This is a genomic window from Streptomyces glaucosporus (assembly GCF_039533345.1).
Lineage (GTDB): Bacteria > Actinomycetota > Actinomycetes > Streptomycetales > Streptomycetaceae > Streptomyces > Streptomyces glaucosporus.
Window position 1 is genome coordinate 225,103 of record NZ_BAAATJ010000004.1, and the last position, 55,589, is coordinate 280,691.

At 72.9% G+C, this 55,589-nt stretch carries 50 protein-coding genes, 1 tRNA gene and 2 pseudogenes (2 of these 53 only partly in view); 27 read left to right on the top strand and 26 right to left on the bottom strand.

All coding sequences use genetic code 11. From position 1 onward, the window contains the following. Positions 1-451 carry the start of a helix-turn-helix domain-containing protein gene (locus ABD358_RS07105; RefSeq protein WP_344629995.1) on the bottom strand. Its footprint begins 461 nt before the window's first position, so only the first 451 of its 912 coding nucleotides appear in the window; the start codon lies at positions 449-451; its stop codon lies off the left edge, out of view. A gap of 263 nt (positions 452-714) precedes the next feature. Between ABD358_RS07105 and ABD358_RS07110 the strand changes: the two genes are divergently transcribed. Beyond that, complete coding sequence (locus ABD358_RS07110; RefSeq protein ID WP_344629996.1) at positions 715-1,131, top strand: GNAT family N-acetyltransferase; 417 nt, start codon at positions 715-717, stop codon at positions 1,129-1,131. Positions 1,132-1,471: 340 nt separating this feature from the next. Here the strand turns inward: ABD358_RS07110 and ABD358_RS07115 are convergent, their stop codons facing one another. Together ABD358_RS07115 and ABD358_RS07120 are read right to left on the bottom strand one after the other, a co-directional pair. Further along, positions 1,472-4,930: a S8 family peptidase gene (locus ABD358_RS07115; RefSeq protein WP_344629997.1), complete on the bottom strand. Its 3,459-nt coding sequence runs from the start codon at positions 4,928-4,930 to the stop codon at positions 1,472-1,474. 418 nt (positions 4,931-5,348) lie between these two features. Beyond that, a tRNA-Met gene (locus ABD358_RS07120) sits at positions 5,349-5,422 on the bottom strand. A 251-nt stretch (positions 5,423-5,673) separates the two neighbouring features. On the opposite strand from ABD358_RS07120, the gene ABD358_RS07125 reads away from it, so the two are divergent. Then, positions 5,674-6,492, top strand: coding sequence for an alpha/beta fold hydrolase (locus ABD358_RS07125; protein WP_344629998.1), 819 nt, complete (start codon positions 5,674-5,676; stop codon positions 6,490-6,492). 226 nt (positions 6,493-6,718) lie between these two features. Here ABD358_RS07125 and ABD358_RS07130 read toward each other — a convergent pair whose 3' ends face one another. After that, positions 6,719-7,378: a formylglycine-generating enzyme family protein gene (locus ABD358_RS07130; protein ID WP_344630112.1), complete on the bottom strand. Its 660-nt coding sequence runs from the start codon at positions 7,376-7,378 to the stop codon at positions 6,719-6,721. Between the two features lie 112 nt (positions 7,379-7,490). Here ABD358_RS07130 and ABD358_RS28400 point away from each other — a divergent pair. Together ABD358_RS28400 and ABD358_RS07135 are read left to right on the top strand one after the other, a co-directional pair. Beyond that, positions 7,491-7,604, top strand: a pseudogene (locus ABD358_RS28400) (FG-GAP repeat protein); the annotation flags it as partial. Between the two features lie 106 nt (positions 7,605-7,710). Continuing rightward, on the top strand, positions 7,711-8,424 hold the full coding sequence (locus tag ABD358_RS07135; protein WP_344629999.1) for a hypothetical protein: 714 nt from the start codon (positions 7,711-7,713) through the stop codon (positions 8,422-8,424). A 285-nt stretch (positions 8,425-8,709) separates the two neighbouring features. On the opposite strand, the gene ABD358_RS07140 is transcribed toward ABD358_RS07135, so the two are convergent. Together ABD358_RS07140 and ABD358_RS07145 are read right to left on the bottom strand one after the other, a co-directional pair. Then, positions 8,710-9,603, bottom strand: coding sequence for an NAD(P)-dependent oxidoreductase (locus ABD358_RS07140; protein WP_344630000.1), 894 nt, complete (start codon positions 9,601-9,603; stop codon positions 8,710-8,712). Between the two features lie 454 nt (positions 9,604-10,057). After that, positions 10,058-10,783, bottom strand: coding sequence for a TetR/AcrR family transcriptional regulator (locus tag ABD358_RS07145; RefSeq protein WP_344630001.1), 726 nt, complete (start codon positions 10,781-10,783; stop codon positions 10,058-10,060). A 138-nt stretch (positions 10,784-10,921) separates the two neighbouring features. Here ABD358_RS07145 and ABD358_RS07150 point away from each other — a divergent pair, with 138 nt between their 5' ends. The 4 genes from ABD358_RS07150 to nagB all read left to right on the top strand — a co-directional run bounded on the left by ABD358_RS07150 (position 10,922) and on the right by nagB (position 14,955). Further along, positions 10,922-12,376, top strand: a complete 1,455-nt coding sequence (locus tag ABD358_RS07150; protein ID WP_344630002.1) for a serine hydrolase domain-containing protein — start codon at positions 10,922-10,924, stop codon at positions 12,374-12,376. 172 nt (positions 12,377-12,548) lie between these two features. Then, the gene (locus ABD358_RS07155; protein ID WP_344630003.1) at positions 12,549-13,166 is read left to right on the top strand and encodes a dihydrofolate reductase family protein; all 618 of its coding nucleotides are present in this window, start codon (positions 12,549-12,551) and stop codon (positions 13,164-13,166) included. Between the two features lie 4 nt (positions 13,167-13,170). Continuing rightward, positions 13,171-14,013, top strand: a complete 843-nt coding sequence (locus ABD358_RS07160; protein ID WP_344630004.1) for an alpha/beta fold hydrolase — start codon at positions 13,171-13,173, stop codon at positions 14,011-14,013. A 156-nt stretch (positions 14,014-14,169) separates the two neighbouring features. After that, on the top strand, positions 14,170-14,955 hold the full coding sequence (nagB, locus tag ABD358_RS07165) for a glucosamine-6-phosphate deaminase (protein ID WP_344630005.1): 786 nt from the start codon (positions 14,170-14,172) through the stop codon (positions 14,953-14,955). Between the two features lie 200 nt (positions 14,956-15,155). Here the strand turns inward: nagB and ABD358_RS07170 are convergent, their stop codons facing one another. From ABD358_RS07170 to ABD358_RS07195, 6 genes are all read right to left on the bottom strand, one after another. Then, the gene (locus ABD358_RS07170; protein WP_344630006.1) at positions 15,156-15,830 is read right to left on the bottom strand and encodes an N-acetylmannosamine-6-phosphate 2-epimerase; all 675 of its coding nucleotides are present in this window, start codon (positions 15,828-15,830) and stop codon (positions 15,156-15,158) included. Then, a complete protein-coding gene (locus ABD358_RS07175; RefSeq protein WP_344630007.1) occupies positions 15,827-16,795 on the bottom strand; it encodes an ROK family protein in 969 nt (322 codons plus the stop codon). Before ABD358_RS07175 ends, ABD358_RS07170 begins: the two co-directional genes overlap by 4 nt. Positions 16,796-16,800: 5 nt before the next feature. Further along, positions 16,801-17,760, bottom strand: a complete 960-nt coding sequence (locus ABD358_RS07180; protein WP_344630008.1) for a dihydrodipicolinate synthase family protein — start codon at positions 17,758-17,760, stop codon at positions 16,801-16,803. 84 nt (positions 17,761-17,844) lie between these two features. After that, complete coding sequence (locus tag ABD358_RS07185; RefSeq protein ID WP_344630009.1) at positions 17,845-19,329, bottom strand: exo-alpha-sialidase; 1,485 nt, start codon at positions 19,327-19,329, stop codon at positions 17,845-17,847. 23 nt (positions 19,330-19,352) lie between these two features. Next, the gene (locus ABD358_RS07190) at positions 19,353-20,375 is read right to left on the bottom strand and encodes an acetylxylan esterase (RefSeq protein ID WP_344630010.1); all 1,023 of its coding nucleotides are present in this window, start codon (positions 20,373-20,375) and stop codon (positions 19,353-19,355) included. 233 nt (positions 20,376-20,608) lie between these two features. Next, a complete protein-coding gene (locus ABD358_RS07195; RefSeq protein WP_425576267.1) occupies positions 20,609-21,364 on the bottom strand; it encodes a FadR/GntR family transcriptional regulator in 756 nt (251 codons plus the stop codon). 183 nt (positions 21,365-21,547) lie between these two features. Here ABD358_RS07195 and ABD358_RS07200 point away from each other — a divergent pair, with 183 nt between their 5' ends. The 4 genes from ABD358_RS07200 (at position 21,548) to ABD358_RS07215 (ending at position 27,149) form a co-directional block, all read left to right on the top strand. Beyond that, positions 21,548-23,101: an ABC transporter substrate-binding protein gene (locus tag ABD358_RS07200; protein ID WP_344630114.1), complete on the top strand. Its 1,554-nt coding sequence runs from the start codon at positions 21,548-21,550 to the stop codon at positions 23,099-23,101. Positions 23,102-23,179: 78 nt separating this feature from the next. After that, complete coding sequence (locus ABD358_RS07205; RefSeq protein WP_344630011.1) at positions 23,180-24,130, top strand: ABC transporter permease; 951 nt, start codon at positions 23,180-23,182, stop codon at positions 24,128-24,130. After that, positions 24,130-26,115 carry a dipeptide/oligopeptide/nickel ABC transporter permease/ATP-binding protein gene (locus tag ABD358_RS07210; protein WP_344630012.1) on the top strand — a complete coding sequence of 662 codons (1,986 nt, stop codon included), beginning with the start codon at positions 24,130-24,132 and terminating at the stop codon, positions 26,113-26,115. The genes ABD358_RS07205 and ABD358_RS07210 overlap by 1 nt, the downstream gene beginning before the upstream one ends. After that, a complete protein-coding gene (locus tag ABD358_RS07215; protein WP_344630013.1) occupies positions 26,112-27,149 on the top strand; it encodes an oligopeptide/dipeptide ABC transporter ATP-binding protein in 1,038 nt (345 codons plus the stop codon). Before ABD358_RS07210 ends, ABD358_RS07215 begins: the two co-directional genes overlap by 4 nt. A 432-nt stretch (positions 27,150-27,581) precedes the next feature. Here the strand turns inward: ABD358_RS07215 and ABD358_RS07220 are convergent, their stop codons facing one another. After that, complete coding sequence (locus ABD358_RS07220; protein WP_344630014.1) at positions 27,582-27,791, bottom strand: VanZ family protein; 210 nt, start codon at positions 27,789-27,791, stop codon at positions 27,582-27,584. 668 nt (positions 27,792-28,459) lie between these two features. On the opposite strand from ABD358_RS07220, the gene ABD358_RS07225 reads away from it, so the two are divergent. The 3 genes from ABD358_RS07225 to ABD358_RS07240 all read left to right on the top strand — a co-directional run bounded on the left by ABD358_RS07225 (position 28,460) and on the right by ABD358_RS07240 (position 32,831). Beyond that, positions 28,460-30,436 carry a DNA translocase FtsK gene (locus ABD358_RS07225; protein WP_344630015.1) on the top strand — a complete coding sequence of 659 codons (1,977 nt, stop codon included), beginning with the start codon at positions 28,460-28,462 and terminating at the stop codon, positions 30,434-30,436. Positions 30,437-30,871: 435 nt separating this feature from the next. Beyond that, entirely contained in the window at positions 30,872-31,291 is a 420-nt protein-coding gene (locus ABD358_RS07235) for a hypothetical protein (protein WP_344630115.1), read from the top strand. 847 nt (positions 31,292-32,138) lie between these two features. Beyond that, positions 32,139-32,831, top strand: coding sequence for a DUF4232 domain-containing protein (locus tag ABD358_RS07240; RefSeq protein WP_344630016.1), 693 nt, complete (start codon positions 32,139-32,141; stop codon positions 32,829-32,831). 282 nt (positions 32,832-33,113) lie between these two features. Here the strand turns inward: ABD358_RS07240 and ABD358_RS07245 are convergent, their stop codons facing one another. The 5 genes from ABD358_RS07245 to ABD358_RS07265 form a co-directional block, all read right to left on the bottom strand. After that, positions 33,114-33,590 (bottom strand): DUF7919 family protein, encoded by a 477-nt coding sequence (locus tag ABD358_RS07245; protein ID WP_344630017.1) that lies wholly within the window; start codon positions 33,588-33,590, stop codon positions 33,114-33,116. Between the two features lie 104 nt (positions 33,591-33,694). Beyond that, on the bottom strand, positions 33,695-34,282 hold the full coding sequence (locus ABD358_RS07250; protein ID WP_344630018.1) for a hypothetical protein: 588 nt from the start codon (positions 34,280-34,282) through the stop codon (positions 33,695-33,697). A 147-nt stretch (positions 34,283-34,429) separates the two neighbouring features. Continuing rightward, positions 34,430-34,690: a hypothetical protein gene (locus tag ABD358_RS07255; RefSeq protein WP_344630019.1), complete on the bottom strand. Its 261-nt coding sequence runs from the start codon at positions 34,688-34,690 to the stop codon at positions 34,430-34,432. A 791-nt stretch (positions 34,691-35,481) separates the two neighbouring features. Next, positions 35,482-37,014, bottom strand: a complete 1,533-nt coding sequence (locus ABD358_RS07260; RefSeq protein WP_344630020.1) for an MFS transporter — start codon at positions 37,012-37,014, stop codon at positions 35,482-35,484. Then, the gene (locus ABD358_RS07265) at positions 37,011-37,565 is read right to left on the bottom strand and encodes a TetR/AcrR family transcriptional regulator (protein ID WP_344630021.1); all 555 of its coding nucleotides are present in this window, start codon (positions 37,563-37,565) and stop codon (positions 37,011-37,013) included. The genes ABD358_RS07260 and ABD358_RS07265 overlap by 4 nt, the downstream gene beginning before the upstream one ends. Positions 37,566-38,142: 577 nt before the next feature. Between ABD358_RS07265 and ABD358_RS07270 the strand changes: the two genes are divergently transcribed. The 3 genes from ABD358_RS07270 to ABD358_RS07280 all read left to right on the top strand — a co-directional run bounded on the left by ABD358_RS07270 (position 38,143) and on the right by ABD358_RS07280 (position 41,528). Continuing rightward, complete coding sequence (locus tag ABD358_RS07270) at positions 38,143-39,318, top strand: Cmx/CmrA family chloramphenicol efflux MFS transporter (RefSeq protein ID WP_344630022.1); 1,176 nt, start codon at positions 38,143-38,145, stop codon at positions 39,316-39,318. A gap of 482 nt (positions 39,319-39,800) precedes the next feature. Next, positions 39,801-40,823, top strand: a complete 1,023-nt coding sequence (locus tag ABD358_RS07275; RefSeq protein ID WP_344630023.1) for an ArsR/SmtB family transcription factor — start codon at positions 39,801-39,803, stop codon at positions 40,821-40,823. A gap of 216 nt (positions 40,824-41,039) precedes the next feature. Further along, entirely contained in the window at positions 41,040-41,528 is a 489-nt protein-coding gene (locus ABD358_RS07280; protein WP_344630024.1) for a YbaK/EbsC family protein, read from the top strand. Here ABD358_RS07280 and ABD358_RS07285 read toward each other — a convergent pair. Further along, positions 41,517-42,134, bottom strand: a complete 618-nt coding sequence (locus ABD358_RS07285; RefSeq protein ID WP_344630025.1) for a LysE family translocator — start codon at positions 42,132-42,134, stop codon at positions 41,517-41,519. The two genes, ABD358_RS07280 and ABD358_RS07285, sit on opposite strands and share 12 nt — an antisense overlap. A gap of 84 nt (positions 42,135-42,218) precedes the next feature. Then, positions 42,219-42,959, bottom strand: coding sequence for a 2OG-Fe dioxygenase family protein (locus ABD358_RS07290; RefSeq protein ID WP_344630026.1), 741 nt, complete (start codon positions 42,957-42,959; stop codon positions 42,219-42,221). A gap of 324 nt (positions 42,960-43,283) precedes the next feature. On the opposite strand from ABD358_RS07290, the pseudogene ABD358_RS07295 reads away from it, so the two are divergent. Then, positions 43,284-43,355, top strand: a pseudogene (locus ABD358_RS07295) (winged helix-turn-helix transcriptional regulator); the annotation flags it as partial. A gap of 191 nt (positions 43,356-43,546) precedes the next feature. Here ABD358_RS07295 and ABD358_RS07300 read toward each other — a convergent pair. Next, the gene (locus tag ABD358_RS07300; RefSeq protein WP_344630027.1) at positions 43,547-43,948 is read right to left on the bottom strand and encodes a RidA family protein; all 402 of its coding nucleotides are present in this window, start codon (positions 43,946-43,948) and stop codon (positions 43,547-43,549) included. Positions 43,949-44,050: 102 nt separating this feature from the next. On the opposite strand from ABD358_RS07300, the gene ABD358_RS07305 reads away from it, so the two are divergent. Further along, entirely contained in the window at positions 44,051-44,434 is a 384-nt protein-coding gene (locus ABD358_RS07305) for a winged helix-turn-helix transcriptional regulator (protein ID WP_344630028.1), read from the top strand. 472 nt (positions 44,435-44,906) lie between these two features. Here the strand turns inward: ABD358_RS07305 and ABD358_RS07310 are convergent, their stop codons facing one another. Beyond that, positions 44,907-45,317: a RidA family protein gene (locus tag ABD358_RS07310; protein WP_344630029.1), complete on the bottom strand. Its 411-nt coding sequence runs from the start codon at positions 45,315-45,317 to the stop codon at positions 44,907-44,909. 77 nt (positions 45,318-45,394) lie between these two features. Here ABD358_RS07310 and ABD358_RS07315 point away from each other — a divergent pair, with 77 nt between their 5' ends. Then, complete coding sequence (locus ABD358_RS07315; RefSeq protein ID WP_344630030.1) at positions 45,395-45,766, top strand: winged helix-turn-helix transcriptional regulator; 372 nt, start codon at positions 45,395-45,397, stop codon at positions 45,764-45,766. 335 nt (positions 45,767-46,101) lie between these two features. On the opposite strand, the gene ABD358_RS07325 is transcribed toward ABD358_RS07315, so the two are convergent. Beyond that, on the bottom strand, positions 46,102-47,097 hold the full coding sequence (locus tag ABD358_RS07325) for a helix-turn-helix transcriptional regulator (protein ID WP_344630031.1): 996 nt from the start codon (positions 47,095-47,097) through the stop codon (positions 46,102-46,104). A 136-nt stretch (positions 47,098-47,233) separates the two neighbouring features. On the opposite strand from ABD358_RS07325, the gene ABD358_RS07330 reads away from it, so the two are divergent. The 3 genes from ABD358_RS07330 (at position 47,234) to ABD358_RS07340 (ending at position 50,297) form a co-directional block, all read left to right on the top strand. Continuing rightward, the gene (locus ABD358_RS07330) at positions 47,234-47,656 is read left to right on the top strand and encodes a VOC family protein (protein ID WP_344630032.1); all 423 of its coding nucleotides are present in this window, start codon (positions 47,234-47,236) and stop codon (positions 47,654-47,656) included. 103 nt (positions 47,657-47,759) lie between these two features. Beyond that, positions 47,760-47,951 (top strand): hypothetical protein, encoded by a 192-nt coding sequence (locus ABD358_RS07335; protein ID WP_344630033.1) that lies wholly within the window; start codon positions 47,760-47,762, stop codon positions 47,949-47,951. A 243-nt stretch (positions 47,952-48,194) separates the two neighbouring features. After that, complete coding sequence (locus ABD358_RS07340) at positions 48,195-50,297, top strand: ATP-binding SpoIIE family protein phosphatase (RefSeq protein ID WP_344630034.1); 2,103 nt, start codon at positions 48,195-48,197, stop codon at positions 50,295-50,297. Positions 50,298-50,627: 330 nt separating this feature from the next. Here ABD358_RS07340 and ABD358_RS07345 read toward each other — a convergent pair whose 3' ends face one another. Beyond that, positions 50,628-51,071, bottom strand: a complete 444-nt coding sequence (locus ABD358_RS07345) for a winged helix-turn-helix transcriptional regulator (RefSeq protein WP_344630035.1) — start codon at positions 51,069-51,071, stop codon at positions 50,628-50,630. Positions 51,072-51,205: 134 nt separating this feature from the next. Between ABD358_RS07345 and ABD358_RS07350 the strand changes: the two genes are divergently transcribed. Beyond that, the gene (locus ABD358_RS07350) at positions 51,206-52,078 is read left to right on the top strand and encodes an aldo/keto reductase family oxidoreductase (RefSeq protein ID WP_344630036.1); all 873 of its coding nucleotides are present in this window, start codon (positions 51,206-51,208) and stop codon (positions 52,076-52,078) included. A 336-nt stretch (positions 52,079-52,414) separates the two neighbouring features. Here ABD358_RS07350 and ABD358_RS07355 read toward each other — a convergent pair whose 3' ends face one another. After that, a complete protein-coding gene (locus ABD358_RS07355) occupies positions 52,415-53,305 on the bottom strand; it encodes a hypothetical protein (RefSeq protein ID WP_344630037.1) in 891 nt (296 codons plus the stop codon). A 74-nt stretch (positions 53,306-53,379) separates the two neighbouring features. Between ABD358_RS07355 and ABD358_RS07360 the strand changes: the two genes are divergently transcribed. Continuing rightward, entirely contained in the window at positions 53,380-53,643 is a 264-nt protein-coding gene (locus ABD358_RS07360; RefSeq protein ID WP_344630038.1) for a hypothetical protein, read from the top strand. Between the two features lie 163 nt (positions 53,644-53,806). Here ABD358_RS07360 and ABD358_RS07365 read toward each other — a convergent pair whose 3' ends face one another. Next, on the bottom strand, positions 53,807-54,571 hold the full coding sequence (locus tag ABD358_RS07365) for an SDR family oxidoreductase (protein ID WP_344630039.1): 765 nt from the start codon (positions 54,569-54,571) through the stop codon (positions 53,807-53,809). A gap of 210 nt (positions 54,572-54,781) precedes the next feature. Between ABD358_RS07365 and ABD358_RS07370 the strand changes: the two genes are divergently transcribed. Further along, positions 54,782-55,589 carry the start of an AfsR/SARP family transcriptional regulator gene (locus tag ABD358_RS07370; RefSeq protein WP_344630040.1) on the top strand. Its footprint extends 2,534 nt past the window's final position, so 808 of the gene's 3,342 nt are visible here — the first part of the coding sequence; its start codon is at positions 54,782-54,784; the stop codon falls past the right edge of the window.

A 55,589-nucleotide genomic window follows, 5' to 3' on the forward strand; every position in this document is an offset into this window, starting at 1 on the left:
CGTACGCCTCCGACTGCAACAGCCCCGGCACCAGTCGGCACTCGTAGGTGGACAGGCTCACCGCGTTCCGCTCCAGCCGTGCCCACTGCCGGAACCACGCAGCGAGTCCCGCCTCCCCCCGCGTCAGATGCCGGGCGGCCTTACGCAGTGCGCCGGTGTTGCCGAGGGCCTCCTCCGCGCGCTCCACGAACGCGTCGTCCGGCATGCGGCGTCCCAACTCGATCGACTCCACCGTGTGCTTGGAGTACTGCACACAGGCGGCGAGGTCGGCGCGGCTGAGGCCGGCGTGTTCGCGCAGTGCCTGGACGAACGCGCCGAAGGTGCGCAGGCTGTCCGACGGATGCGGCTCCCGGTCCCACTCCCTCGCCGGAACCGGCTGCTCGCCGACACCTCCGGCCCCGGGCCCGGCCCCGGTCCCGCACCCGGCCGCTTCCCCCTCGACGATGTGCATCCGCCGCCCTCTCTGCGCGCTCCGTACCGGACCGCGACGGTTTCTCACGGTCCTCCCGTTCAACGCCCAGCGTGACGGAATGTCTCGCGTACGGTCCACCGTCCGTGCCCGTACGCTCACTCGGTGTACGTGGCGCGGGGCTCGCTCCCGCCCGCGGGCTCCCGGAACTCCGGGACCGGGCACGGAGCCCGGTTCCGGGGGCGGAGAGCCCGAACCCCGGAGAAAGCCAGTGCCGTCGTGCCGGAACCTGACAGGATCCCCGCATGGAGATCCGTCGCATCACCCGGGCCGGGGACGTTTGGGACGCCGGGCACCTCTTCGACGCGCCCCCTCTGCCGGAGGGGATCGAGAGGTTTCTCGCGGACGAGCGCCACCACCTCCTGATCGCCTATGCCGACGGCGTCCCGGCAGGGATGGTCACCGGCGTCGAGATGACCCACCCGGACAAGGGCACCGAGATGTTCCTGTACGAGCTGGGCGTGGACGAGCCGTTCCGCGGACGCGGCATCGGCCGGGCACTGACGTCGGCGCTTGCGGACCTGGCCCGCGAACGGAACTGCTACGGCATGTGGGTGATCACGGACGAGGACAACGCGGCGGCACGGGCGACCTACCGCCGTACCGGAGGCGTCCTGGAGGAGAAGCAAGTGGTGTTCGTCTGGACCTTCGATCAGGCGTAGATCCACACAGCGGAGCGGCCCGCCGCACAGGGCGGTTGTGATGCGCGCCCCCGGATCCCGCGCCGAGCCCGTGCCCGGCACGGCTCACCGAGCAGGCGGCGATCTCCCTGAGGCGCGGGTCCTTCTTGTCCGGCCCCGGCTCGGCGACGACGGTGCACTGCTCCGTCCCGGGGAAGGCGACAGCGACGGACGGCCGGCCGGGTGTGGAGGCCGTCCGGGGTCCGGTGGCCGGCCGTCGGCCCGGAGGATCCCCGGGTCGAACAGCGTCCCGGGAACGGGCCGGTGCCCGGCCGGGCCGCGGGAGCGGCCGGCCGGGCACCGGGTCGGCGGGGCACGGGCGTCACCTCACGGTGAGGTAGGCCCGTTCGATCGTCTGGACCAGGGTGTTGCCCCGCCGGTCGGTGAGGTGGACGCGCAGGGAGACCGAGCCCGGCGCCTTCGGGTGCTTCAGCAGCAGGCGCTTCCCGCCCACGGCCTTCGCCTTCCGCCAGGTCTTCCCCTCGTCGTAGGAGACCTCGAACGACAGCTTCCGCACGCCCGACTCCTCGGCCGCGCCCTCCACCGCGAACGGCACCGGGAAGGAGCGCCCCGCCCTCGCCGTCACCGACGGGCTCAGCTCCGGCGAGAACCGCACCACCGACAGCGGCAGCCGCTCCCAGGAGTCCGTGGACGTACGCGCCGAATCGAATGCCCACTCGACCCGCACCCGGTTGCTCACCGAGGCGTGGGTGAGGGGCCGGCGCTCCTCCGCCACCAGTGTGTACCGCCGCTTCCCCGCCGGGAGGTCGAACGGTTCGCGGTCCTCCGGGAACAGCTCCCAGAAGGGGCCCGCGTAGCCGTACTCCGTCAGGGGGTCGCCGTACTCCTCGGCGAAGAGCTCCTCGTCGCCCGTCCTCAGCGAGACCCGCCCCCCGGCGGCGGTCATGGCCCCGCCGTGCCCCGCCCCGTCGGAGTACAGCGGCAGCCGGAGGCTCAGCGTGTCGCCCCGCCGGACGGCACCGACGGGCAGCTCCTGCGGATCGATCCGGTCCCCGGGGAGGCCGGGCCCGTACACGCCCGTGCCGAGCCGCTCCCGGTAGGTCCGGCCCGCTTGGTACGCCTTCCGGTCGCCGAACAGCGTCCGGACGCTTCCCGGGTCCCCGTTCTCCCCGGTCAGGAGGGGGCGCCACTCGACGCCGCGGCCGAGGACGTAGGCGGTGTACGTGGCCGGCAGGGCACGTTCCCGGTGCACGGCGAACAAGTTGGCCATGGTGCTGGTACCGCCGTACGGGTCCACGGCGCCCATGAAGAGGTCCGCGGTCTCGCCGGGGACCGGCGAGGAGGCCGTTACCTCGACCTTCGCCAGATCCTCGGTCCCCACGTCGGCGGTGAAGCCGCCCAGGTCCGCGCCGCGCCGGTTCCAAGCCAGGTGGTACAGGTCCTCCGGCCCTCCGCCCGCCGCCTCGCGGGCCCATATGCCGTGGTACTGCACGAACGCCTCGTCGTCCGTGTCGGGACCGATGCGGCCGACCCGGGTGCCGTTCAGGTCCGGGTCCGGGTCCCCCGTGAAGTAGGAGGAGACGTCGAAGTAGCTGGGGAAGTTCCCGCTCGCGGGTGCCAGTCTCCTCGCGCAGTCGTACACGCAGTAGGTCACCTGCGCGTGCACGGGCCTGGTCTCGCCGTCCGCGCTGCCGGGGAGGGTGACGGAGACCGGGTCCGCCTTGCGGGCGTCCATGGTGACGGTGGTGTCCCGGTCCAGGTTCAGCGCGGGCCGCAGGAGCAGAGCCGTCTCGTCCTCCCCGGCGCGCAGCGGCACCAGGCTGTCCAGGGCGTAGCGCCCCTTGGGCAGCCGCACGGTGAACTCGTCGCCGAAGACGACGCGTTCGGAGTCCCCGGGGCCGAGGAGGAAGGCGAGGCCGTTCTCGGCCGGTCTGCCGTCGGCGTCGAGGTGCCGGACGGTGAGGTTGTACGACTCGGGTTCGCGGTGCACGCCGAGTGCGGTGCGCACGGTGGTGGCCCCGTCGGCGGAGACGGCGGTGACGGTCCCGCCGAACGCCCCGTCCCTCCCGGTGGTCCGGGTGTCGGCGGTCACCTCGGCCGTCGCCGTACCGCCGGGCGGGACGGTCAGTGTCCGGGGCGAGACGGCGAACATCCCCTCGGGGACGGTGTCGCCGTCCGGCTTCACGGACAACTCCAGCTCGACGGGCTCCCCGCCCTCGTTGCGGTAGGTGATCTCCTTCGTCTCCGGTTCCCGGGAGGCGGGCGACCGGGGCGCCGGGGCGAAGTTCACCGGACCGCCCTCGGCGAAGACCTCCCGCTCCAGGGCCGCGGCCACGTCGACGCGACCGGTGCCCTGCTCGAAGACGGTGTACGGGCCGGGCCGGGCACTGCCGGTCAGCACGGACTTGAGCCGCTCGCCGTCCCAGCCGGGGTTCCGCTGGAGCAGCAGCGCGGCGGCCCCGGCCACGTGCGGGGCCGCCATCGAGGTGCCGTCCATGGAGACCGCACCGGTGCCCTCCCCGTCGGCCGGTCCGGCGGCGGCTGCGGTGATGCCGACGCCCGGGGCCGTCAGGTCCGGCTTGACGTCGCCCTCGCCGATGCGCGGGCCCCGGGAGGAGAAGCCGGCGAGCCGGTCCTCCTTGTCGACGGCTCCGACGGTCAGCGCGGCCTCCGCGGTGCCCGGGGAGCGGAGCGCACCGGGCCCGCCCTCGCCCTCGTTGCCCGCGGAGACGACGAAGAGGGTGTCGGACTCGGCGGACAACCGGTTGACGGCCTCCTCCAGGATGTCCGTGTGCGGCTGGTCGGGCCAGCCCAGGCTCATGTTGACGATCCGGGCGCCCTGTTCGACGGCCCACTCCATCCCGGCGACGACGTCCGACTCCTGCCCCCCGCCCTCGTCGTCGAGGACCTTGCCGGCCAGGATGCGGGCGCCGGGGGCGACGCCGGTGCCCTTCAGCTCCTTGCCGGTACCGGCGACGGTGGAGGCGACATGGGTGCCGTGGCCGTGGTGGTCGGCGCCGTCCGGGGCGCCGGAGAAGTTCCTGTGCGCGACCACCTGGCCGGCCAGGTCCGGGTGGCTGCCGTCCACGCCGGTGTCCAGGACCGCGACCGTCACGCCCTCGCCGTCGTAACCCGCCTTCCACGCCGCCGGGGCGCCGATCCGCGGGACGCTCTCGTGCAGGGTCGCCTCGACCCTGCCGTCGAGACGGATCTGCCCGATGCCGGAGGAGGGCGCCAGCCGGGCCGGGGCGCCGGAGGAGCCGCCGCCGTCGGTGACCGCCTTCCAGAAGTCGTCGCCCCGGCTCTTGCGGGCCCGTACGGCGCTGCCGCCGACGGCCGGGAGTTTCCGGCCGACCTCCGCCCCGGCTCCGGTGAGCGGCTCGGCGGGCGGGGCCTTCTCACCCGCGTGCTTGACGATCAGCGGCAGCTCGGACCGCTCCCGGTCGTCGTAGCCCATCCCGACCAGCCCGGTCACGTCGAACAGCCGCGCGTCGAGTCTCCCCCGGGCCACCAGCGGGGCCGCGTCGGCCGGCAGGACGTGGGTGTGGCCCCCGACGCTGCGGACCGAGAAGGCGACCTCCTCCCGCCCCTCGGCCCGCTCGATCCGGACGACCCGGCCGGACGCGCCGACGTGCACCACATCGCCGGTGACCAGCGTCACCTTCTTCCGGGCCGCGGTGCTCCCTTCGGCGGTCGGCCCGGCGCCGGCCCCGTCGGCGGGTGCCGCGAGGGCTCCCCCGGCCAGCGTGGCGGTCATCACCACCGCGAGGCCGGCCGACGCGGCGAGCGCGCCCGGATGTCTCCGGCGTCTTTCGAACATGCACTGTGCTCCCGTCTCAGTCGGTGCGAGCGCGCCGCCGCGCGGGACAGAAGTGCCGCACGTGCGCGGAGCGTTCGTGTGTTCCGGGTGGTGCGTTCACTCCGTTACACGTGTGTTCGATGAGCGGGGTTGTCCGGGACGCACGGGTTGGCGCGTTTCCGACGCCGAGGCGGGAAAGGGACGGAGCCGGTACCCGAGCCGGACACCGGCACCGGACCGGCGGGACGAGGGCGTCACATCACGGTGAGACAGACCCGTTCGACCGTCCGGGCCGGGAACGCCGACCCGTCGGGCCGGCGGAACGGGCGCGCGGGGAGACCGCGCACCGGAGGGCGACGGCCGTCCCGTGTCGGGGCTGCCGCGGGCCGGAAAGCGTTCGGCCCCTCGGCGGCAGAGCGCCGAGGGGCCGAACATTCCGTAGCGGGGACAGGATTTGAACCTGCGACCTCTGGGTTATGAGCCCAGCGAGCTACCGAGCTGCTCCACCCCGCGTCGATGCACTCCACTGTACGGCATCGGCCGGGGCTCGCGGCACGGGCCCCCGCACGCCCTGCCGGATCCCGAGCCGCTTCGGCCGCCCGGAGCCGCACGCGTACGGCGGGCCCGGCGACCGCTGAGGCGCCCCGGGCGGCCTCCGCAGGGCCGGGGCCGGGCAGGAGCGAGAGCATCCGGGGGGTGCGCGCGGTGTGGTGGTGTCCCGCCACGGGCCGGCGGGGAGGACGATGGGACGGGAGGTGTGTTCCATGGGCGAGCACGTCGAAGTCAACGGAACCGAGATCTGGACCGAGAGCCGTGGCCGGGGACCCGACGTCCTGCTGATCGCGGGGCTGGGCGATCCCGCCGAGGCATGGCAGGCGCAGCTCGACGGCCTGTCGGACCGGTACCGGGTCATCGCCTTCGACAACCGGGGAGCGGGGCGGACGCCGCTGCCCGACGGGCCCATGTCCGTGGCCATGCTGGCCGACGACGCCGCGGAACTGCTCCGGGCGCTCCAGGTCGACAGGGCGCACGTCGCCGGTTTCTCCGGCGGCAGCGCGATCGCGCAGGAGCTGGCGCTCCGCCATCCGGAGGTCGTCCGCAGCCTCGTCCTCGTGAGCACATGGGCGCGGGCGGACGCCTACTTCACCGCCATGGCCCGTTTCTGGCACTGGCTGGCGACGGAGGCGCCCGACGAACGCGCCATGCTGGAGGCGTTCTTCCTGTGGATCTACACACCACGCGCCCACGCCGACGGCACGGTGCGGCGGATCGTCGACGAAACGCTCGCCTTCCCGCACCCGCAGCCGGCCGAGGCCTTCCAGCGCCAACTGGAGCCGTTCATGCGGCACGACACGCTCGACCGGCTGCCCGGCATCACCGCGCCGACCCTCGTCCTGGCCGGCGAACAGGACATCGCCGCGCCGCCGCGGCTCGGGAAGGCCGTGGCCGACGCCATCCCGGGGGCCCGCTTCGAGGTCCTGGCGGGGGAGGCCCACCAGCCGTTCCAGGAGTCCCCGGAGGCGTTCAACGCACGGGTCGACGCCTTCTGGCGCGAGGTCGACGGCGGAACCCCACCGTCCTGACGCCCGGCCGGGCGGACCGGCGCCTGCTCCCGAAAAGCCCCCGAACCGCCCCCCACCGGGCGGAGCCTCCCGACGGGCGAGGCCTCACCGTTCGTTCCGCCACCTCGTACCGGGCGCCGGGCGCGAGACGGCGGCCCGCGACGTGCCGGACGCCGGGGACGGGTCCGAGCGTGACCGTGTGCCGCGGGGAGGGCACGGAGACGAGCCCGCCGCGGGAACCGGCCCGCTACGGCCGAGGCGGCGGTGCGGAGCGGGCGACGCGGAACCCCACGTCGTCGATCCGGAAGGTCGGGTGGCTGCGCCGCCGCACCGACGCCCGGCAGCTCCAGTGCTCGTCGGCCCAGCCACCACCGCGGAGCACCCGGTAGGCGCCGTACACCTCGGCGTCGTAGACGTCCCAGCACCAGTCCCACACGTTGCCCAGCATGTCGTACAGGCCCCAGGCGTTGGGCCGCCTGCCGCCGACAGGGTGGATCCGCCCGTCCGAGTTGCCCCGGTACCAGGCGATCTCGTCGAGCGGGCCGTACCGCGGGCCGGCGGTACCCGCACGGCAGGCGTGCTCCCATTCGGCCTCGGTCGGCAGCCGGTACCCGTCCGCGGAGGCGTCCCACTCGGCCGTCTCGGCGCCGGGACGGAGGCGGTACGCGGGCGTCAGCCCCTCGCGCCGGGACAGGGCGTTGCAGAACTCGACCGCGTCCCACCACGAGACGCCTTCGACGGGCAGCCGGCCGCCCTGGGCGCTGCTCGGCCACCGGCCGGTCACCTGCGCGTACCACGACTGCGTGACCGGAAACGCCGACATCCGAAACGGCGCGACCTCGACCGGCCAACTGCTCCGTGTCCGCCGGTCCGACAGGGTCACCCGTCCCGGCGGGACGGCGACCATCTCGTTTCCCGCCTTCGTGTCCACGACGGGCCACCCTACCGGCGTCTTCCCCCCGTTCCACCGGTCTTTCCCCGGAAGACGGCCGAGGGGACCGCGGAACGGCTGCCGCGAGGTGAGGGACGAGGGCTGCACGACGCAGCGCGGGCCCGAGGCGGAGGACTCCTTCGGCAGCACGGCCGGGGCCGGAGACGTCAACCGCGACGGCCGCCCGGACCTGCTGACCACCACCGGCGCACGCCGTGCCCGGCACAGCCGGTCCAGTACGCGCTCGCTGTGGTCGGGCAGACGGAAAACGGGTGTGCGGCTGCGCGGCGTCAGCCGATCATGTGGGTATGGCCGATCGGATGGCGATCAGTACCTTGACCTTGCGGCACAGGATCCCGGACGACTGGGCGGCGGACCCCTGGGCCGAGGTGCGGCCCCTGATCGACGGGACGGACGTGCTGAGGGAAGTCCACCCGGAGGGGATGGCACCCAGCTGCCGGCACTGGACGGGCCCGGCCGAGAGCTGGCCGCTGGCGGTCACGGAGGAACCGCGCAGGATCATGATCACCGAGCCGGTCTGCACCGCCGGCTGCTGCGGCGCCCTGTACGTCACCATGCGCCGCGAGGGCGACCGGGTGATCTGGGACGGCTGGGAGAACACCAGCGATGTCACCGCCCTGCCCCCGGACTTCTGCTTCGACGCCGCCCAGTACGAAGCCGAACTCGCTCGGGCCGCGGCGGACCGCGGCTGGGAGGAGCCGGTGGACACCGTGGCCCGGCTGCTGGAGCGGATCCTTGCGGGCAGCGGATGGTTCGAGCGGTGGGGCTGCGTCCTCACGGGCGTCTGGCCGCGGCGCGAGGAGCCCGGCGTCCCCGAGGAGCTCGCCGTCCCCGAGGGCGTCGACGTCGAGTTCCGCCAGGTCCGGAAACCGGGGGAGCGCACGTGTTCCTACCGGTACGAGCTGCCCGTCGCCCACGATCAGCCCGCGGAGGAGCAGGCACGGCGGCTCGCGGCCCGCATCCTGGCGGACGACCCGCGGAAGACCGCCGAACTCTGCTGAGTTCGTCGGCGTGGTGTCGTCAGGGCGGGTCCGGTTGCGGCGGGGCGTCCGTCGATGGTTCCGCTGCGGTACTGGAGTTCGCGGAGGGCGCGGCGCAGGACGTGCATCGGGCGACCGGCCCGGGTGAAGCCGCGCCGACCGCGGTGCTTGTGATCGACGTGCCGCTCGGGCCGGGAGACCGGGTGCGAGCGTCCGCCCTGCTCGCGGCAGGCCGGGGCGGCGATCGGGAACCGGCGCCGGGAGCGTCCCGTACGTGGACCACGGGCGTGTGCCCGTGGTCGGCGCCTACCCCTCGGGGTGCTTGATCCCCTCGATGAGGCGGGCGACGCTGTCGGCCCCGTGCCCCTTGGCGATCTGGCGGTCGATCAGTTCGGCGATGGGCCGCATGACGTCGTTGCCGATGCCCCGCGACCGGCTGATGTGGATGATGTGGTCCAGTCCGCCCTTGTTGAACTCCAGGCTCTGCTCATCGGTGGTGTAGTCGCCCCTGTCGATGAACTCCGCCTGCCCGGGCAGGAACGTGGTCATCGCCTTCAGCCACGGCACGGCGAGAGCCGTGAACTCCTCCGCGGTCACGCCCTCCGTGCCCACGAGCGCGGCACCGTGGTAGAAGCCGGCGAACATCGAGTACATGGACGCGAGCAGCGCGGTCTCCAGCAGAGAGGCACGTGCGGCGGACTCGCCGAGGTAGGTCGCGGAGCCCAGCAGCTCCAGCGCCGACCGGTGCTCCTGGAACACCTCGCGCGAGCCGGCGTACAGGACGGAGGCCTCCTCCCGGTTTCCGATGAGGTCCGGGGTCGCCATGACGGCGCCGCCGAGGAAGGCGATGTTCCGTTCGGTCGCCCACCGGGCCGTCTCCCGGGCCTCCTCGGGTGACAGGCTCGTGAGCATCAGCAGGCCGCGGCCCGCCAGTTGTTCCTCCACCGGCTCCAGGATGTCCCGGGCCGCCTTCCGGTCCAGCACACAGACCACCACCAGCCCGCCGGCCCGGACCGCCTCGGCCGGAGAGTGCACGAGGACGGCCCCCCGGGCGGCTAACGCGTCCGCCTTGGCCGCCGTACGGTTCCAGACCGTCGTGGGGTGGCCGCCGTCCAGGAAGGCGGCCGCTACGGCCTGCCCCATGGAGCCGAGTCCGACGACCGTGATAGGCGCGGCGGCCCCGGGGGCGTGGTCGTTCATTTCATTCTCCAACTCGTCCATCGGTCCGCACGGCTGCAGATCGGGTGATCAGGCACGGGGTGATGGACCGATCGTTCCCCCATCCCGATCACCTGCCAAGTACTGACATAAAAGTCACCACTTACCAAAAGGTGAGTGACGGGGCCGGCTCAGGGGCGTGACGGCTGCCCGGCAGTCTGCCCGGTGAGCGTCCTCAACCTCGTGCCGGTGTGGCGAGGCGGAGGGTGAGAGCGGCCTTGGCCGGGTCGGTGGTACGGGTGGTGCCGCAGGGGAGCCTGCGCACCAGCCGATGTCCCCGGGGACGGGCTGCGCGAGCCGGTCGAGGCCCCGGAGAGCCGTTCCGGACCGGGCCTCAAGTGAATTCCGGTCCGGGCGGAGGGTCCGCTTGCGGGAGGCCGGGCGAGCCCCCGTCGCCGGGGTGCGGCGAACGAACGCGCGCACCCGGGGCGCCGGTTCAGGTGTCGAGCCGGGCCGCCAGGCCGTCGAGGACCCGGTCGAGCCCGTAGAAGAAGTCGTCGTCGCGGATCTGCTGGGGGTGCGCGTCCCGCTGGACGGGATCTCCCTCCCGCGGCCGCGAGTGGCGCTGCGGGGCCTCGCCGGAGGCCGGCCGCAGGCCCGCGACCCACTCCTGTTCGGTCTTGCCGCTGCGGGCGATCGCTGAGAGGTAGGCGGCCTCGGAGGCCGCGATCCCGATGACGTACGCCGTGAGCGTCCCCGCGGCCCGGTCCTTCTCGTCCGCGGGAAAGCCGGCCGCCTCGAACTGGGCGAGCAGCCCTGAGGACACCCGCATGGCGTTCGGGCCGATGTGGACGAGGCCGATCTGGCCGAGCTCCGGGGCGATCCAGGGGTGGCGCAGGGTCATCGCCCGCAGATCGGCGGCGATGCGGGTGACGGTCGCGCGCCACTGGGGCCGCTCGGCGCCGGCCGGCGGCTCGAGTTCGCCGAAGACGTCGTCCACGGCCAGCTGGATCAGCTCGTCCTTGTTGGCCACGTGCCGGTAGAGGGAGGTGGCGGCGGCGTTCAGACGGCTGCCGAGCTTGCGCATGCTGAGGGCCTCGATGCCCTCCGAGTCCAGCAGTTCGACCGCCGCGGCCACGATGTGCTCGCAGGTCAGCTGGTCCCGCTGGGGGCGGCGCGGACGGGTCCACACCGATGCGGTCGGCTTCTCGTTCGCCGGCATGCGGCCCCCGTTCCCACTCGTTCCGCGGTCTGGCTCCTCCCGATTGTAGCGCACACCGTACGCATCTTGCGTACAGCGTTCCGATGTGCGTACAGTGTTCGCATCGCAGGAACGCTGTACGCATCAGATGGGGGAGACATGCCGAAGAACGTGACCCGGGACGACCAGGGCGACCGGGGCGCCACGGGCGCGCGGGGGCCCCTGGACCCCACGGGCCGGAAGCTGGACCTCGCCCACTGGCAGGCCCGCCTCGACGCACTGCGCGCCGAGCACCACGTCCCGGGCGCCTCCCTCGCGCTCCTCGTCGACGGGACCGTTCACGAGCTGGCCAGCGGTGTGCTGCACCGGGGAACGGGCGTGGAGGTGACGACCGACTCGGTCTTCCAGATGGGCTCGATAGCCAAGGTCTACACCGCCACGCTGATCATGCGGCTCGCCGAATCAGGCGAACTGGATCTGGACGCGCCGGTCGTGGACGTACTGCCGGAGTTCTCGGTCGCCGACCCCGAGGCGGCCAGGGCGATCACCGCACGCCGGCTGCTCAGCCACACCAGCGGCCTCACCTGCGACTTCACCTACGACAGCGGGCGCGGTGACGACTGCCTGGCCAAGTACGTCGAGGCCGCGAAGGACGTGGCGCTCGACTGCCCGCCCGGCACCGCGATCTCCTACAGCAGCGTCGGCTACAACGTACTCGGCCGGATCATCGAGGTGGTGACCGGCAGAACCTGGGACCAGGCGCTGAAGGACCTGCTCCTGACCCCGCTCGGTCTCACGCACACCGTGACGCTGCCCGAGGAGGCGCTGCGGTTCCGCGCGGCGATGGGGCACCTGGGCGAGCCGGGCCGGATGCCGGACCCGGCACCGGAATGGGACATGATGCCGCGCTCGGCGGGCCCCTACGGCAGGGTCATCGCCTCCGCCGGGGACCTCGCGCGGCTCGCACGGATGCACCTGGCCGGCGGCGTGGCCGAGGACGGCACGCGCGTGCTCTCGAAGGAGACGACCGCGCTGATGCGGCGCCGGGTGGTGGACTGCCCCGACAAGTGGACGGTCAGCTCGGACGGCTGGGGCCTGGGCTGGACCCTGTACGACTGGAACGGCGTCCCCGGCTACGGCCACGACGGCGCCTCCATCGGACAGTACGGCTACCTGCGCGTGGTGCCGTCGGCAGGCGTCGCGGTCGCGCTGCTCACCAACGGCGGTGGCGCACGGGAGGTGTACGCGGCGCTCTACCGCGAACTCCTCGCCGAACTCGCCGGGGTGACCATGCCGGAGCCCTTCGCCCCGCCTGCCCGGCCGCCCGCGGTCGACTTCGCCCCGCTGGTCGGCACGTACCGGCGCGAGGGCGTGGTCATCACCGTGACCGAGCGGGACGGCGTCGGCCACGCGCTGTACGAATTCGTCGACGGCATGAAGGACTTCTCCGAGCCCCTCCGGATCGATCTGCTGCCGGTGACGGAGACGGTCTTCGCCGGTACGGGGGTGGGCGCGGCGTTCAGCGAGGACTACATGCCCGTGGTCTTCTCCACCCTGCCCGACGGCACGGGGTGCGTCTACATCGGCATGCGCTGCGGCCCGAAGACCGCATAGCACCCGGCCGCACCGGCCGGCAGACAGGACCGCAGCGCCGTGGCCGGAGTTCCGCCGATGGCGTGAGAGGAGCACCGCGGTGTTCGCCGGCCGCCCCGGTGATCCGGGAGCATCCGGTGCGCGCTTCGCCCGGGAGCGATGAGTTCGGGCGGCGGGCCGGGTCTGCACTGGCATGACTCGCATCGTCGCCGACATCTCGGTCTCCCTCGACGGCTTCGTCACCGGACCCGACCCCGGCCCGGACAACGGGCTGGGCACTGGGGGCGAGGCCCTGCACACCTGGGCGTTCTCCGCGGACCCCGACGACCGCCGGATCCTGCGCGAGGCCACCGCCCGTTCGGGCGCCGTCGTCCTCGGCCGCCGGCTCTTCGACGTCGTCGACGGGCCGAAGGGGTGGGACGACACGTCCGGCTACGGCGCCGGCGAGGTCGGCAGGCCCGCGTTCGTCGTCGTGACGAGCTCACCGCCGGAGTCGGTCCGGCTCGCCGACCTGGACTGGACGTTCGTCACCACCGGCCTGTCCGACGCCGTCGCCGCCGCGCGCGAGCGGGCCGAGGCGGCGGCGTCGGACAGCGGCGAGGACCTCGACGTCGTCCTCATGGGCGGCGGCGCCACGATCGGCTCGGCGCTCGACGCCGGGCTGGTCGACGTGCTGACGCTGCACCTCGCGCCCGTCGTACTGGGCGCCGGGACGCCCCTGTTCACCGGCGGAGCGCCGCGCACGCTGGTGCGGCGGAGCGTGACCGCGACCTCGACCGCGACGCACCTGACCTACGACGTCCTCCGGTGATCCGATGACCACGATCGACGTCAACGGGATCACTGTGGGCATCGAGTCGTTCGGCGACGACGGGGCACCGCTGGTCCTGCTCGCGGGCGGGACGACGATGCTCTCCTGGCCCGACGCGCTGTGCGAGCGCCTCGCCGCAGGCGGACGCCGCGCGGTGCGCTACGACCTGCGCGACAGCGGGGAGTCGACGACGGCGGACCCGGAGGCGCCCGCCTACACCCTGCGCGACCTCGCCGCCGACGCGGCGGCCCTCGCCGACGCGCTCGGCGGCGGACCCGCGCACCTGGCGGGGATCGGCGTCGGCGGGATGGTCGCCCAGGTGGCCGCGCTCGACCATCCGGGCGCGTTCTCGGCGCTGACCCTGGCCGGCACCCGCGCTGTCGCGCCCGGCCCGCCCGACGAGGACCTCCCCGACCACGACCGGGCGGCGATGAGCCGGCTGTTCGCCCGTCCGATGCCCGACTGGGCCGACCGCGAGGCGGTGGCGGAGTTCGCCGCCGGCGGCGCGGAGATCCTCGGCGACGACCCCGCCGCCGCGCGTGCGGTCGCCGCGCGCGTCTGGGACCGCACGCCCGGCACCGCGCCCCCGGTCCAGATGGCCAACCAGCTGGGCATGGTGTTCTCCAGGCTCGACTGCGCACCCCGCTGGCGCGAGCGCCTGCCCGGGATCGAGGTCCCCACGCTCGTCGTCCACGGCCGCCGCGACCGGTTCTTCCCCGTCGGCAACGGCGAGGCGATCGCACGCGAGATCCCCGGGGCGCGGCTGCTCGTCCTGGAGGAGGCCGCCACCGCGATCCCCGGTGCGGCGGTGGGCGAGGTCGCCGGGGCGATGCTCGCGCTCGGGTAGGGGAGGCGCGTGCCGTGCGGCCCCGACGGCCACCGCGAACAGCACCGGGAACACCGCGCGCCCCCGCGCCCGGCGGACCGGGCCCTGGGATCTTGTCCGGGCTCCTTGCTATAGTGGTCTATACCACTGGGTGTTTCTCGGATCGGCAGGCCCACCATGGAAGTTGTCATCGTTCCGGACGCCGGCGCGGCAGGGGACCTCGTCGCCGAGGCCATGGCCCGCCTCCTGCGACGCAAGCCCGACGCGCTGCTCGGCGTGGCCACGGGCTCGACGCCGCTCCCCGTCTACCGGGCGCTGGCGGCCAAGGCCGCCGCCGGCGAGGTGGACGTCTCACGCGCCCGGATCTGCCAGCTCGACGAGTACGTCGGCCTGCCCGCCGGACACCCCGAGTCGTACCGCTCGGTGGTCCTGCGCGAGGTGGTGGAGCCGCTCGGGCTGGACGAGACGTGCTTCATGGGCCCCGACGGCTCCGCCGAGGACATCCCGGCGGCCTGCGAGAGGTACGAGAGGGAACTGGCCGAGGCCGGCGGTGTGGACCTCCAGCTGCTCGGCATCGGCACCGACGGGCACATAGGCTTCAACGAACCGTGCTCCTCGCTGGCCTCCCGCACCCGCATCAAGACCCTCACCCGGCAGACCCGCGCCGACAACGCGCGCTTCTTCGGCGGCGACATCGACCAGGTGCCGCGCCACGTCATCACCCAGGGCATCGGCACCATCATGGAAGCCCGCCACCTGGTGCTGCTCGCCACGGGCGAGGGCAAGGCGGAAGCCGTCGCGCAGACCGTCGAGGGGCCGCTGTCCGCGATGGTCCCGGCCTCCGCGCTGCAGATGCACCCGAACGCCACGGTGGTGGTGGACGAGGCCGCGGCGTCCGGGCTGAAGCTCGCGGAGTACTTCCGCTCCACCTACGAGTCCAAACCGCACTGGCAGACCATCTGACCCGCCGTCCGGGACCGCCCTCGGAAGAACGGGCGGGGGCCGCGCGCTCCCCGTCTTCCCGCCCGGTGGCGCCGGCCCGTCCGCGGCGTTGCCGCCGTGTGTGCCGCCGCGTCCTCACCGGCGTCAGGCCGGCCCGTCCGCGACACCGCCGTCCCTTTCGGACGGCGGTGTCGCGGACGGCTGCCGTGCCGACGGGCGGCTCAGCGGGCGAGCCCGTCCACGAAGAGCCTGGTCAGCGCGGTCGGCGCCGTGATGGCGGTGCCCACGACAACGCTCAGCGCGCCTGCGGCGAGTGCCTCCGCGGCCTGCGCCGGAGTGGAGATACGGCCCTCGGCGATCACCGGGGTGCGGATTTCAGCGGCGAGTTCGGCGACGAGCCGCAGGTCCGGCGCGGTCTGCCGGGCCGACCCCGGCACGTACCCCGACAGGGTGGTGGCCACGAAGTCGGCGCCCTGCGCGGCGGCCTCCCGTCCCTCGTCGAGGGTCGAGACATCGGCCATGACCTGGGCGCCCGCCTCGTGGACGGCCTCGACGAGCTCGGCGAAGGTGCTGCCGTCGGGGCGCGGCCGGGCGGTGGCGTCGGCCGCCACGATCGCGGCCCCCGCTTCGACGAGGGCGAGCGCGTGGCGCACGGTCGGGGTGATGTAGACGCCGGTGTCGCCGTCCTTCCACAGGCCGATCACCGGCAGGCCGACGGCCGCGACGGTCGCCGCGACGACCTCCGGTTCGTTGACGCGCACGGCCGCGGCGCCGCCGGCCCGCGCCGCCAGGGCCATGCGGACCAGGGTGTCGGTGTGGCGCATCGGGTCGCCGGGCGGGGCCTGGCAGGACACGATCAGACGGCCCTTCAGGGCGTCGGCCAGGGACGGGGTCATCGGGGAACTCCGGTGGTGTCGGGGTGGTGCAGGGGCAGTGTGCGGGGCAGGGCGGCGGCGCCCAGGACCGCGGCGTCGGGCCCGCCGCGCGGCGGGACGGGACGCAGCGTCCGCAGCGGGGGCATGAGTTCGGCGGCGAAGGCCGCGTCCAGGGCGTCCGTGTACAGCGCGCCGATGCGGGGCACCCCGCCGCCGACGACGACGCGGTCCGCGCCGAGCGTGTTGGCGAGGCCGCCCAGGGCGCGGCCGACGGCCCGGGCGCCGAGGACGATGGCCGCGGTGGCGTGCGGGTCGCCCCCGGCCGCGCGGGCGGCCACGGTCTCCAGGCGGTCGGCCGGGACTCCGCTGATCCGCGTGTAGTGGGCGGTGATGGCGGGTCCCGCCGCGATCGCCTCGAGGTGGCCGGCGGCACCGCAGGTGCAGGGCAGCCCGCCGGCCTCGGGGCTCGGCAGGTGGCCCAGGTGTCCGGCGACGCCGGCCGCGCCGTGCAGCATGCGTCCGGCCGCGGCGACGGCGCCGCCCACGCCGGTGCCCACGGCCGCGTAGACCAGCGTGATTCCGCCGCCGCGGCCGGCCCCTCCCCCGCAGGGGCCGGCCAGCTCCGTGGCGGCAGCGGCGCGCACGTCGTTGTCGCAGGCCACCGGGAGCCCGGTGCGGGCGGCGAGACCGGCGGCCAGGGCGGTGCCGGCCCAGCCGCGGATGGTGTCCGTGGCGCTGGTGACGGTCCCGGAGACGGGGTCGATCACCCCGGCGGCGGCGACGCCGATCGCCGCGGCGTCCGGCGCCCGGACCGCCCGGGCGGCCTCGGCCAGCGCGTCGAGCACCGCCTCGGCCCCCCGGGCCGCCGGGGTGGGCAGGGAGTGCCGGGCCAGGACGGTGCCGTCGCCCGCGACCAGGGCCGCGGCGATCTTCGTGCCGCCCAGGTCGAGGCCGATCACCGGCGTGTGCGGGTGCCGTGCCGTCATCGCCGTCATCGGACCGGGAGGAGCCCTGCGCCGCGCAGCCGCTCCTCGACGAGGGCGATCGACGCGTCGCCCAGCTGGATCTGCGGGGCGGCGGTGGTGCCCTCGGCGAACACCCCGAGCAGGCGCAGCGCGTGCTTGAAGGCGCCGATGGCGGAGGAGTTGCGGCCCATCTCGTCCTCGGGCCCGGCGTCGACCATTCCGAACAGCTCCACGAGCCGCTCCTGCTCCTTGACGGCGCGGTCGACGTCGCCGCCGCGCACGGCGTCGTAGAGGCGCACGTATCCGGCGGGGTCCACGTTGCCCAGGCCCGGCACGACGCCGTCGGCGCCCGCCAGCAGGGCGGCGTCCACGGTGAGTTCGGATCCGGTGAGGATGCTGAAGGAGGGGGCGGGGCCGTCGGCCCGGCCGTGGCGTCCGCCGAGTCCGACGATGAGCCGGCGCAGGGAGCCCTCGTCGCCGCTGCTGTCCTTCAGGCCGGCGAGCGTGCCGTCCACGGCGAGTTCGCGCAGGAGGGCGACGGAGAGCTTGCTGTGCACGCACACCGGCAGGTCGTAGGCGTAGAGGGGCAGGTCGACGCGGGAGCGGAGGGTGCGGAAGTGGCGGGCGATCTCGCGGGGGTGGGTCCGGGTGTAGAAGGGCGCGGTCGCGACCAGGGCGTCGGCGCCCGCCGCTCGGGCGGCCTCCGCGTGGGCGATCACACGGGGGGTGGTCATGTCGATGACGCCGGCGAGCACGGGGACGCGGCCCGCGGCGGCCTCGACGACCGTCTCCAGGGCCACCGCCCGCTGCCGGTCGGTGAGGAAGGCGACCTCGCTGCTGGAGCCGAGGGCGAACAGGCCGTGCACCCCCCCGCTCACGAGGTGTTCGACGTGCCGGACGAGTGAGGCGGTGTCGACCTCGCCCGCGGTGTCCAGAGGGGTGCAGACGGGCGGCACGACGCCGCGCAGGGGCTGGGACGAGGACATGGGAAGGGCTCCTGGTGGTGCGGTGGGGATACGGGGGGACGGGGCCGCCCGCCCGCCGCCGGGGCGGGCGGGCGGCCCGGGGTGCTAGGGAGCGGTGACGGTGAGCGTGGCGTCGCCGTAGGACCGCTGCGAACCGCGCACGAGGTAGGTGGCGGTCGTCGACACGGTGCCCGCGGCGGCGTTCGCGGGGACGGTGACGGGAATCCTCATGTTCGCGCCCTGGCCGGGCTTGAGCGCGGGCACGGTCACGGCCGGGGCGCTCCAGCCCGACGGCAGCTTGAGCGAGACCGAGCCGGAGGGGAGGTCCCTGTCGTTCTGGCTGACGACGCGGACGACGACCTCGGTGGTCCTCCCGGCGGGCAGGGAGGCGGGCGGGGTGACGGTGACCGGCGCGCAGACCCCGCCGAGCCACTGCAGGTCGAAGGAGGAGTAGGTGATGTGCTGATAGTTGGCGCGTTCCCACAGCATGCCCACTCGGTCGTTGCCCATGGTGCCGTCGCCGAGCGGGGTGAGCGTCGAGTAGGCGGCCGATCCGGCCTCGACGGTCCTGCGCACCGGCCAGTTCTGCCCGTTGTCGCAGGAGAGCCGGACGGTGAGGTTGCTGCGGCTGTTGGTGGTCGCCGTGTTGCTGAACATCAGCCAGGAGGCCCGCGGGTGCGTGGCGGGCACGTCCGGCGCGAAGCGCATGACGGAGCCGTTGTTGGCGGGGTCGGGCAGTTCCCTGTCCTGCTGGAACGGGGTGTAGGTGACGCCGCCGTCGGTGGAGTGGGCCACCGTGCGGTACGGCGCGGAGCGGTTGTTGAGCATGATGCGGCCGTCGGACAGCTCGACCGTCTTGTTCTCGTCGCCGCCCGGGCCGACGGGGGTGCCCGTCTTCCAGGTGGCGCCGTGGTCGTCGCTGTAGGCGCTGACGGCGTAGTTGGCGCCGTTGTGGCGGATGGCGTACTGCTGGATCAGGCGGCCCTTGTACGGTCCGTGGCGCAGCTGGATGCCCTCGCCGGAGGCCGCGAACATGCCGGCCCAGGCCGGGTTCTTGATCTCGGCGGTGATCCGTTCGTGCTTCCAGGTGAGGCCGTCGTCGTCGGAGTAGCTGTAGTCGGCCTGGAGGACGTTCGGGTCGCTCTCGTCGTTGCCGGTCGCCGAGCCGAAGAAGCCCTGGTTCACGGAGGCCGCGTAGAAGAGGAAGATCCGCCCGGTCTGCCGGTCGACGAGGAGGCTGGGGTCGCCGAAGCCCTTGGGGGCGGCTTCCCCGCGCACGACCTGCTGGGCCTGCCAGGTGGCTCCGCCGTCGGTGCTGCGCCGCAGCACGACGGAGAGGTTGCCGGGCAGGTCCGCGAGGGTGGGGCGGGCGTCGTACGCGGCGAGCAGCGTGCCCTTGGTGGTCCGGGTCAGCGCGGGGATGCGGTAGTAGGGGGAGCCGGTGCCGGCGGTGGCGATGTCCTGCGAGGTGAGGGTGCCGGCGGCGGGGGCGGTGGCCTGGGCGGCGGCGGGGGCGGTGGACGTGCCGGCTGCCAGGAGGGCCAGGGTGGCGACCGCGGTGGCGGCGGGCGGTGCGACTCTGCGCTGCATGACGGGCCTCTTCTCGGGAGGATTCAGACGGGTCGGGGGGTGTCCAGGGGGGAGGATCCGGGGTCGTCCTGGGGGCGGGGGGAGCCGAGCAGCTCCCGCACCCAGGCGAGCTGTTCGCGCCGGTGGTGGCCGCCGCCGCCCTCGTGGCCGTTGAACTCGTAGACGCGCAGGTCCTTGGGCCCGCCGTAGCGGTGGTAGGCGGCGAAGCAGGTGGAGGGCGGGCAGACCTCGTCCATCATGGCGATGGAGAAGAGCGAGGGGGCGGTGGCGCGGGCGGCCAGCAGGGCGGCGTCGACGTAGGACAGGGTGGTGAAGACGGTCCCGGCGCGGTCGCGGTGCAGGCGCAGGTACTCCGCGATCTCGGTGTAGGGCGGCGCGCCGGCGATCAGCGCCCCGCGCCGGATGTCGCACAGGAACGGCACGTCGGGCATCACGCCCGCCAGGCCCGGTACGAGTCCGGCCACGGCGAGCGAGATGCCGCCGCCCTGGCTGACGCCGGTCACGACGATCCGGTCCGGGTCGACGGCCGGGTGCTCGCGGGCGGCCTCGACGAAGCGCACGGCGTCGGTGAACACGCGGCGGTAGTAGTGGTCGTGGGGGCTGTCCACGCCGCGGGTCAGGAAGCCGGGGACGGCGCCGTTGAGGGCGGCCGTGTCGGGGGTGTCGCCGCCGGCGGTGGACCAGCCCTGGCCGCGGGTGTCCATGATGAAGTGGGCGTATCCGGCGTTCGCCCAGAGCACCTGTTCGTGGGGCAGGCCGCGTCCGCGGCCGTAGCCGAGGAACTCCACCACGCAGCCGAGCGGGCCGTCGGCCCCGGCGGGCAGGTGCAGCCAGCCCCGTACGGGTTCGCCGGCGAAGCCCGGCACGGTCACGTCGTGGGTCGTCACCTGGGTGAGGCCGGTGTCCACGGGGCTGAAGCGGGGGGTCCCGCCGGCGGCCCGGGCCGTTCGCAGGGTCTGGTCCCAGAACGCGTCCAGGTCGGCGGGTTCGTCGAGGTCGGGCCGGAGCGCGAGGCACTCGGCGAGGGTGAGGTCCGTCAGTGGCATGGATGGGGTCCCGGGGGTGAGGCGTGCGCGCGGCGCAGCGCGGGGACACGGAAAGGAATCGTCTTGAGAGCAGACGTCTGATGTCTGGTGTCCTGGGACCTTAGGGATCGGGGCAGGGGTCGTCAAGTGCCGGGGCCGGCCGGTGCGTCCGGCCCCGCCCGGGGCCGGGGCCCGTACGACGAGGCGGAGGCGCCCTGCTGGGCAGGGCGCCTCCGCCGTCGGGGGAGAGGGGGTCAGCGGCGACGGGCGCGGGCCTCCGCGATGCGCTGCCGCACCGGCGCGTAGTGCTCGGTCAGCGCGGCCGCGAACTCCAGGGGGTCCCGGTCCCGCACGGCGTCCACGATGCGCTGGTGGTGGGCGATGGTGGCCGCCTCGTGCTCGGGCGTGAAGACGTCCAGGTGCGGCGCGACGATGAGGTAGACGTCCCAGAACGCCGTGGACAACTGCCCGATGAGGTCGTTGCCGAGAGGGGCGACGAGGAGGGTGTGGAAGGCGCGGTCGGCCTCGACGAAGCCCTGGCCCTCCCCGGCGCCTGCCTTGCGCATCTCGTCGACGAGCGCCGCCAGGCGGTCGATCTGCTCGTCGCTGTGGGAGCGCACGAGCCGTTCCGCCATGCCGCGCTCGAACAGTTCGCGCACCTCGACGAGGTCCGACATCACCCGGAAGTCGTCGTCGGGGCTGAGCAGCCCGCGGAAGGTCAGGCTCTCCACCAGGGCGGACAGGCTCAGCCGGCCCACGTAGGTGCCATGGCCGTGCCGCACCTCGACGATGTCGAGCGCGGTGAGGATCCTGATCGCCTCGCGCACGCTGGAGCGGCTCGCGCCGAGCGCCTCGCACAGGGCGGACTCGGTCGGCAGCGGATCTCCCGGGCGGAGCTGGTTGCGCAGAATGTAGGCCTTGATGCCGTCCACGACCTCCTGTCGCAGTGGTTGCCGTGCCGTTTTGGGATCCGGCTTCGCACGCCGGACCTCACCCTGTCCCACCGCCACCTCTTGACCCCTCTCCTTGGTCGGGCTACGTTCCCACGCTATCAAGCATCAGACATCAGACGTCTGATGCATCCTCGACGAGGTGCGGTCGCGCCCGCCTCTTCCGTCATCCACCCGCCATGTCTCCCGCCTGGAGGACCCTTGTCCGCGCGCAGTGCAGCCGACGTCGACCGCCGCACCTTCATGAGATACACCAGCGCCATCGGCGTGGCGACCGCGATCACCGCGGGTCTGTCCGCCTGCGCGGGCCCGGGCAGCACCGGAGGGAACTCCGGTGGCCCGGGCAGCGGCGCCGACACCATCGAAGCCGGACTCTCCTACCCCCTGTCCACGGGCTTCGACCCCATGATCACCTCCGGCGCCACCCCGTACGCCGCCAACATGCACATCTTCGAGGGCCTGGTGGACCTCGACCCGGCCACGCTCGTCGCCCGGCCGGCGCTGGCCACCGAGATGCCCAAGAGGATCAACGCGACCACCTACCGGGCCACCCTGCGCGAGGGCGCCACCTTCCACGACGGCTCGGCGGTCACGGCCGACGACGTGGTGTTCAGCTTCGAGCGGGTCCTCGACCCGGAGAACGCCTCGCTGATGGCGCAGTTCGTGCCCTTCATCGACCAGGTCACCGCGGTCGACGAAGCGACGGTCGAGTTCAAGCTGAAGTACCCCTTCGCGCTCTTCCCGTCGCGCATATCCGTGGTGCGCATCGTGCCGAAGAAGATCGCCGGGGCCGACGCCAAGGCCTTCGACGCCGAGCCCGTGGGCTCGGGCCCCTACCGCTTCGTGTCGGCGGTCCGCGAGGACAAGATCGTCATGGAGGCGTACGACAAGTACAACGGGCCGCACCCGGCCAAGGCCAAGAAGATGGTCTGGCACCTGATGTCCGACCCGTCCGCCCGGGTCAGCGCGCTCAAGTCCGGCCGCGTGCAGGCCATCGAGGACGTGCCCTACATCGACATCAAGGGCTTCACGGGCAAGGACAAGGTGGAGTCCGTCCAGTCCTTCGGCCTGCTCTTCCTGATGTTCAACTGCAAGGACAAGCGCTTCGCGGACAAGCGGGTGCGCCAGGCCCTGCACTACGCGCTCGACACCGAGAAGATCATCTCCACGGCCCTGCTGGGCAACGCCGAACCCGCCACCGGATACGTGCCGGCCACGCACCCCGACTACCACGAGGCCGCCACCGTCTACGGCCACGACCCCGCCAGGGCCGAGAAGCTGCTCGACGAGGCGGGCGTGGGCAAGCTCTCCTTCACCCTGCTGGTCACGGACACCGGCTGGGTCAAGGACATCGCGCCGCTGATCAAGGAGAGCTGGGCCGCGGCCGGCATCGACGCCACACTCGACATCGCCCAGTCGCCCGCCCAGTACGCCAAGGTCGACAAGGGCGACTTCGAGGTCCTGGCCGCGCCGGGCGACCCGTCGGTCTTCGGCAACGACGCCGACCTGCTGCTGCGCTGGTTCTACTACGGCTTCTGGCCGGAGAAGCGCTACGGCTGGGCCGGCTCCGCCCCCTACAAGAAGACCAGGTCCCTGCTGGACAAGGCCGCCCGGGAAGCCGACGCCGGCAAGCGCAAGGAGCTGTGGGCCCAGGTCACCGACCTGGTCGCCGACGAGGCGGCCCTGTACCCGGTGCTGCACCGCAAGCTGCCCACCGCCTGGCGGGAAGGAGAGCTGCGGGGCTTCAGGCCGCTGCCCACCACCGGCCTGTCCTTCATCGACGTCGGCCGCGCCTGAGCCCGTACGCCCGTCCCCGGACCGCCGCTGCCCGCCGGGCAGCGGCGGCGACCGGCCCCAATCCCTAGGAACCTCACGATGGTTGCATTCCTCCGGCTCGCGCTGCGCCGCGTCGCGATGATGCCGGTGATGGTGCTCGGCATCGCGCTGCTCGTCTTCGTGGTGCTGCAGTTCTCGCCCGTCGACCCCGCGTACAACGCGCTCGGTGACAGCGCGAGCGCCGAGGCGCGTGCCGCGTTCGCCGAGGCGCACGGCCTCGACGACCCGCTGCCGGTGCGCTACTTCGCCTTCCTGGCCGACCTGGCGCAAGGAGACCTCGGCGTCACCGTGCCGCCCAGCCAGCCCGTCGCCGACCGGATCGCCACCGCGTTCCCGCTCACGCTGCAACTGACGCTGCTCGGCCTCTCCCTGGCCGTCGTACTGGCCCTGGTCTTCGGCGTCACCAGCGCCGTCTACCGGGACCGCTGGCCCGACCAGGTCTTCCGGGTGCTGTCGATGATCGGCATCGCCCTGCCCTCGTTCTGGCTGGGCGTGCTGCTCATCCAGCAGTTCGCGCTGAACAACCCGGTCTTCCCGACCGGCGGCTACGTCAACCCGGCCGACTCCTTCGGCGGCTGGCTGAGGAGCCTCGCCCTGCCCGCGGTCGCCCTCGCCCTGCCGGTCGCCTCCTCGCTGGCCCGCCTGGTGCGCACCTCGATGGTGGCCGAACTCGACCGCGACTACGTGCGCACCGCCCGGGGCAGCGGCCTGCCGCCGTTCCTGATCATCCGCTCGGTGCTGCGCAACTCCCTGATCACCCCGCTGACGGTGCTCGGCGTCAAGGTCGGCTACATGCTCAGCGGCGCCGTCGTCATCGAGGCGATCTTCGACCTGCCCGGCATGGGCAAGCTGATCCTCGAAGGCGTCACCGGAGGCGACGTCGGGCTGGTCCAGGGCACCGTGCTCACCATCGCGGTCGCCTTCCTCGTGGTCAACGTCATCGTCGACCTGCTCTACCTGCTCGTCAACCCGCGCATCAGGACGGTGTGATGTTCGCCCCACGCTCCCTCGCCGAGCGGCTCCGGCCCGGCACTCGCCTGCGCCGCCTGCCCGTGCCCTCCCGGATCGCCCTCGGGGTCCTCCTCGTCGTCGTCCTCGGCGCGGTCCTCGCGCCGGTGCTCACCCAGGACCCGCTCGCCACCGGCGTCCCCGCCCAGGCGCCGAGCGCCGACCACTGGTTCGGCACCGACCGGGCCGGCCGCGACGTGTTCGCGCGGGTCGTGCACGGCGCGCGCTACTCCCTGGTCATCGGCCTCGGCGCGACCCTCCTCGCCCTGGTCATCGGCTCCGCCCTGGGCGCCCTGGCGGCCACCTCGCGCAAGCTCGCCGACGAGTCGGTGATGCGCACGCTCGACGTCGTGATGTCCTTCCCGCCGATCGCCCTGGCCGCCGTCCTGGTCGCCGTGTTCGGGCCCAGCATCCCGGTCATCATCTTCACCATCGCCTTCGTCTACTCGCCCTCGCTCGCCCGGGTGGTGCGGGCCAACGTGCTGGAGCAGTACGGCGAGGACTACGTCGCCGCGGAACAGGTCATCGGCGCCCGCCGCGGTCACATCGTCGCCCGGCACGTCGCCGTCAACTGCGCCGCGCCGGTCCTGGTGTTCGCGACCGTCATGGTGGCCGACTCCATCATCTTCGAGGCGAGCCTGTCCTTCATCGGCGCCGGCGTGCAGGACCCCGACCCGAGCTGGGGCAGCGTCCTGGCCTACGGCCGGCAGATCCTGCTCTCGGGCGGCTGGTGGGCGACCCTCTTCCCCGGCCTGTGCCTGCTGATCACGGTGCTCGCGCTGAACGTCCTGTCCGAGGGCATGACGGACGCCGCCGCGGCCCCGGACAAGGCCCGCGCCGGCGGCGACCCCGACGAGTCCGGGGAGCCCGGGGAGAAGGCCGCCGCCGTCCCGGCCGCCGACCAGGCCGAGGTGGACGCCGCCCTCGCCGAACTGGCCGCCCGGCTGTCGACGACGGAACCCGCCGTCGAGCCGCTGCCCGCGGACGCCCCCGAACTGCTCGTCGTCCGCGACCTGACGATCCGCTTCCCCGACCGCTACGGCGACACCCGCGTCGTCGACGGCATCTCCTTCACCGTCCGCGAGGGCGAGACCCTCGGCCTGGTCGGCGAGTCGGGCTGCGGCAAGTCGATCACCAGCCTCGCGATCATGGGCCTGCTGGCCCGCAACGCCGAGACCGGGGGCGAAATCCTCTACCGGGGCCGCGACCTGCTGAAGCTGTCGCCGAAGGAGCGCCGGGCACTCATGGGCCCGGAGATCGCCATGGTCTACCAGGACGCCATGTCGTCGCTGAACCCGTCGGTGCTGATCGGCACCCAGCTCAAGAGGCTCACCTCGCGCGGCGGCACCCGCACCCCGGCCGAACTGCTCGAACTGGTCGGCCTGTCCCCCGAGCGCACCCTGCGCAGCTACCCCCACGAACTCTCCGGCGGCCAGCGCCAGCGCGTGCTGATCGCCATGGCGCTCTCCCGCAGCCCGCGGCTGCTGATCGCCGACGAACCGACGACCGCGCTCGACGTGACCGTGCAGGCCCAGGTCGTCGAACTGCTGGTGAGGCTCCGCGACGAGCTCGGCTTCGCGATGGTCCTCGTCTCGCACGACCTGGCCCTGGTCGGCGACCTCGCCCACCGGGTCGCGGTGATGTACGCGGGCCAGGTCGCCGAGGCAGGCGACACCCGCTCCCTGCTGACGGACCCGGCGCACCACTACAGCCGCGGACTGCTCGGCTCCGTCGTCTCCCTGGAGGCGGGCGCGGGCCGGCTGCACCAGATCCGCGGTGTGGTGCCCGCCCCCAGGTCGTTCGGCCCCGGCTGCCGGTTCGCCTCCCGCTGCGCCGCCGCCACCGACCTGTGCGCCACCACCCCGCCGCCCACCGCCGACCGCGGCACCGCGCGGGACCACCGCTTCGCCTGCCACCACCCGGCGCCCGTGAACCGGCCGGCCCAGTCGCTGGAAGGCGCCCGATGACCGCCCCGAAGGACACCACGATGGAACCGCTCGTCCGGCTCGACCGCATCCACGTCCGGCACAAGGCGCGCAGCGGCGGCATCCTGCGCCGGGACGCCGTGCACGCCCTGACCGACGCCTCGCTGGAGGTCCGGCGCGGCGAGATCCTCGGCCTGGTCGGCGAGTCGGGCTGCGGCAAGTCCACCCTGGCCCGCGTGGTGACCGGACTGCAGCGCCCGACGGAGGGCCACGTCCACTTCAAGGGCCGGGACCTGTGGCAGATGTCCGCCGCCGAACGCCGCACCCGCTTCGGCGCCTCCGTCGGCGTGGTCTTCCAGGACCCGTCCACCGCGCTCAACCCGCGGCTGCCCGTGCGCCGGATCCTCCGCGACCCGCTGGACGTGCACGCCCGGGGAACGCGCGCCGAGCGCGAGCGGCGCGTCGAGGAACTCCTCGACCTGGTCGGCCTGCCCGGCCACACCCTCCAGGCACTGCCCGGACAGCTCTCCGGCGGCCAGCGCCAGCGCGTGGCCATCGCGCGCGCCCTGGCCCTGGAACCGGAGCTGATCGTCGCCGACGAGCCCACCAGCGCCCTGGACGTCTCGGTGCGCGCCCAGATCCTCAACCTCCTGGTGGACCTGCGCGCCCGCCTCGGCCTCGCCATGGTGTTCATCTCCCACGACGTGCAGACCGTGCGGTACCTGGCCGACCGGATCGCCGTGCTGTACCTCGGCCGCGTCGTCGAGGAGGGCCGGGCCGCACAGGTCACCGGCGACTCCCGGCACCCGTACACCGAGGCCCTGCTCTCGGCCACGCCCAGCCTGCTGGAACGGCCCGAGCGCATCGTGCTGCACGGCCCGGTGCCCTCGGCGACCAACCCGCCCTCCGGCTGCCCGTTCCGCACCCGCTGCTGGAAGGCGGACGACGCCTGTGCCGCCGCCTTCCCCGCGGCGACGGACGGCCCCGACGGGCACCGCTGGCACTGCGTGCACCCACAGCCCGGGGACGAGGCCGCCACGGCGGTCCTGCCGGGGCCGGCCGCCCGCGGCGCATGACCACCGGCGGAGCGGGGCGCGACCGGACGGAGGCGGCACCGGGGCCGAACCCCCGGCGGGGCGCCCGCATCCGGCGGCGGCCCCGCCACGGCGGACGGTGAAGATCCCGGCGGCGCGCGGCAACCACGGGGATCCGCACGTGCCCACCGGACAGCTGTACGCCGCGCCCACCGGCACGGCGGACGCTCCGGTGGGCGCGGCGGCGCACCCCTTCCGGTGAGTGACCGGGAGGAGCCGGCCGAACTCCACGTCCCCGGGGCACAGGCGGTGAGCACGGCCCCCAGCACGGCGGGCGGCGGCACCACGGCACCACGGCACCACGGGGCGGCGGGACGAGACCACGCCAGGCCCGCACCACCAGGGGGTATGCCGGGGCGTACCGCGCCCCCGGGCCCGCAGCCCCGGCCCTGAGCGGGTGGAAGAGCCCGCCGATCACCGGGCAGGGAGAACGAGCCCGCCGATCACCGGCCCCAGCGGGCCGCCGACCGTGTTCATCCCCACGTCGCCGGTGTCACGACCGCGTCCCACCGGGAGCACCCCCTGGGCGAGCTCGGTCGCCGCCGTCAGAGGCACCACCCCGGCCAGCACCGGCGCCGGCCTCCGAACCGCGAGCATCCCGGACAACCCGATGGGGACGAACATCGCCGCGTTCTACAGCCCCTGCGAGGTGAGGAACGGCTCGGCCGGATCGCGGTTGACCACACACCGCCCCGTCACCCCGTCACCCCGCCAGCGGGCGTGGGCCACATCGTCAGACACACCTCGGCCGCGACCGCACCGCTCAACGCCGCGCACGACCGCGGTCTTCTCCCCGCCCGGCTGGACAAGACCAGACAGGACACCGCCCCCACCGCGAGCACCACGGCGAGGGAGAAGAGCACACACCCCGCATGACCACGGAACACAGCCGCCGCACGTGGCACGGGCTGCACCGGGTGACCGCGGGACACCCCGGCTTTGGTACGGTGCCTCCGGCGGCGGCCGGGTGCCACGACCGTACCCGCCCCGGTGGGTCTTGCCGGGCCACGGCCCCGGCCCGGGGCAAAGCCCCCGTTCGAGAAGCGGAGTCGATGAGCTACGGACGGTTCCGCAGGTCAGCAGGCTCCTCCCTGCGAATGCGGACTGCCGTACCGGCTCCACGAACATCTCCCGCCGTCCGTTACAGTCCGTCCACTTGAATGTGGCACGAGGGGGCGTAAATGCGTCGCGGCACATGCCCGATCTGCAAGCACCGGGCACCGGTGGCAGACGGGGTCATCGGTTACCACGAGAACGGTGGTCAAAGCTGCCGTGGAGAGGGACGTACCGCCGTGGAAGATCGGCTCTCACGTGAAAACGCCCCGAGCGACGCCCGGACGAAGGCGGTCATACGCCTGTCCGCGCTCCTGACGGTGGCCGGCCTGCTCGTCCTCCTCCTCGGAGCGGTCCTCGGCTCCCTGCCTCTCCTGGTGGGCGGAGGCCTCGTCTTCGCCGCCGCGGGCCTCGGCGTCCTCGCGGTCCGCCGGGGTGCGGCGGACCGGCGCGGCACCATCCGGGAGCGGGACGAGGAGCCGGGGACGGCCGCTGCGGAGACGCCGGACACCGTTCCCGCCGAGCGGGAACGGGAAGAGGAGCAGGACGAGGAGAAGAAGGAGGAGCGTCGCGAGCCCGAACATGAGCCCGAGCCCGAGCCCGAGGCCGCGGACACCACCTCCGCCCGGCAGGAGACGGACCCCGAGGCACCGCAGGGGGAGGAGCGTCCCGAACCGGAGGCGGCGAACGCCCTGCGGAACGCGGTCCGTGAACTGCTGAGCAGCCTGCCCGAGCGGGAGGCCCCGCTGGAGAAGGCGATCGCGTACTGCCTGTCCAGGACGGACTCGGCTGACGACCCCTGGGTCCGGGACGAGGCCGAGAAGCTGGCACGTGAACACGTCGCCGCGGACGAGCGCATCCTGTGTGTGGCCCTCTCGGGGAGCCGCGAGGACGAGGAGCGCCCTGCCCTCCTCGTCCTCACCGACCACGGCGCGGCCGTGTCGGACAGGGGGACGTCGCACCGGTTCGTTCCCGGACCTGAGGACGTGTTCGACCCCGTGGGAGACGCGGCATGGGGGTGGCTGTCGGTCGGAGAGCTGACCTTCTTCTTCCGCGACAACCCCGACCTGCGTGCCGCCCTGGCAGTTCGGGAGGAGACCGCGACCGCCGTGGCGCCGGAAGCGACCGCCGTGCCGACTGTCGACGAGCCCGTCGCGTCCGCCGACGAACCCGGCAGCGACGAGGCCCGGGAGCCGGAAGCACTCGCCGATGAGTCCGAGTCGGTCGCATCCGCTGTCGAGCCGGAGCCGGTCGTGGTCGAGCCCGCCCCGGCCACCGACGAGGTCTCAAAGACGCTCGCCGACGAGCCTGCCGCACCCGCCGTGGCGCCGGAAGCGACCGCCGTGCCGACTGTCGACGAGCCCGTCGCGTCCGCCGACGAGCCCGGCAGCGACGAGGCCCGGGAGCCGGAAGCACTCGCCGACGAGTCCGAGTCGGTCGCATCCGCTGTTGAGCCGGAGCCGGTCGTGGTCGAGCCTGCCCCGGCCACCGACGAGGTCTCAAAGACGCTCGCCGACGAGCCGGAATCGGCCGCACCCGCCGACGAACCGGAACCGACCGCCGTCGAACCCGAGCCGTCTGCCGTGGAGCCCACCGTCGCCGAGGAGTCCGTCAACGACGAGAGTCCGGATCCGGAAGCACCTGCGGCCGAGGCCGAGGTCGAGGCACCTCGGACTTCGGAACACCCCCAGGACGCATCCGACAACGACTCCCCTGCCGACGAACGTGTCGCGTCCAACGAAGAGTCCGACGGCAGGAGTCCGGAGACAGAAGCCCCCGCCGTCGAGCCGGAGCCGGTCGCATCCGTCGTCGAGCCGGAATCGGTCGCATCCACCGTCGAGACCGAGCCGGTCGCCCCCGCCGACGAGCCCGCCCAGGCCACCGACGAGGTGTCGAAGGACTCCGCCGTCGAACCCGAGCGACCCGCCGCCCCTGCCGACGAGCCCGCCACGTCCGCCCACGAGCCGTTCGCCCAGCAGGCCGAGGCCGCCGGAATGGAGGCCGAGACCCTCCGCGAGATCGCGCAGGCGGTCGTCACCGACCAGAACGCCAGCATCGTCTACGTTCAGGAGCGCTTCTCCCTCTCCCGCGCGGCCGCACGGCGTGCCCTCGACGCGCTCGAAGCGCTTGGGCTGGTCTCGGCTCCGGCCAAGAACGGGCGGCGCAAGGCCATGGCCACGTCCCTCGACCACCTCACCCCGTCGGACGAACGCTGAGCCGTGTGAGGCGCCGGGACGGAATCCGCAGGGCAGGAGAGTGCGGCCGGTTTCCACCCACGGTGCGCGGATGAGCAGGGCCGGAGGGCGCCCCTGGGGGTGCCCTCCGGCCGCTTCACTCGTCGCTTTCCGCCGGCAGGGGCCGGACCGTGAGGACCTGCTGAGCGTGACCGACCGGGCCGTCGGCGTCGTGCAGGACCGGACCGTGCCGGTGAGGCCCTGCCCGGACGGACCGGAGGTGACCGTGGTGTCCAGGCGGTCAACGCGTCGGTACGGTGTCGGGCCCTGCCTCCAACGGACCGCGTCGCCCCACCCCGGGCCGCCCCGAGCGCAACAGGGACGCCGGAGTACGATTCCCGTTCCATTAACCGCACGGCTCTGGGGGGACGGGTCTTGAGCGCCCAACTGAGGGAAACCGCAACGCAGTTGGCAGACGTGCTCTGGCGTCGGCACACCGTGTACCGGGACCGGTCCGGGGGTGTGGTCATCCGGGGGGAGCACGTGCAGCGCTGGATCAGCCTCGCCCCCTCGGGGCGCAGGGACGAAATCCTGCTCCGCGCGGGCCGCATCCTCGACGGCGGCACCACCGCTCCGGCGCGTTCGGAGACCGTCGTACCGCTCCACTCCGACACCGGCGAGCTCGCGGCGGCCTGCCGTCGCCTGCTCGCCGAGGTCGCCGTCGACGCCGCACCGCCCGCCTCGGCGGCTCCCGGCCGGACCAGGCGGTCCGGGAAGCCGAAGCGGTCCGGGCGTAAAGGGAAGCGGATGGGCCTCGCGTCCTGGATGATCATCGCCTGCGTGGTCGGCGTCGTCGCCCTGTACGCCTACAGCGCTGCGACGACAGGCACGCGCTGAGGAAAGCACGCAGGCCCACACCGGCCGGGCCGCGGACGCTGGTCCCGCACGGCTCGCTCGGGCCGCGGTGTCGCTGTCCCCGGTTGTCCGGGGAAACCGGCCGGGTGTCCCGGCCAGGGCCCGGCCACACCGTCGGCCGCTCCTCGTACGGTGAGGTGGCCCCCGCGCCGGTTGCCCGGCAGAGCCGGCAGGACCAGGGTGCGGGCCGGCTGCCTGTCGGCGTCCGAAGAGGCGAACATTGCGCTGGCGCGGCACCAGCCGTGCACGAGCAGCACGCCCGTGTGGATGCCCGCCGGAGGCGGTGCTGCGCGACGGTCTCCGGCACGGCGTGCCATGTGAGGGACCGCACGAGTGCTGCTGCTCTCTGCCGGGGGCGGAGACGGGTGCTTCCCCGGCCGGGTGCGCTGCTGCCGCGCCTGCAGCACGGCAGAGGCGCGCGGTGCCTGCGCCCGCTCGCCGCTGGGGGCTCCGGGAAGCGCATGCCACCGGTTGCGGTCAAGGCACGCCGGGTCACGGGTCTGTCCCACCGGACGGCGGCCGCGAACAGTCGCGGAACGGTGCGGGAACCGCCGTCCCGGCCGGACGGCGGCATGCCCGGCGCGGTGTGGCGTGCCGGGCTCGGATCTCCTCTCTCCTGCAGGAACACGTCAGGGAGCACCGGATGTGCGGTGCGGTACGGAGGGGTGCGCCCGGCGGCGAGGTGCGCCGTGCCCGTTTCCGTCTGTAACAGGGATGTGCCAGCAGGTAGCCGGGTGAAACGGCGGACCGGCCCGGACGACTCCTGTCACTCGGAAAAGCTCGCCCGTACCGACGGGCCGGCGCCCCTGCCGACACCGAGGAAGACACCATGCGCGTCAACAAGATCACCGTCGCAGCTCTGGCCGTTGCCGCGGGCCTTTCGCTCACCGCCTGCCAGAACGACGACACCACGAGCCGGAGCAACTCCTCCGCCGCGCCCGCATCGCCCTCGTCGGACGGCGGCTCGGCTCAGGGCACAGCGAAGGGCTCCCCCGCGAAAGACTCCGCCGCGAAAGACTCCCCCGCGAAAGACTCCGCCGCGAAGGACTCGAGTGAGGGGCGGGGCACGATCGCTGGGACCGGCTCCAACAAGGGCGGCAAGATCGGCAAGTGCCGCACCGACGAGCTGGAGGTCACGGCGGTGGACAACACCATCGAAGGCGACCCGGGCGGCACCGTCGTGGTGGAGTTCACGAACGGCGGCGGCCGGGACTGCGCGATCTCGGGTTACGCGGGGGTCGACCTGAAGACCAGCGCGGGGTCGCTGTCCGCGAAGCGCACCGGTGAGCCGGTGAACCGGACCGTCCTCAAGGACGGTGAGTCGGTGGCCTTCGCCATCACGTACCCGGTCAACGACTCGGGCGGCTCCGGCGTCCGTATCACGGGACTGGTGGTGACCCCGCCGGACGAGACGAAGTCGGTCTCCCTGAACTGGCCGGGCGCCGCCACGCTGCCCGTCACCGACGGCTCCGGCTCCCCGGTGAAGGTCGGCCCGATCGGAAGCGCCGGCCAGGGCGGCTGACCCGCGCCGTCATCACCGGGGCCCGCACCGGGGCCGGCCTTCGCCGGGGACATCGACGCACGCTGGGTCGAGCCGCACCGCCGGCACCGGAGTCGCCGCCGGTGGCGGAGTTCCGGCTCGTCCCACACCGTCGTGCACGGAAGCGGCCCCACCGGCACATCCCGGCGGTCGGCCGGCGGCAGACCGCCACCCGTCTCGCCGGTCCCCGGCGAGGCGTCCCGGCGCACGGGCACGCTCTTGTGCCCGCGGACGCCGCCAACGCCGGACTGGACCGTAGCTCCCCTACTCCAGCATGCGTTCCGCGTCCTGCGGGACCCACGGGAAGGGGACGTCGGGCCAGCGGGCGGCGGCCCACGCGTCGAGGTCGACGGCGAGAACGGCGTCGATGAAGACCTGCGGCGGCCGGTAGCCGTGGGCGGTGACGTAGTGCGTGATCAGAGCCGGAGCGGCGTAGGCGATCCCGGGCGGACCCGGGATGCGGACCTCCCCGTTCCCCTCCGGAGCCCCTTCCGCGGGGCACAGGTCGCACTCGTGCACCCCCAGGCAGACGTTCATCCACTGCACTTCCCGGACAGCCTCCAGCTTCTCCACGAACGCCGCGGGAACCGCTCCCGTCGAGTACGGCCTGCCGGCTTCCAGCCACCCGACGTTCAGGCGGGTGTACGTCGGGCGGTACCAGAGTTCGTAGAAGCCCGACTCCCTGTCCGTGAACGCATCCTCGGCCTGGTAGTCGTACTCGCTGAGATCCTCGTAGAACACCGGCACATTGTCTCCGCCGTTCACACCACCGAGGCCGCTTGGCGCTCAGGACGAGGAAGGTTCAGCAGGCGACCTTGGAACGGAAGGGCTCGATCGGCATCGCATTAATCGGTGGATTCGATTCCCAAGTCGGCTCGCATGGCATCTTTCTGCTTCCCCACGTATGGCCAGACCTTTTGATGCAGTTCGTCTTCCAATGCCTGCAGCTCGACCACGCACCCGGACAGGGACGGACCGATCCGCTTGATCTTTCCATATGCGGTGTTCAACCGGGCCTTGGCAGTGCTGGATGCGTGTAACACCGGGCTCGGAGCAATCATCTGGGCTTCCGAATAGCTGTCCCGATAGGCTGACCGGCTGGTCTCCAGCTGCTCCAACGATGCTTCAACGTCAACGTTGTTCCGCAGCGCATGCAGGTAGTTGGTCATTGCCGTCAGAAATTGGCGGGAAGCAGTGTTCAGGTCGATGTAACACCTGCGCCTCAACTCAAGGCTCTCGCGCTGACGCGCTTGAGCCTGCTCCGCTTGCAACAGCTTCTCGGCGTGCTGGTGTTCCTCTCGTCGCTGCTCCGCAGCAGCCTGTAATTCCAGGCGCTTTATGCGGTCTGCGCGGTTCTGTGTCAGCAGTGCCGCTCCCAGCGTGCCCACCACGCCCACGACGGCAACCACCAACCCCGTCCAGCCACCGCCCATGACTCCTGCCTTTCAAGAACGGAGGGATTCGACCAAACCACGCCCTGACCCAAGAGCTCGCAGCTCGATCTTGTCGGACGGCCCTGGCGGGACGTCAACAGTGTGACGATTCGGGATGAGAGGCAGCGGTGCCCTTCGCTCAGGTGCTCAGGCCGCGGCTTCGCCGGGGCGCTCGTCCTCCAGGAGGTCGACCCACGTGGTACCGGGAGCGAGGTCGTTCCCTGCCTTCGCCTTGCACTGCGCCTTCTTCTCCCCGCCGGCGTTCTGGCCCTCGGCGAGCTTCCGTAGGCGGGGGGTGGGGGACTGCCGAGGATCGCGCGTGGTTTCAGTGGCGGAGGGCGGTTCGAAATCCGCGATGCCCCCGGCGTCCCGTTTCTCGGCGAGACGCTCGACCACGGCCGGAGTCACGGCACCGACTGTATGAATCCTCGGCTTGTGCTTCTGGTACCGGTCCTCCGCGGTCTCCGCGAAGGAGGCGGGCTCGCCGCCCTCAGGGCCCGGCTCACCAGGTGTGGACGCATTCACCCGCATAGATCTACCGGACCTGCCCCTCGCCTGTCAGGTAATCACCCGGCACCGGCCGATCCGGTTCAGCGGCACTCGCTACAGGGAGGCGCGAGCCGCGCTCAGGCGGGCGTGAAGGGGCTGCCGTGAGATCCCCGTCATACGGGCGAGCGCGGTGTGTCGACCTCGACGCCCCTCTCCTCCGACTCCAGTGCCTCCCTCACGACGCCGTTCACGACGCCGTTCACGGCTCGTTCGCCATAGCCCAGTCGCACACCTTGCCCTGCAGGGCCTCGAAGCGGCCCCGGCGTACTCGTCGGGGCATGCCCCCGAGAACAGTTCCTCGGCGGAGGCCCGGCCGGTCCCGCCAAGGAGCTTGACCGCCATGTCCGCGTCCGCGTCCGCCGAGGTGATCACCCGGGCAACGGCCGCCGCAGCCCACCGGCGGCCGACTGCACCCGGGGGAGCCCGAATGGCGCCGGGCGTTCCCGCGTCCGGTGCTTCACCGGACGGGGAAGAACCGGAGCGGAAACCGGCGCGAGGCCCTACGGGGGGACAACCGCGGATGCGGGCGTTCAGCGACCAGCACTCGTCCCTCACCGGGCCGCTCGCAGGTCGGCGTCGACCGCGTGGGGCTCGGCGTCCGGACCGCCTTCCGCAGGCGGGCGCGTGGTGAGGCGTCCCTTCGCCGTTTCTCAGTGCTGGACGGGCTCGTCGGTCAGCTTCTGGCCGCGCAGCAGGAACCAGGCCATGGCGGCGGCGAGAAACAGCAGACCGGCGCCGACGCCGGCGGCTAGGGCCACTCCGTCGACGAAGGACCCGCGTGCCGCCCGCAGCAGCGCGGCGGCCGCGTCGCCGGGCAGGTGCGCGGCGGCCACGACGGCTCCGGCCAGCGACTCGTGTGCCGCCTGCGGGGTTCCGGCCGGCCCGGTGAAGCCCTGGTAGACGTTGGTGACGACCGACCCCAGCAGGGCGATGCCCAGGGCGGTGCCCAGTTCGTAGGCCGTCTCCGAGACCGCGGAGGCGGCGCCGGCCTGTTCCTTGGGGACGGCGGTGAGGATGACGTCGGAGGTGACCGTGAACGACAGCCCGGCGCCGAAGCCGACGACCAGCAGGACGGTGCCCAGCAGGGGGTAGCCGGTGGACTGGCTGAGCGTGGTCAGCACGGCCAGGGCCAGGCCGATCACCGCCAGGCCGCCGGAGACGACCGCGCGCACCGAGAAGCGGCGCGCCGCTGCGCCGGCGGCCAGGCCGGCCGCGACCGCGCCGGCGGCGGCCGGCAGTTCGGCGATGCCCGCCTCGATGGGGCGCCGGTCCTGGACCAGCTGGAGGTACTGGGAGAGGAAGAACAGCAGTCCGGACAGCCCGAGGATGGTCAGCAGGTTCGCCAGGACGGCGCCGCTGAAACCGCGGTTGCCGAACAGCCGGACGTCCACCAGCGGGATGGGCAGACCGCGCTGGCGCCCGACGAACGCGCAGAGAGCGGCGACGCCCAGCAGACCGGCCGCGAGGGTGGGCCAGGTGAACCCGTCGGCGGCGGTCTCCTTGACGGCGTAGACGACGCCGACCATGCCGACCAGCGAGAGGAGGACGCTCGGCAGGTCCCACGGCCCCGGCGAGGGGTTGCGCGACTCCGGCAGCATCCTGATCCCGACGAGGACCAGCAGCGCCATCACGGGCAGGTTGATCAGGAAGACCGAGCCCCACCAGAAGTGCTCCAGCAGCAGGCCGCCGACGATCGGCCCGATCGCCATGCCCGCCGAGGCGGCGGCGCTCCAGATGCCGATGGCGAGACTGCGCTCACGGGGGTCCTGGAAGATGTTGCGGATCAGCGCGAGCGTGGAGGGCATCAGCGTGGCGCCGGCGACACCGAGCAGCGCACGCGCTGTGATCATCATCCCGGGTGTCTGCGCGTAGGCGTTGAGCACCGAGACCAGCCCGAACGCGGTCGCACCGATCAGCAGCAGGCGCTTGCGGCCGATGCGGTCGCCCAGACCACCCATGGATATGAGCAGGCCGGCGATCACGAAGGAGTAGGCGTCGCCGATCCACAGCAACTGGGTGCCGGAGGGCTGCAGGTCCTCGCTGAGGTAGGGCGTGGCCAGGCCCAGGACGGTGGCGTCCACCGCCACGAGCAGCACGGCGAGGACCAGGACGCCCAAGGCGATCCAGCGGCCGGGGGCCCGCTGCGTGCTGCCCTGTTCGGTCGGGTGCAGGGCGCTGGTCATGATGCGTCGTCCCTTCGCAGCGCGCCGCCGAGCAGCAGTTCGGCGATCATGCGGGTGAAGTCGTTGCGGGCCACCCGGCCCTCGGTGACGGCCCAGCTGCCGGCGGTCAGCAGGCCGTAGGAGGCCTCGGTCAGCCATGCCGCGCTCAGGTCGATGCGGAACTCGCCGCTCTCCTGGCCCCGGCGGAACAGGGCGGTGAGCCGCTCGTCGATGCGGGACCAGCCCGCGTTCTGCTCCTCGCCCTCGAAGAGCTGGTTCTCGGAGTAGAGGAAGGCGAGCAGGCCCGCACAGGGTTCGAGCTCGCGGACCAGACGGCGCACCGCGTCCGCGGCCGACCCCTCCTCCAGGCGCGCCGCCTCCAGGGCCGCCTCGCACTCGGCGATGCCCAGCTCCTCCAGGGCGCGTACCAGGGCATCACGTCCGGCGAAATGGCGGTTCAGGGTCGCCCTGCTGACGCCCGCGCTCCGGGCGACCTCTTCCATGGTCGCCGTGGCCTTCCGCGCCAGCAGATCGGCGGCGGCACGCAGCACATGATCACGATCAAAGCTCATGAGCCAACCATAACTCGTATGAGACATTAATGTCTCAGCCGGGGCGCTTCTGGCTCACCTTGTCGGGCGCAGAGCCACCAGCCCCGCGTCCGGACCAGAACGCGCCGCGCCGGCCCGTCACCGGGGTGGTGACGATGAACCCGCAGATCAGGCAGAGGCCGTCATCACGGCCGGCCGGCTCCCGTGCCGGACGGGCGGTGCCGCATGAGCGTCCCGGCGGCCGGCGACGACGGCACGGTGGCGTGCGCGGCGGAGGCGGTCGCGTCGACCGAGCGGCCGTCCCGGCCCGCGGCAACCGGCCTGCCCGCGGTTGCTGCGGGACATGACGTTGGTGGCACAGACCGATGCCACCGAAACCGAGGTGCCCGGACGGGCGCCGGTCGGGTAGCGTGCGGGCCATGTCGAGTCCTGAGTCGGACACGGTGGGGGCTTTCGGTCACGCCGTCAGCCCCCTGAACCACTGAGCTGGTAGCCCTGCCGCCGCGCCGCGTTCTGCGGCCGGGCGGGCGCGCCCCTGGGGGCCGGCCGCGGTGACGAGATGACCTCCTCGTTCCTCTCCTCGCCTCGGAGCCACTCGATGCCCCTCCCGCTGTACCTGCTGGCCCTGGCGGTCTTCGCCATGGGCACCTCGGAATTCATGCTCGCCGGCCTCCTGCCGGACATCGCCTCCGACCTCGACGTCACCGTCGGGGCAGCAGGCGTGCTCACCTCGGCCTTCGCGATCGGCATGATCGTCGGCGCCCCCCTGGTGGCCGCACTCGCCCGCACCTGGCCCAGACGCTCCAGCCTTCTCGGCTTCGTCCTCGCTTTCGCGGCAGCTCACGCCGTGGGCGCCCTCACCACCAGCTTCCCGGTCCTGTGCACCACCCGGGTCGTCGCCGCGCTCGCGAACGCGGGGTTCCTCGCCGTCGCTCTGACGACTGCCGCCACGCTGGTCCCGCCCGACAGGAAGGGACGTGCGCTGGCCGTGCTGCTGGCGGGCACGACGGCGGCCACGATCGCCGGTGTCCCCGGCGGGTCGGTCCTCGGCACGCTGCTCGGCTGGCGGGCCACCTTCTGGGCCGTCGCCGTTCTCTGCCTGCCCGCGGCCATCGGCATCCTGAAGGGGATCCCGGCTGGACGCGTGGAGGAGGCGACCGGCGGGCCGGCCCTGGGAGCGGAGCTCGCCCAGCTCACCAGGCCGCGGCTGCTCCTGGTGATGGGACTCGGCGCGCTGGTCAACGCGGCAACGTTCGCGAGCTTCACCTTCCTCGCCCCCGTGGTGACCGACACCGCCGGGCTGGACGAGCTGTGGGTCTCCGTCGTCCTGGTGCTCTTCGGCGCCGGTTCCTTCGCCGGGGTCGCCGTCGCCGGACGGCTGTCCGACCGGCGCCCCGGCCTGGTCGTCGCAGCCGGCGGTCCGCTGCTGCTCCTCGGCTGGCCGGCCCTGGCCATGCTGGCCCACCGGCCGGCCGCCTTGTTCGTCCTCGTGTTCGTGCAGGGCGCGCTGTCGTTCGCGCTGGGCAGCACGCTGATCACGCGGGTCCTCTACGAGGCCGCCGGAGCTCCCACCATGGCCGGCTCGTACGCGACCGCGGCACTCAACGTCGGCGCCGCCGTCGGCCCCCTCGTCGCCGCGACCACCCTCGGCACCGCGGCCGGGAACCTCGGACCGCTGTGGGCCGGCGGGCTCCTGGTCGCGATCGCACTGCTCATCGCGCTCCCCTTCCGCACCGCGGTCGCGGCCGGCCGAAGCGCCGAGGTGCTCCGGTGACGGATGCGAACGCCCCTTTGTGAACGTCGAGGGACGCCTGCCGAAGCCGACTCACCGGCGGAAACGACGTCCTCCCTCCGGGAGGCCCAACCACGGACCGGCGGCATCCGCTGTCCGCGGGCAGCCCGTTCCCCGGGAGGCGCAGGGGCTTGCGGGGCGCGCCCCCGGAGTGCCGGTTGGCCGGGGGAGCGGCCGTGCGGGCGGTGGACCGTCTCGTCCGGGGCGGTGGCGGCGGCCGTCGCCCCGGACGGGGAGACTCCGCCACCTCTGACGGGGTGAACCGGATTCCAGCCGGATTCCAGTCGAATTCCGGCCGGACTTCGGCCGAAGTGGAATTGGTGCACGCTCCGTGGCGGGGCGTATCGTCTCAGTGTTCGAACAGCAGGTTGCGAATCCGGTACGGGAACAGCGAGCCTGTCCCGCAAGCGGGTCCTGCCGCTCGGGGAGCCAGGCCACGAGAGGTGCGCATGATTGAGATTCCGTTGCGGAAATCCGAACACGGGGTGGTCCGGATCGCCAGCAGTCGGCTGTGGGAGATATTCGGCAGTATCGGACTGCTCTCGTCGCACCGCGGTTTCGTTCCCTGGCCGTACGCCAACTGGGCGAAAGCCGCCCGGAGTTCGCTGAACAGGACGGGCACGGCCATCCCGGGCTGGCTCGTCCATCTGTACCGCGCCTGCGGCGGAACGCTTCCCTCGTTCCTCTCGGTCGCCCCGTCCCGGCTCAGGGACGACCTGGAGGAGGAAATCGCGTTATTGCGCGCGGTGTCCCCCGCCCGCGTCCAGGCGGAACTGGAGCAGTGGTTCTCACAGGGCATTCCCGCCGAAGTGCGCCCGATCCACTCGGATCCGGAAGCACGGATCGCCGAACTCTGCGCATTCCTTCCCCAATACTGGCAGGCGGCCCTGGAGCCGTTCACGGCTTCCCTGCGCGCCGCGACCGAGGAGGAGATCCTGCTGCGCGCGCGCATCCTGGCCACCCAGGGCACGGAGGAGCTGTTCGGCAGCCTGCACGGCCGCCTGTCGTGGTGCGGCGAGGTCCTGAGGCTGGACGTCGGAACCGCCCGGACCAAGGTGTCCGATGTCTCCCGCCTGGTCATCGTGCCACTGCTGTTCGGCCGGGGAGCGTCCTTCTTCACCTCGGCCCTGGACGGCTCGGTGGCCCTGTCCTACCAGGCCAAGAGCGCGGCCGTACTCGTCGGGAACGCGCCGCCCGACCGGCGGGCCGGCGTCCCCGTGCGCGGGGACCGGCTGGAGATCCTGCTCGGCCGCAGCCGGGCCGGTGTGGTCCGGGGCCTGGCCGCGCCCACCACCACCTCGGCCCTGGCCGCGACGCTCGGCCTCGCCCCGAGCACCGTCTCCGAGCACCTCACGTCCCTGGTGGCCGCCGGCCTGGTGCAGCGGCGCCGGACGGGCGTCCGGGTGCTGTACGAACTGGACGGCTCGGGAGCCGCGTTGCTCGATTACCTGGACAACCAGGGCAGTACGCCGGCGGGCCGCCGGTAGCCCGCGCCGCATCCGGCAAGGGCGCCGCACCGTGGTGGACGTCGCCCGCGTCACGGCGGAGCCGCGCCGCCGGCCCGCGCCGCACGCCCCGACCCGCCCCACCGCCTCATCGCCCCGAAGCGCTGAAACGGCACGCGGACCGCGACCGCGGCGGCATAGGATCAACCCACCTGACACGGCGTCAGGCACGGCATCGGTTGCAACAGGAGGATCGCAATGGCTGGGGACGGCACCTACGAGAAGCTGCTCGCCCTGCTCGACGAGCACGGGGCCGCCTACCGGGTGATCGAGCACGACCCCGAGGGCGGCACCGAGGCGGTCAGCCGGCTCCGCGGCCACGACCTGGCGCAGGCGGCCAAGTGCATCATCGTGATGGTGAAGATCGGCAAGAAGGAGAAGCGCTTCGCTCTGGTCGTCGTACCGGGGGACAAGCGGGTCGACCTGTCGGCGGTGAAGGCGCTGTACGGCGGCACCTACGCCTCCTTCGCCTCCCCGGACGTCGCCGAGGAACTCGCGGGCTCCCCGAGCGGGACCATCCTCCCCTTCTCGTTCGACGAACGGCTGGAACTGCTCGTCGACCCCGGCCTCCTGGCCCACCCCGAGTTCTTCTTCAACGCCGCCCGGCTCGACCGCTCGATCGCCCTGTCGACGCAGGACTACCGCGCCCTCGCCGAGCCCCGCGTCGAACCGCTGTCACTGGACTGACGGGGACAGCGCCAGGGCTATGCCCAGGCCGACGAGCACGGTGCCGATCGCCTTGTTGAGCACGCCCTGCCGGCGCAGCAGCCGGGCGCGCAGGCTCTGGTGGGAGAAGAAGAGGGCGACCAGGGCGAACCACAGCAGGTGCGCGACCGACATGAACAGGCCGTACCCGACCTGCTGGACGACCGGGGTGTCGGCGCTGACCACCTGGGTGTAGGTGCTGAGCACGAAGAGCATCGTCTTGGGGTTGAGCGCGTTCGTCAGGAACCCGGTGCGCAGGGCCCCGGACCTCGACAGCCCGCCGTCGGCCGACAGGTCGATCTGCACCTGGGTCTTCGTGACGAACGTCTTGTAGCCGATGTACACCAGGTAGGCGGCGCCGACCAGCTTCATCACCGTGAAAAGCAGCGGAGTGCGCGTCACGAGCAGCCCCACGCCGACCATCGTGTAGGTGACGTGGACGAGCACGCCCAGCGAGATCCCCACCGCCGCGAGTATTCCCGCGCTCCGGCCGTAGAGATAGCTGTTGCGAATGGTCATCGCGAAGTCCGCGCCGGGGCTGATGACAGCCAGGACGGTGATGACCCCTACGGCGATGATCTGACCCATGTTCCCATCTTCTCGCTGGACCGGCGACCGGCGTGAGGGGGAGTGGGGAGCACCGCGCGGGTGCTCCCCACCCGCCCCCGGACGTCAGGGCTTGTGACGGTAGGTGATCACCAGGACGTCGCGCGACGCGGGCTCGGACGAGTCGAGCTGCTCGATGGGCGAGACGCCGTGGTAGACCCGCTCGTCGTTGACGAGCGCGAGGTCGAGCGGGTCGGTGAGGGTGAACTTCTCCACCGGCTCCTTCTCCAGGTTGAAGACGGTGCTCTCGCCGCCGACGGCGTTGGAGCGTCCCACCATGGCCATCAGCACGAAGGTGACCCCGTCCCGGTGGACACCCTCGGGGGTCGGCTTGCCGACCTCCTCGCCGTTGACCTCGATGCGGAACTGGTGGGCCTCGATGTGCCACGGGGAGTACGGGGCGAGCCGGCCGAAGATGTCGCAGCCCAGGGTGAGGAGGCTGTCCATGGTGGGGCCGCGCAGGATGTGGTCCTCGAACGGCTCGTAGTGCCGGGCGACTCCGCCGTTGAGGTTGTTGTAGTCCAGCGTCTGGTAGTGCGGCTGGTGGGCCTCGATGCGGTACTCGCCGCTCGCGCGGGGCGCGCTCAGCGTGGCGTGCCGGCGGCGCCGGTAGCGGCCGCCGTCGGCCATGTAACCGTCGAGCGGCATCCGGTTCCAGCTGTCACGGAACGCCTCCAGATCGCCCAGAGCGTTTTCCGACCGCTGCAGGAGAAGCTGTTTCACCTTGTCGCCCGGGACCAGTTCGTAGCTTTTCGCGGAGAGCGACTCGCAGACTTCCTCAATCCCGGATTCGTACTGCGAAGACATTTGTTCCCCTTCACCCTCGTGGTCGATGCCGCGATCGATCGTGGTGTTCGCCTGGGGGAGCGTCAAAGGGTTTCGGTCCTGGCCGAATCACCAGGAATTTCCCTTGTCAGGTTCCCCCGGGGCCGGCCCGCCGTTCATTCGGCCGGATTGTTCCTTTACCTTTCCGGCTCGGTGGGTGTGGCAGGCGGCCGTCCGGCGGACCCGGTGGCGGGGGACCGGCCGGTGCGCTGACGGCCCTGCTTCCCGGCAGCGGCCGGACTGCCCCGTCGGGATCGCCCTGCGGCCGTCGTAGGCTGCTGGACGACCCTGGTCCTCCGGGAGCTGGTGCACGGGCCGCGCTCCTTCGGTTCGCTGCGCGAGCAACTCCCGTCGATCAGCCCGAAGGTCCTGGTCGACCGGCTGCGCACGCTCCGCGAACGCGGCCTGGTCGACCAGGAGCGGCTCCCCGGTTTCCCGTCCGCACCCGGCACACGCTCGCCCCGGCCGGGCAGGCCCTGCGCCCGCTGTTCGTCGAGCTCCACCGCACCGGGGAGCGGCTGTCCCGCCTCTCCGGCCGGGACCGCGAGTGGGCACCGCCGCGGACGGGCTCAGGCGGGCAGCCTCGTGTCGACGACCGCGCTGATCTCGACGAGCTGGCCGGGGAGGGTCAGCTCGGTGACGCCGAGGACGGTACTGGCCGGGCGGTGGCCGCCGAAGTACGCCCGGTTGCCCTCCGCCACCGCCGCGGCGTTCCGCAGCAGGTCCACCACGTACAGGGTCTGGGAGACGACCTGGTTGCGGGTGGCGCCGTAGTGGTCCAGGACCCTGTCGAGGTTGGCGTGGGTCCGTCCGAGCTGGGCGGTGAGGTCGCCCGCGTGGCGGAACCCGCCCGTCTCGTCGAACGAGAGCTGCCCGGAGACGTGGATCAGATCGCCGGACCTGATCGCCTGCGCGTAGCCGAAGTCGCTCTCGGCCGGTATGCCGTACTGGAAGGAGTCGATGGTGGCCATGGTGGTCGCCCCTCTGTTTCCGCTCTCTTGTGGTTACTCGGGAACTGTAGGAGAGTGTGGGCCGACCTGGAAGAACGCACTTTTCAGTGACGGGGGAACCAGATGGTTACCAAGCAACAGCTCAAGGACCTGCCCGAGGACGCGGACCTGCGGCGCGCGGACTCCCTGGCGCGGGAGATCTTCTCGGACGTCGCCAACAAGTGGGCGCTGCTGATCATCGAGGCGCTCGGCGACCGCACCCGCCGCTTCAGCGAACTGCGCGACGAGGTCGAGGGCGTCAGCCACAAGATGCTCACCCAGAACCTGCGCATGCTGGAGCGCAACGGCCTGGTCGACCGGAAGGTGCACCCCACCGTGCCGCCGCGGGTCGAGTACACCCTCACCGAGGCGGGCCGGGCCCTGCGGAAGACGGTCGACGGGCTGTGCGACTGGACCCACCGCTACCTCGGCCACATCGAGGACGCGCGCCGCCGTTTCGGCGCCTGACGGCCGCCCGGCGCCCCGCCCCCGTCCCCGCCCGGCGCTTCCGCGGCGCGGCCGGGCCGTGGCTGTCGGACGCGGCGTTCTCCGGCCACCTGGCCGAGCCGGGGAGGAGCAGCCGTTCGGCCACCGGCTCGAGCTTTTCGCCGGTGATCTGAGGACCGGGGACGTGAGGCAGGCCCGTACGCTCTGTGGACCGCCCCGGGGACGTGGACACCCCAGTCGGTGGCTGTGGGCCGGTGGTCGCGTGGTCGCTCGACAGCCGTCGGCTTCGTCCGCAACCGGGGCCGCCCACTGCCGCGCGTCACTCCACACCGGGGCAGCCCGTGAGGACCGCCCCGGCGTGGATTCGTACGGCGTGCCGGAAGCGGCGCCTCAGCCGGCGGCCGCCGGCTGACGGTGAGCCGACCACCGCCACCCCTTGACGCGGGTTTACGCGGTCGCGTCAAGACACGGCCGAACGGCACCGCCTCGAAGGTCAGTCGAGGAGCGCGGTCGCTTCGACCTCGACGAGGACATCCGGCTCGAAGAGGTGCTCGACGCCGATGAGGGAGGCCGGCGGCATGGGAAGCCGGAGCCCGATCTCGTCGGCCACGGCCTCCACGCCGCTCATGAAGTCGCCGATCTTCTCCGGGCTCCACCGGGTCACGTAGAACGTCAGACGCAGCACATCCGCGAATGACGCGCCCGCGCCCGCCAGGCCGACGGAGGTGTTGCGCAGTGCCTGGGCGACCTGCCCGGCCAAATCGCCGGGCGCGACCGGAGTCCCGTCGGCCCGGCGCGCGATCTGCCCGCTGACGTGGACGTGCTTCGTCCCGGTGCCCACGGCGACGTGGTGGTACGGGACCGGCTGCAGCATGCCTTCCGGCGTGAAGTACTGAACGGTCATGGTCTTCTCCCCTTCAAGGTAAGTATCTGTAAGCTACCTAGTGGAAGAAGGACACTTCAACGAAACCAGGTTTCGCCATGGATACCGACGACGAACTCCTCATCGCCGCACCGCACCGCGAACTGCTCGACCAGATCCTCGACAAGTGGTCGCTCGGCGTCCTCAACGAACTCTGCGAACGCCCGTGCCGCTTCAACGAACTGCGCCGGGCCATCCCCCAGGTCACGCAGAAGTCGCTGACCGCGACGCTCCGGCGGCTCGAACGCAACGGCGTGATCGAGCGCGAGATCGTCTCCACCCGCCCCGTGGCGGTCATGTACCGGATCACGCCCCTCGGCAAGACCCTTCGGCACCCCATCGACGTACTGCTGGCATGGGTCTCACAGCACATGCCCGCCGTCGAACGCGCACGCGAGGACTTCGACGGGCGGGAAGAAGCCGGCCTCTGAGAGGACCGCGCGCGGGAGAAGCCGGCGGCCTGGGCCGGACCGCCGGACATCCCGTGAGGGGCAGGAGGACCAGCGGGCCGGTCCGGGTCTCGTCCTCAACGCCGTGGCGCAGTGGAACACACGCCATCCGGACGCCGCCGTGGCCCGGCTCCTCGCCGAGTGCCACGACGCCGAGGACGAGGATGCCGCCCGCCTTCCCCGCTCAGGGGCCGGCACACCGATTCCCCGGGCCGCTGCCTGTTCGGCATCGAAGCCGGCGAAGAAGTGAAGAACTGCCGCCGGGGCGGGGCCGGAAGGCGCCGGGGATGCTCTTGAACGCGTGAGGTCCCGGCCCGTCACTCGCCGGGTGCCCCCGGCCGCCGGTCGGGCTCGGTGGTCGCGGCGGCGTAGCGGCGGGCGAGTGTGGCGCAGGCTTCGTGGAGGGCCGGCGGGCCGATGATGCGCAGGTTCGCGTCGAAGCGTCCGAGGCCTGCGGCGAGGGCCGTCCAGGACCAGGATCCCGTGATGACGCGGCATCGTGTGGGGCCGAGCGGTTCCACGATGCCGTCGGCCATGTGGGGCACGACTTCCGAGGCGGGGAGCTCCAGGACGGCCTCGCCTCGGCAGGGCCAGGCGGGATCAGTGCCGTCGGAGCCCCGGAAGCGGCTGGTGACGAACCTGGAGACATCCCCGCCCGGCACCTGACGCACGTTGAAGCGCGGGCCGGTCGGCGTGCGCGGGGTCATGCGGTCGGTGCGGAAGGTGCGCCAGTCGTCGCGGTCGAGGTCCCAGGCCAGCAGGTACCAGTGGGTGCGCCAGGCCACGAGGTGATGGGGTTCCACCCGGCGTCGCTGTGATGCGGCCTCCCGGTGCGGGGTGTAGTCCAGGCGCAGTTCCTCGCGGCGCCGGATCGCGGTGCTCACGGTGGTGAGCGGATCCAGGGCCCGGGCCGGCGGGGCGCCGGGACCGGGCGGGCGGACGGTGGTGACGTGGAGCGCGTCGATGCGCTGCCGCAGGCGCGGAGGGAGGACGTTCCGGATCGTCGCGAGCGCCCGGTCGGCGTCCTCCGCGATCGCGGGCTGGGCGGTGCTCTGCAGCGCGACGGCCAGAGCGATGACCTGCTCGTCGTCGAAGAGCAGCGGCGGCATCCGCGATCCGGGACGCAGACGGTATCCGCCGCCGGGGCCCCTGTCCGCGGCAACGGGGTAGCCCAGCGCGCGAAGGCGCTCGATGTCACGGCGCACGGTGCGCACGGTGACCTCCAGCCGCTCGGCCAGATCGTCCCCGCTCCACTCCGGTCGTGCCTGGAGCAGGGAGAGCAGGGTCAGGAGCCGCGAGGACGTTTTCTGCATGCCCCCATGATGCGGAAAGTACAGGACACACCCTGTCCTGTACGGGTGCCATGCTGAATCACAGATTCCAGACCAGGGCATTCCGCCCGTCACTCCCATGTGCCCCGTCCGGCGCATTTCCAGGTAGGAGCAGACCGTGTCCGTCATCACCACCACACACCTGAACTTCCGCGGCTCGGCCCGCGAGGCGCTGGACTTCTACCGGTCCGTCTTCGGCGGGCACACCGTCGCGGTGACCTACAAGGACGCCGGCAACGTCCAGGACGAGAGCGAGGCGGACTGGGTGATGTGGGGCCAGGTCGTCGCCGACAACGGCTTCCACGTCATGGCTTACGACGTGCCCTCGGCGATGCCGTACGAGCAGGGCGCCAACCCGTTCTTCGTGTCCGTGCGCGGCGAGGACGCCGAGGAGATCAGCGCCCTGTGGCGGCGTCTGGCCGACGGCTCGAACGTGCTGCGTCCACTGGAGCCCGCGGCGTGGGCTCCGCTGTACGGCATGCTCACCGACCGTTTCGGCGTGACCTGGGTTCTCGACGTCGCGACCCCCTACAACGGCTGACCCGCCCCGGGGGCGCCCGCGACGGCCGCCCGCCCCGCTCGTCCTCGGCACCGGCACGCCGACGGCAGTCGGCACACGGAGGAAAGCAGATCTTGTTGTGCGTATGCGTCAGCAACACGATCCTCGGCCACCGGGACCGCAGCCGCATCGTCGCCTGATCGACCCGCGCCTTCCGCTCCACCGGCTCCGCGAGGCGCTCCACGTCCCCGAACTGGCCTCCAGCGCGGGCGCCAACCCGGCGCTCCCCGAGGACGAGATGGCCGCCGTCCTGGACCGGGCCGGTGTTCCCGCCTGACCGCCGAGCAGGACCGCCTCGCTCGCACCTCGGCGGGATGTCCGCCGGCGGGGACGACAGATCGCACTGCGCCGGCTCACCGGACTCACAAGCCGGTGCGCGAGGCCGGGTCCACCGGCCGGAGGACGGGCCGCGGCACGCCGCGTAACGGTCCGGACACGGCGCGGCCGAGTTGCGGCGGACGTGTCGAGGTCTTCTCCTGGGAGGTGCGGGGCACTGCGACGGTGTCGAGGTGTGAGGCGTATGACCGACCACGGCGGTCCTCCCGGGACTGGTCCGGCGAACTGGGGGCAGCCCGCCGAACTGGTGCTGGACGCCACCGGCACGGTGATGACGTGCACCCGGTCCGTGCCGGAGCTGCTGGGCGGCTCGGCCGGGGAGCTCCGCGGCAGGGAGCTGAAGTCCTTCCTCGAGGATCCGGCGGCGTGGGCGGGACTGGCCGAGAAGGCCGAGCACGGTCGCCGCAGCAGCGGGCTCGTGGTGCTGCGGCGTGCCGGCGGCGGCCGGCTGGACGTGGATGTGAACGTGTTCGCGCTCACCGGAGGGGGCGAGGCGCGCTTCCTCGTCTGGCTGGTGCCCGCGGTGGGAGCCGAGCTCGAGGACGAGCTGGGGATGCGGGTGGCCCTGACCGGAGGCGGCGTGCTGACCTCCAGCCCGCGCGCACAGCAGCGGCTGGACCTGCTGCACGCGGCGGCGGTGCGGGTCGGCGGCTCGCTGGACGTGGCACGCAACGCCGAGGAACTGGTCGACCTGCTGGTGCCGGTGTTCGCCGATCTGGGCGCGGTCGACCTCACCGAGGAGGTGCTGGCCGGAGAGGAGCCCGGGGAGCTGACCGCGGACACCTCGCTGAGGCGCGTGGCGGTGGCCGCCGGGGAGGGGCTGTGGCCCGAGGAGGTCTACGGCCTCGGGGAGCGGTTCCCGGTCGGGGACGTCGAAAGGGAGCACCTGCGCCGGAAGGCGGTCGGCATCATGCCGGACCTCGGTGGTCTGCGGAGGGCGGCGGCGCGGGATCCGCGGCGGTCCCGGCTGACCCTGCCCGAGGCCGCGACCTCGTTCCTGATCCTCCCGCTGCGGGCGCGCGGGACCGTGCTGGGTGCCGTTCCGCTGTGGCGCAACGGGGACCGCGTCCCGTTCGACCGGGGCGATGCGGCCCTGGCCGAGGAGATCGGCTCCCGGCTGGCCCTGGGCCTGGACAACGCCCGGCGCTACACCCGGGAGCGGCGCACGGCCGAGGCGCTGCAGCGCAGCCTGCTGCCGCCTCCGGTGGTACGCCTGAGCGCAGCGGAGACCGCGGGGATGTACGCGCCGGCCAGTACAGCGGCCGGGACCGGCGGCAGCTGGTACGACGTGATCCGGCTCTCCGGCGTCCGGGCGGCCTTCGTGGCGGGCAAGGTGGCCGGGCACGGAGTGAACGCCGCCGGAGCGATGGGCCGCCTGCGGTCGGCGGTGCAGACCCTGGCCGACCTGGACCCGCCCCCCGACGAACTGCTGAGCCACCTGGACGACCTGGTGACCCGCATCGGCGAGGACGAGGGACACCGGGCGGCGTCGGCCGTGGACTTCCTGCACGGAGCCACCTGCCTGTACGCCACCTACGACCCGGTCACCGGACGGTGCCACATCGCCAGCGCGGGCCACCCCGCCCCCATCGTGGTCAGGAAGCGGAACCGCACCGCAGACGACGTCGAACTCCACCCCGGGCCGCCGCTGGGACGCGGAACCGAACCCTTCGAACCGGCGGAACTGCTCCTGGAACCGGGCGACGTCCTCGCCTTCCACAGCGGACCGCTCACCGCGATGACACGGAACACCGAACGGGACCTGGAGCGGACACGCGAAAGCGCGCTGTCCGCCGCGGAAACCGACCGGCCGCTGCGCGACGTCGGGCACCACCTCCTGGCCCGCCTGCGGGAACACGACCGCGAGGAGGACCTCGCCCTGCTCCTGGCCCGCGTGGACCGGGTGCCACCCGAGCACACGGCCTTCTGGCAGCTGCCCGCCGACCCCAGCCTCGTCGCACACGCCCGGGCCCTGGCCTCCGGGCAACTGGCCGACTGGGATCTGCAGGAGCTGGGCTTCGCCACCGAACTCATCATCAGCGAACTGGTCACCAACGCCGTCCGCCACGCGGGCGGCCCCGTCGGCCTGCGGCTGATCAAGGACCACCGGCTCGTCTGCGAGGTCTCCGACCCCAGCCAGTCCCAGCCGTACCTGCGGCGCGCCCGGCTCTCCGACGAGGGCGGCCGCGGCCTGTTCCTCATCGCGCAACTCGCCCGCCGCTGGGGCAGCCGCTACACCCCCGGCGGCAAGACCATCTGGACCGAGCAAACCGCCGAGGGCCCCTGACGTCACCGATGGACACACTGCGCGAAGAGGGCTGGTGGAGGCCCCGCTCAGCGGTCACGACATGCCGGCGCGCACCTCCTGGCGGGCCTTGACGCTCCGCCCGCGGCCCACGATCCGCTTCCCCGCGGCACTGCTGCCCGAGCGCCCGGCGGTCGGCCCGGACCACCCGCCGGGCCGCCACCGCCGCCGATCACCGTCCGCAGCCCGGTCCGCCGGGCCCGGGCCACCCACCGCCGGGACGGCCGGCCCGTGCGACGCCCATGAGCCCCGGCCGTCCGCCCGGCCTCTTGCGTGCGGACCGTTCCCGCCGGCCGGCGGCCCTGCCGTGGTTCAGACGACTCGGTTGTCGTAGGTCTCGCGGTTGGCGAGCACATCGTCCATGTGCGCCTCGGCCCAGGCCTTGAGGCCGCGCATCGTCTCGTACAGCGACAGACCGAGATCGGTCAGCTCGTAGGAGACCGTGACCGGCACGGTCGGCACCACGGTGCGGGCCACCAGACCGTCGCGCTCCAGGGAGCGCAGCGTCTGGGTGAGCATCTTCTGGCTGACACCGGCCAGCAGACGCTGCAACTCCGAGTAGCGCATCGCCCGGGGCCCGCCGGCGCAGTCGGCGCCGGGCCGATGCGCGCTGTCGCTGCCGAGCGCGGCCAGGACCAGCGTGACCCACTTGCCGGAGATCCGGTCGAGCAGTTTGCGGCTGGGACAGGCCGCCAGGAAGGCGTCGTACTCCGCCTTGGCCTGCGCCCTCCGCTGGGCCGCCGTCATCGTCGCCATGGACCGTTCCTCTCACCCTCGGGTGCGCTACGCACTTCCAAGTGCCTACTTCCCGGAAGGAAGCTGCGCACCAATAGTGGTGCGAGGTGCCGTCAGGCACCATCCCCCGGCCCGATATGAAGGAAAGGCACGTCATGAGCACCCCCTCCGCCTCGCTTCCCGGCGGCACCTGGACCCTGGGCGACTTGACCGTCACCCGGTTCGGTTACGGCGCCATGCAGCTCGCCGGCCCCGGAGTCATGGGCCCGCCGGCCGACCGCGACGGCGCACTCGCCGTCCTGCGCGAGGCCGTCGGCCTCGGCATCACCCACATCGACACCGCCGACGCCTACGGGCCCCACATCACCAACCAGCTGATCCGCGAAGCGCTGCACCCGTACTCCGAGTCGTTGCACATCGTGACCAAGGTCGGCGCGACCCGGGACGAGGAGGGAGGCTGGCCCCCGGCGCGCAGGCCCGACGAGTTGCGGCGGGCCGTCCGGGAGAACCTGGAGAACCTCGGCCTCGACACGCTGGACGTGGTCAACCTCCGGCTCGGCGACGCCCGGGGCCCCGTGCCCGGTTCGCTCGCGGAGGCGTTCGAGGCGCTCGTCGACCTCCAGCGGCAGGGCCTGATCCGGCACCTCGGCGTGAGCAACGCGACGGCGGAGCAGGTCGCCGAGGCACGCTCGATCGCACCGATCGTGTGCGTGCAGAACATGTACAACCTCGCCCACCGCCACGACGACGAGTTGATCGACGAACTCGCCGAGCAGGGCATCGCCTACGTGCCCTTCTTCCCCCTCGGCGGCTTCAGCCCGCTGCAGGCCTCGGCGCTCACGGCCGTGGCCACCCGGCTGGGCGCGACGCCGATGTCGGTCGCCCTGGCCTGGCTGCTGCGGCGGTCGCCGAACATCCTGCTGATCCCCGGCACCTCGTCGGTGGCACACCTGCGCGAGAACGTCGCGGGCGCGGGGCTCCCGCTCTCCGACGACGACCTCGCCGAGCTGGACAAGATCGGCCGCTGACCCCACTCGCCGGCCCCGCTGCGACCGCCGTTCCGCCGGGCGGGGCCGCAGGCCGATGAGCTCGCACCCCGTGCACACGGGGGTGGCCCCGCCTGGAGCACCGCGGCCTCGGCGACCGCCGGCTGCTCCCGGTGCCCGCGGGAACGTCCCGGGGAGAGGATCGCCGAGGCGGCGGCCGCCCGAGCCGGCCTCGCGCAAGCGGGGGTGAGCCGAGTGCTCGGCCCGTCCCCGCTTGCGCGCTCGTCCGGGCCGGACCGAGTTCCACCGCGACCCGCTGCCGCCCACCCGGCTCCGCGGCGCCCGGAGCCGGTGGCAGCCCGACGGCGGAGGCGGAGGTCACCTGCGCTTGAGCTGCTCCTTGAACGGGGCGAGGTCGGCGGGCAGAGGGGCGGGCAGTCGGGAGAGGACGTACTCGAAGTCGACCCAGGACTGCTCCCACTCCGGGTCGCCCAGCGCCGCCTGGGCGTCGGAGAGCAGGAGGATGGCGCGGGCGTAGTGGGCGTGGACGCCGACACCCTGGTTGAGCAGTTCCTCGAACCGGTCCATCGCCTCCTGGGCGGCGTCCCGCTGGTCGGTGTGCGCGTCGTTGGCCGCGTACCCGTAAGCCAGGCGCAGGGCGCCGTCCGCGCACAGCCGCAGGCTGTTCCCGGTGAGCGGGCCGAGGGACTGGTACTCGCGCACGCAGGCCGCGTAGGCGGCCACGGACGCGGGTGTGCCCTCGCCCTCCAGAATGCGCAGCACCTCGGCGTGCAGGTAGTGCACGCGAGCCAGGTCCGGGCGGAGGGCCGGGTCGTCCGCCACGAGTCGCTCGTAGGCCGCCACGGCCTGCGCCGCGTGGTCGCGGGGGGAGCCCATGTCCGGGTCGGCCGGGCCGGTGTGGGCCAGCGTCCAGGCCAGACGGGCCCTGGCGTCCGCGCAGGTGGGCAGGTGCTGCGGTGACTCCGCGGCCAGGGACTCGTAGAGGGCCAGGGACCGCCACGCGTCGGCGGCGCCCGCCGCGTGGTCGTCGAGCTCGCTGTGCAGGGAGGCACGGTTGTACAACTGTCCGGCCAGTACCCAGCGGGCCTGTGCGTCGGCCGGGTCCTGCGCGACGATGGCCTCCGCGGCGGCGATGGCGCGGTCCGCGAACTCCCGGGCCTCCCGCGGACGCCCCTGCCCGCGCAGCTCCTCCGCCCTGGCGACGTTCTCGTTCACTTGGCGTTCGCGGTCCCACCGACTCGTCCCCACGTGCGGCAGGCTACTGACGCGTGTGGGGAAGCTGAAGGTGCCGAAGCAGCCAAATCCGCGGCCGGATGCACGCCATGGTCTCCACCGAGACGTTCGACGCGAAGGTCGCGTGCGGCTTCCCGGCGCGGCTGCGGCCGGCCACCCCGCACCGGCTCCGGGCCCTGCTGCCGTACCGGCAGGGCACCGGATACGGCCGCCGCGCGTTGCGCGACCTGCGCGCCGAACCCCCCGCCCTGGCCGCGGTCGACACCGCCACGCTCGGCCTGCCCGCGCCGTCCGGCACCCGGATGGGCGACAACACGCCCTGGCAGGGGACCGCCTCGTGGCCCACGGTCTGATGCCGAGGCAGGCGACGGACCCGTCCGGCGTGCGCCCCGCCGGGAACATCGCGGTGACCATTCCGTCGTCCGCTCGCCGGCGCCCTTGCCGGCCCGGGGCGCCGTCGCCCCGCATCAGCGGGGCGACGGCGCTTCCTCGTGGGGTCGGTGCTTCAAACGGCGATCAGTGCTCGGCGCCCGTCAGGCCCTGGGCGAAGCCGCCGTCGACGGGGAACTCGACGTTGGTGGTGAACGTGGCGTCGGCGGCCAGGAACAGCGCGGCGGCGGCGACCTCCTCCACCGTGCCCATGCGCTTGAGCGGCGTGGTCTCGCCGCCCTGCTTCTCGAACTCCGCGCGCTCCTCGGCGGTCATGCTCGGGACGCCCATGGTCGGGGTCTTGATGTAGCCGGGGGCCACCGCGTTCACGCGGATCCTACGGGGCAGGAACTCGGCGGCGAGGACGTGGGCGAAGGCGCGCACCGCGTCCTTGGAGCCGGCGTAGGCGCTCAGGCCGGGGAAGACCAGGTCGTTGGCGACCGTGGTGAAGACGATCGCGCCGCCGTCGTTGAGGAGCGGCGAAAGGCTCTGCACGGTGAAGAAGGCGCCCTTGGTGTTGATGGCGAAGGCCCGGTCCCAGGCCTCCTCGGTCACCTCCTCGAGTATCTGCACCTCGGCGAGGCCGTGGTTGACGAACAGGTAGTCGACCCGGCCGAGCCTCTCCTGCGCGAAGCCGGCGAGGGCGCGGATGTCGGCCATGCTCGCCGCGTCCGAGCGCACGACGTGCGCCCGGTCCGGGGTCACCTCGGTGCGTGCCTCTTCGATCTTCTTCTCGTTGCGCCCGGTGAAGACGACCCTGGCCCCTTCGTCCACGAGCCGTTTGACGATGGCCAGACCCATCCCGTGCGTCCCGCCGGTGACGACCGCCGTCTTGCCCTCGAACCTGTTCATCTTCGACTCCCTGGTCAGGTGTGGTGTGCGGGTGGGTGTGCGCGCCGGTGACCGCCGGCGCCCGTCAACCTTGGAAGCCGGGCCTTGCGGCCCTCTTTCGGTCCGCTTTCACGCCCGCCCGAACCGACTGCCACCCGCCGTCACGGCGGGCTGCGCCGTAGGCGGGGGACGCGTACCAGGTGATGACCGGCGGCGTAATACGGTGCTCCCATGCGTTTCGGGGTACTGGGGCCGCTGGCCGTCTGGTCCGACGACGGGGCACCCGTGGCGGTGCCGGAGTCGAAGGTCCGTGCCCTGCTGGCGGATCTGCTGACGGCGCCCGGGCGGGTGATCCCCGCCGACCGACTGATCGACGAGCTGTGGACCACCACCCTGCCGGCCAACCCCTCGGGCGCCCTGCAGACCCTGGTCTCCCGGCTGCGCCGAGTGCTCGCGCGGGCCGGAGCAGCCGAGACGGTGCTCCGTCGCGCCCCCGGCTATCTGCTCGCGGTGGCGAGCGAGGAGGTGGACGCCGGCCGGTTCGCGGCGCTCACCGCACGGGCCCGCACCGCCGCAGACCACCGGGAACGGGCCGACATCCTGACGGAAGCCCTGGCGTTGTGGCGGGGCCCCGCGTTCGCGGACTTCGCGGACGAGCCGTTCGCGCGCGCGGCGATCGCCCGGTGGGAGGAACAGCGGCTGTTGGCCCTGGAGGAACAGGCGGAGGCCCGCCTGGAGCTGGGTGACCACGCTCTGCTCGCGGGCGAACTGGCCGACCTGACGGACCGCCACCCCTTGCGGGAGCGACTACGGGCGGCCCACATGCGGGCCCTGTACGGTGCGGGCCGGGCGAGTGAGGCCTTGGACGGCTATCTCGACCTGCGCCGGCGCCTGAACGAGGAACTGGGCCTGGACCCGAGCCCCGAGCTGACCGCACTGCACCAGGAGATCCTGCGTCAGTCCCCCACCCTGCGCCGCCCACTGCGCGGCGCCGACGCAGGCCCGCGGAGGCCGCGCACGGGGCACTCGCCCGCCCGGG

What these genes read in the sequence shown, in the direction of transcription:
- ABD358_RS07220 (WP_344630014.1), bottom strand. Translation starts at nt 27,791, where the DNA reads ATGTTCGTCCCCATCGGGTTGTCCGGGATGCTCGCGGTTCGGAGGCCG.
- ABD358_RS07110 (WP_344629996.1), top strand. Translation starts at nt 715, where the DNA reads ATGGAGATCCGTCGCATCACCCGGGCCGGGGACGTTTGGGACGCCGGG.
- ABD358_RS07340 (WP_344630034.1), top strand. Translation starts at nt 48,195, where the DNA reads ATGACCGACCACGGCGGTCCTCCCGGGACTGGTCCGGCGAACTGGGGG.
- ABD358_RS07135 (WP_344629999.1), top strand. Translation starts at nt 7,711, where the DNA reads ATGGCCGATCGGATGGCGATCAGTACCTTGACCTTGCGGCACAGGATC.
- ABD358_RS07115 (WP_344629997.1), bottom strand. Translation starts at nt 4,930, where the DNA reads ATGTTCGAAAGACGCCGGAGACATCCGGGCGCGCTCGCCGCGTCGGCC.
- ABD358_RS07265 (WP_344630021.1), bottom strand. Translation starts at nt 37,565, where the DNA reads ATGAGCTTTGATCGTGATCATGTGCTGCGTGCCGCCGCCGATCTGCTG.
- ABD358_RS07210 (WP_344630012.1), top strand. Translation starts at nt 24,130, where the DNA reads ATGTTCGCCCCACGCTCCCTCGCCGAGCGGCTCCGGCCCGGCACTCGC.
- ABD358_RS07260 (WP_344630020.1), bottom strand. Translation starts at nt 37,014, where the DNA reads ATGACCAGCGCCCTGCACCCGACCGAACAGGGCAGCACGCAGCGGGCC.
- ABD358_RS07160 (WP_344630004.1), top strand. Translation starts at nt 13,171, where the DNA reads ATGACCACGATCGACGTCAACGGGATCACTGTGGGCATCGAGTCGTTC.
- ABD358_RS07180 (WP_344630008.1), bottom strand. Translation starts at nt 17,760, where the DNA reads ATGTCCTCGTCCCAGCCCCTGCGCGGCGTCGTGCCGCCCGTCTGCACC.
- ABD358_RS07155 (WP_344630003.1), top strand. Translation starts at nt 12,549, where the DNA reads ATGACTCGCATCGTCGCCGACATCTCGGTCTCCCTCGACGGCTTCGTC.
- ABD358_RS07200 (WP_344630114.1), top strand. Translation starts at nt 21,548, where the DNA reads ATGAGATACACCAGCGCCATCGGCGTGGCGACCGCGATCACCGCGGGT.
- ABD358_RS07140 (WP_344630000.1), bottom strand. Translation starts at nt 9,603, where the DNA reads ATGAACGACCACGCCCCCGGGGCCGCCGCGCCTATCACGGTCGTCGGA.
- ABD358_RS07145 (WP_344630001.1), bottom strand. Translation starts at nt 10,783, where the DNA reads ATGCCGGCGAACGAGAAGCCGACCGCATCGGTGTGGACCCGTCCGCGC.
- ABD358_RS07125 (WP_344629998.1), top strand. Translation starts at nt 5,674, where the DNA reads ATGGGCGAGCACGTCGAAGTCAACGGAACCGAGATCTGGACCGAGAGC.
- ABD358_RS07280 (WP_344630024.1), top strand. Translation starts at nt 41,040, where the DNA reads ATGGCTGGGGACGGCACCTACGAGAAGCTGCTCGCCCTGCTCGACGAG.
- ABD358_RS07350 (WP_344630036.1), top strand. Translation starts at nt 51,206, where the DNA reads ATGAGCACCCCCTCCGCCTCGCTTCCCGGCGGCACCTGGACCCTGGGC.
- ABD358_RS07175 (WP_344630007.1), bottom strand. Translation starts at nt 16,795, where the DNA reads ATGACGGCACGGCACCCGCACACGCCGGTGATCGGCCTCGACCTGGGC.
- ABD358_RS07270 (WP_344630022.1), top strand. Translation starts at nt 38,143, where the DNA reads ATGCCCCTCCCGCTGTACCTGCTGGCCCTGGCGGTCTTCGCCATGGGC.
- ABD358_RS07170 (WP_344630006.1), bottom strand. Translation starts at nt 15,830, where the DNA reads ATGACCCCGTCCCTGGCCGACGCCCTGAAGGGCCGTCTGATCGTGTCC.
- ABD358_RS07215 (WP_344630013.1), top strand. Translation starts at nt 26,112, where the DNA reads ATGACCGCCCCGAAGGACACCACGATGGAACCGCTCGTCCGGCTCGAC.
- ABD358_RS07310 (WP_344630029.1), bottom strand. Translation starts at nt 45,317, where the DNA reads ATGACCGTTCAGTACTTCACGCCGGAAGGCATGCTGCAGCCGGTCCCG.
- nagB (WP_344630005.1), top strand. Translation starts at nt 14,170, where the DNA reads ATGGAAGTTGTCATCGTTCCGGACGCCGGCGCGGCAGGGGACCTCGTC.
- ABD358_RS07285 (WP_344630025.1), bottom strand. Translation starts at nt 42,134, where the DNA reads ATGGGTCAGATCATCGCCGTAGGGGTCATCACCGTCCTGGCTGTCATC.
- ABD358_RS07325 (WP_344630031.1), bottom strand. Translation starts at nt 47,097, where the DNA reads ATGCAGAAAACGTCCTCGCGGCTCCTGACCCTGCTCTCCCTGCTCCAG.
- ABD358_RS07305 (WP_344630028.1), top strand. Translation starts at nt 44,051, where the DNA reads ATGGTTACCAAGCAACAGCTCAAGGACCTGCCCGAGGACGCGGACCTG.
- ABD358_RS07365 (WP_344630039.1), bottom strand. Translation starts at nt 54,571, where the DNA reads ATGAACAGGTTCGAGGGCAAGACGGCGGTCGTCACCGGCGGGACGCAC.
- ABD358_RS07190 (WP_344630010.1), bottom strand. Translation starts at nt 20,375, where the DNA reads ATGCCACTGACGGACCTCACCCTCGCCGAGTGCCTCGCGCTCCGGCCC.
- ABD358_RS07240 (WP_344630016.1), top strand. Translation starts at nt 32,139, where the DNA reads ATGCGCGTCAACAAGATCACCGTCGCAGCTCTGGCCGTTGCCGCGGGC.
- ABD358_RS07315 (WP_344630030.1), top strand. Translation starts at nt 45,395, where the DNA reads ATGGATACCGACGACGAACTCCTCATCGCCGCACCGCACCGCGAACTG.
- ABD358_RS07185 (WP_344630009.1), bottom strand. Translation starts at nt 19,329, where the DNA reads ATGCAGCGCAGAGTCGCACCGCCCGCCGCCACCGCGGTCGCCACCCTG.
- ABD358_RS07335 (WP_344630033.1), top strand. Translation starts at nt 47,760, where the DNA reads ATGCGTCAGCAACACGATCCTCGGCCACCGGGACCGCAGCCGCATCGT.
- ABD358_RS07130 (WP_344630112.1), bottom strand. Translation starts at nt 7,378, where the DNA reads ATGGTCGCCGTCCCGCCGGGACGGGTGACCCTGTCGGACCGGCGGACA.
- ABD358_RS07360 (WP_344630038.1), top strand. Translation starts at nt 53,380, where the DNA reads ATGGTCTCCACCGAGACGTTCGACGCGAAGGTCGCGTGCGGCTTCCCG.
- ABD358_RS07300 (WP_344630027.1), bottom strand. Translation starts at nt 43,948, where the DNA reads ATGGCCACCATCGACTCCTTCCAGTACGGCATACCGGCCGAGAGCGAC.
- ABD358_RS07205 (WP_344630011.1), top strand. Translation starts at nt 23,180, where the DNA reads ATGGTTGCATTCCTCCGGCTCGCGCTGCGCCGCGTCGCGATGATGCCG.
- ABD358_RS07150 (WP_344630002.1), top strand. Translation starts at nt 10,922, where the DNA reads ATGCCGAAGAACGTGACCCGGGACGACCAGGGCGACCGGGGCGCCACG.
- ABD358_RS07250 (WP_344630018.1), bottom strand. Translation starts at nt 34,282, where the DNA reads ATGGGCGGTGGCTGGACGGGGTTGGTGGTTGCCGTCGTGGGCGTGGTG.
- ABD358_RS07290 (WP_344630026.1), bottom strand. Translation starts at nt 42,959, where the DNA reads ATGTCTTCGCAGTACGAATCCGGGATTGAGGAAGTCTGCGAGTCGCTC.
- ABD358_RS07345 (WP_344630035.1), bottom strand. Translation starts at nt 51,071, where the DNA reads ATGGCGACGATGACGGCGGCCCAGCGGAGGGCGCAGGCCAAGGCGGAG.